The organism is Streptomyces sp. NPDC088730 (genome assembly GCF_044751215.1).
Taxonomy (GTDB): domain Bacteria; phylum Actinomycetota; class Actinomycetes; order Streptomycetales; family Streptomycetaceae; genus Streptomyces.
The window spans coordinates 381,758-432,125 of the sequence record NZ_JBIVLK010000006.1; the positions used below are offsets into that span (position 1 = coordinate 381,758).

Below are 50,368 nucleotides of genomic sequence, written 5' to 3' on the forward strand. Positions count from 1 at the left end.
AACCGCAAGGTCGACGCGGAGCGCGCCAAGCCCGAGGACGCGGCCAAGGAATACCTCCAGTCCAAAGGTCTGATCAAGAAGTAGGCGAGTTCGGAGAGGGTGTTTCGGGGGCCGTCAGGTAACCGGCGGGGAACAGATTGCCGGGCGGCCCCCCAAGCAGGCCGTACGCACGGTAAATTTCAGGCCATGCCACGTGGACGCCATCGCCATTCGCCACCTCTGCACAGAATCCTTCCGCCTTCGGTCGTGGCCGGAGCCTCGGTTCTCTGTGCCGCGGGGGCCTGGCTGCTCGCCGAGCCCCTCGTCCTGCGCGCCCTGGTCGCCGCCTCCGCGGCCGCCGCCCTCACCGGCGCCTATCTGATGCGCAGCTGGGACCGGGAGGCGGGCCGCCGCGTCGCGGAGCTGACGCGCGCCCGCGCGGGCGACGAGTGGCGGGCCGAGGAACGCATCGCGGAGATCGAGGCCGATCTGGACGAGTCGCGCGAGCTGCGCGCCCGGCTGGAGACGAAGCTGCGCCGCAAGCGCGTCGAGCTCGCCGGGCTCCGTGGCGAGCACGCCGCGCTGCTGCGGCGGTACGCCAACGCCGAGACCGAGCGCGCCAGCGTGCTGGAGAGCCGTCGGCAGCTCGCCCTGGAGGCGGCCGCGCCGCCGCCCCGCGAACTGCCCGCCGCGCGCAGCACCCCGACCCCGGCCGGATATCTGCGCGCCGCCCAGGCGCTGGAGGACCTCTCCCGCAACCGCGCGCTCCAGGAGGCCCGGCGGACCGCGGAGCAGGCCAGGGAGCGCGAGCTCGCGGAGCGTGCCCGGGAGGCGGAGGAGCGGCAGGGGAAGCACGCCGCGGCCGCGCTCACCGGCGCCCCGACGGGCGACGGGCAGCACCGTCGCCCCGCGGCCGCCCTGCCCGCCCCGCCCAGGCCGTCCCAGGAGCCGCAGTCCCAGGCACTGCCGTCCCAGGAGCCGCCGTCCCAGACACTGCCGGAGCGGCGTGCCGTCCCGGTCGTCCCGTACGCCGCGGCCCGCCGCCACCTGGTCCCGCAGGGCAGCTTCGACTTCTTCGGTACGCAGAAGGCGCACGCCGCGATCGAGTCCGTGCAGAACGAGGACCTCGCCGACGTGGTGGGCGAGGAGGCGCTCGCGGCGCACCGCACCGGCGCGGCCGAGAACCGGGCCGTCGGCAAGGTCATCGACCTGACCGCGCACGACGAGACCGAACAGCTGGACGTCGCGGAGCTGCGCAGCGCGATCTCGTAGCACGGAACGGAACAGGCGGAACGGTCGGAACAGGCGTCAGCCGGCTACTTGTCGATGTCCCCGACGACGAAGAACAGCGAACCGAGAATCGCCACCATGTCGGCGACCAGGGTGCCGGGCAGCAGCTCGGTGAGCGCCTGGATGTTGTTGAACGACGCCGAGCGGAGCTTCAGCCGGTACGGGGTCTTCTCGCCCTTGGACACCAGGTAGTAGCCGTTGACGCCGAGCGGGTTCTCGGTCCAGGCGTAGGTGTGGCCCTCCGGCGCCTTGAGCACCTTGGGCAGCCGCTGGTTGATCGGACCGGGTGCCAGATCGGCGATCCGGTCCAGGCAGGCGTCCGCCAGGTCCAGGGCGTTGTGCGTCTGGTCCAGCAGGCATTCGAACCGGGCCAGGCAGTCGCCCTCGGCGCGGGTGACGACCTTCAGGGTGTCCTGGAGCTCCCCGTACGCGAGATACGGCTCGTCCCGCCGCAGATCGAAGTCGACGCCGGAGGCGCGGGCGATCGGCCCGGACACCCCGTACGCGTGCACGGCCCGCGCCGACAGCACGCCGACTCCGCGGGTACGGCCCCGGAAGATCTCGTTGCCGAGCACCAGCTTGTCGTAGACGTCCATCCGGGACCGGACGGAGGCGACCGCGTCCCTGGCCCGGCCGAGCCAGCCCGCCGGGAGGTCCTCCTTGAGGCCGCCGACCCGGTTGAACATGTAGTGCATCCGGCCGCCGGAGACCTCCTCCATCACCGCCTGGAGCTCCTCGCGCTCCCGGAACGCGTAGAACACCGGGGTGATCCCGCCGAGTTCCAGCGGGTAGGAGCCGAGGAACATCAGGTGGTTGAGGACCCGGTTCAGCTCGGCCAGCAGGGTGCGGGTCCAGACCGCGCGCTCCGGGACCTCCATGCCGAGCATCCGCTCGACGGCCATCACGACGCCCAGCTCGTTGGAGAACGCCGACAGCCAGTCGTGGCGGTTGGCGAGCATCACGATCTGCCGGTAGTCACGGGCCTCGAAGAGCTTCTCCGCGCCCCGGTGCATGTAGCCGATGACAGGTTCGGCGTGCTGGACGCGTTCCCCGTCCAGGACGATCCGCAGTCGGAGCACACCGTGCGTGGAGGGGTGCTGCGGGCCGATGTTGAGCACCATGTCGGTGCTTTCCGCCGCGCCGCCGATGCCGACTGTCGTCTCCGTCATGCCGACAGTATCGCCTGCGGCCCGGCTTCCCGGGGCTCCGCCCCGGACCCCGCTCCTCGATCGCCGGAGGGGCTGGACGGGGCGCTGACCCGTTGCGTCAGCCAGCCGAAGTCGCCCAGCCCGCCCCGTGCCGTCAGCTCCGCCGCCTCGCCCGCGGCGGCCAGCGCCCGTACGTAGCCGGCCGGGTCGCTCGACGCGAGCGTCAGCGGCGGGCGTTCACCGCTGACGCCCAGCTCCCGCAGCGCCTCGCGCTGGGTGCGCAGCTCCGCACCCCGGCCGCCCGCCGCCGCACACGCGTCCAGCGCCACGTGCGAGGTGAGGTCGCAGCTGCCGTCCGGCACCGGACGCACCTCGCGCCCCGCCCGGAAGCCGGTCAGCGTGCCGAGGGGCGGCCGGGCCTCCCGCACATGGCTGTAGTCCACCGCCACCGCGAGCCCGGCGCTCATGGTGGCCACCGCACGCGCCCACGCCTCGTCGCGCGGGCGGCCGATCTCCGCCCGGCTGCCGGGTCCGGCCGGCGGCCACCAGCGCTCCAGCCACCGGGCGTCTGCCCCGCTCACCGGATCGCCCAGCCGCTCCGTACCGTCCGAGGGGCGGACCAGGACGTAGCGGCGGACGCCGTCCTGATCCGTCTCGGCCACCGGCGTCACCACGTTGTCCAGCCACTCGTTGGCGAAGAGCAGCCCGCGCACGCCCCGCGGGGGCTCGGCGCGCCACTCCACCCGGGGGTCCAGACCGTCGGGGCGCGCGGCCAGCTCCACGGCGTACGCCCGTACCGCGAGTCCCTCACCGCCCTGCGCCGGGAGCGCGGCGAGCACCCCCGTCAACAGCTCTCCGCGCCCCGCCCCCAGATCCACCAGGTCCACCGAACCGGTCCCGAGCTCGTCCGCCGTCCTGACCAGCAGCCGCGCGACGGCCGAGGCGAACAGTCCGGAAGCGTGCACCGAGGTACGGAAATGACCCGCCGGCCCTTCGGGGCTCCGGTAGAACCCCCCGTCCCCGTACAAAGCGGTCTCTGCCGCCTCCTGCCACCCGCGCCAGTCATCCGTCACATATCCAAGTCTCCACCTTGGGGAGTACGGTCTCCGGACCCGGATCGGCCCTTTGGCTGACCCACCCACCTGTCGGCTGTCCCTACGCTGGGTTACGTGCAGCGCCTCTACGATTTCATCCGCAGACACCCGACGGGCGTCGACAGCTTCTGGGCTGTCTTCCTCCTCGGGCTCTCCGGCATGACCATTGTGGCGGGCGGTGCCGGGCGCGGAGGCGGTGAACGCTTCGCCGTGGTGCCGGTCGTCGTCGGTCTCAGCGTCGTCGTCGCACTGCGCCGCCGCGCGCCGGAGAAGATGCTGCTGCTCGCGATCGCGATGGGCCTCGCCCAGCTGGTCTTCGGGGTCAGACCGACCACGGCGAACTTCGCCATGCTGGTGATCACGTTCACCGTGGCCACGGTCGGCGAGCGCTGGGCCTCCCGGCTCGCGCTGACGTGCAGTCTCTGCGCGGCGGGCATCTCCCAGCTCCGCTGGCCGAACCAGGACCCGGGCGGCTGGGCGCAGAAGCTGTTCATCGTCATCGTGATGACGGTGCCTTTCGTGCTGGCCTGGGTGCTGGGCGACTCGATGCGGACCCGGCGGGCCTACTTCGACCAGCTGGAGGAGCGCGCCGCCCGGCTGGAGCGGGAGCGGGAGGCGCAGTCGAAGGTCGCGGTGGCCGCCGAGCGGGCCCGTATCGCCCGCGAACTCCACGATGTCGTCGCGCACAACGTCTCGGTGATGGTGGTGCAGGCCGACGGTGCCGCCTATGTCATGGAAGCGGCCCCCGACCAGGCCCGGCAGGCGCTGGAGACCATCTCCAGCACCGGCAGGCAGGCCCTCGCGGAGATGCGGCGGCTGCTCGGCGTGCTGCGGACCGGGGACGTGCGGGAGAGCGGGGAGTACGTCCCGCAGCCCGACGTCCGGCAGATCGAGGATCTGGTCGACAAGGTCGTCCAGTCCGGCCTGGCCGTCGACTTCAAGATCGAGGGCACCCCGCGCCCGCTGCCCAGCGGCGTCGAGCTGACCGCGTACCGGATCGTGCAGGAGGCGCTGACCAACACCCGCAAGCACGGCGGCCCGAACGCCGGGGCCAGCGTGCGGCTGGTCTACTTCGACGACGGGCTCGGCCTGCTGGTGGAGGACGACGGCCGGGGAGCCGCGCACGAGCTGTACGAGGACGGCGGCGCCGACGGCGCGGGCCACGGGATGATCGGCATGCGCGAGCGGGTCGGCATGGTCGGCGGCACGCTGGACGCCGGACCGCGCCCCGGCGGCGGATTCCGGATCAGCGCGCTGCTGCCGCTCAAGCCGGCCAGCTGAGCCGCCCCACGGAACCCGCGCGGCCGGCTGACCCGCTCCACGGAACCCACGGACGAAACCCACCGACGACCGACGGCCCACGACCGACCGCAGGACGAAACAGGAGACAGTGACCCCCATGGCGATCCGCGTGATGCTCGTCGACGACCAGATGCTGCTGCGCACCGGCTTCCGGATGGTGCTGGCCGCGCAGCCGGACATGGAGGTCGTCGCGGAGGCCGGCGACGGCGCGGAGGCGATCGAGAACCTGCGGACCACCTCGGTCGACGTCGTACTGATGGACGTGCGGATGCCGAGGCTGGACGGAGTCGAGGCCACCCGCCGGATCTGCGCGGAGCCGGGCGCGCCCAAGGTGCTCATCCTGACGACGTTCGATCTCGACGAGTACGCGTTCTCCGGGCTGAAGGCCGGGGCCAGCGGCTTCATGCTCAAGGACGTGCCGCCGGGCGAACTGCTCGCCGCGATCCGTTCCGTGCACAGCGGCGACGCGGTCGTCGCCCCGTCCACCACCCGCAGGCTGCTCGACCGCTTCTCACCGATGCTGCCGAGCGGTACGGCGGAGCCGCGCCACAAGGACATCGCCAAGCTCACCGAACGGGAGCGCGAGGTGATGCTGCTGGTGGCGCAGGGCCTGTCGAACGGCGAGATCGCCGCGCGGCTGGTGCTCTCGGAGGCCACCGTGAAGACGCACGTCGGCCGCATCCTGACCAAGCTCGGCCTGCGCGACCGGGTGCAGGTCGTCGTCCTCGCCTACGAGACCGGACTGGTGCGCGCCGGCGGCGGCCACTGACCCCTGCCGCGTGGCGCCGCGTCGCGCTCAGCGCAGGATGCCCTCCAGGAAGTCGCTGCCGAGCCGCGCCACCACCGTCAGGTCCAGCTGGTGCAGGACGTACCGGCCGCGCCGCCGGGTCGTGATCAGACCGGCCTTCTTCAGCACCGCGAGATGGCGGGAGACCTCGGGGGACGTGATGCCGTTCGTGTCCGCGAGTTCCCCGGTCGTGTACGGGGAGCGGGCGATGTTGCGGCACAGCCGCATCCGCATCGGGTGGGCCAGCGCCTCCATCCTCCGCTGGAGCAGCTCGACGGAGGCGGGCGAGGGCAGCTCGGGCCGGTGCACCGGGTAGTGGATCACCGGTCGCCAGCCCGGCGCGTGCAGCACCGTCAGGTGCGGCCGGCCGAGGCTGGTCGGGATGAGGGTGAGACCGGGGCCGACCGCCGGGTCGGTGGCGTCGGTCGCGCCCTCGGTCAGCTTGTCGATGCTGATCCGGTCCCCGGTCGCGTTCAGTGACATCGCGGCGGACACCGCTCCCAGCGCCTCACCGATTCCCTTGCGGCGCAGCAGATCCGTCTTGTGCCGGGCGTCGGCCACCAGCTGGACCCGGGTCCGCCGCCAGGTGTCCGCGAAGAACGCCTGGTCGCAGTCCTCGAAGAGGCGCCGCACCCAGCGGCGTACCGAGGCGGGGTCGGCCAGCAGCCGCCGGGCGAACTCCACCTGCCGGGGGCCCCGCGTCGCCGCCATGTCCAGGGCGCGGGCGCGCATCCCGGCATCGACGAGAGGCGAGGGGGCGCCGGCCCCGTACTGGGCGGCGCAGGTGAATTCCAGGGCGGCGGCGACGAAGCGCTCGTCGTCCAGCCGGTCCAGGATGTCCAGGTCGTCCGCGAGGGCGGCGCCCGTCCGGCCGTCGCCGCCGCGGACCCCGGCGAACGGCATGAAGACGTCGGAGAAGGTGTTCCGCCACAGGAAGTCCGCCTCGTGCAGCCGGTCCGCGAGGTCCGGCTCCAGGGCTGTCGTGGTGGCCGTCGCCCAGCCGTGCAGCCCGGGGTGGTGTCCCGGCTCGGAGAGCGCGTGCAGGGCGAGCCCCAGCTCCGCGAGGGGGGAGGTCTCGAAGACGATGCGTCCGGGGTCCAGCCCCGTGATGTCGATGGTCACGCTCACCCCTCCATGGTGCGGGGTGAGCGGGCCGGTCCGGGCCCCGATTGACGGCCGGCGTCAATCGGGGCCCGGCGCGTTCTACGGGTTCCGGGCGAGCCGCTCCTGCTCCGCCACCCGCTCCAGGAACCCGCCCAGGGCCGTCCTCACGTCCGCGGCCGTCCAGTCGAGCCCCGCCGCGGTCACCGTGACCTCGGTGCGGGAGATCCCGGGCGGCCCGGCGCCGGCCGGCACCCACATGCGGAAGAGCGCCGTGCCCGTCTCCTCCGCCAGCCGCACCGACGCCTGGGTCAGGACCTCGGGCGCGTACGGCAGCCACACCTGGAACTCGTGGGTGTGCGGCGGTTCCGGATGCACCCGGAACCAGCCGGCGCCGGCCTCCGCGAACCCCTCGGCCAGCGCCCCGGCCACCATCCGCGCCTGCGCCACGTACGACGGCAGCTTCGGCAGCTCCCGCGCCAGGCCGCTCAGCGCGGACAGCGCCGCCGGGAACTGCTGGAAGAGCTGGCCGCCGTACCGGTGCCGCCAGGCGCGGGCCTCCTCGATCAGCGAGGCGGAACCGGCGAGCGCGGCCCCCGATATCCCCCCGAGGGTCTTGTAGAACGACACGTAGACGCTGTCCGCGAGCGCCGCGATCTCCGGCAGTTCCCGCCCGAAGTGGGTCGCGCACTCCCACAGCCGCGCCCCGTCGAAGTGGACCACCGCATCGCGCTCGCGGGCGGCCGCCACCACCGCCTCCAGCTCCTCCCAGGAGGGCAGGACATAGCCCGCGTCGCGCAGCGGGAGCTCCAGCATCAGGGTGCCGAACGGCTCCTCGAAGTCGCGGATCTCGTCCGCCGTGGGCAGCCGGGGCTCCGACGTCGGATGGACGGTGCGCAGCCCGCTCACCACGGAGAGCGCGCCGCGCTCGTGCATCTCGGGGTGGGCGAGCGGGTGGAGCGCCACGGTCGGACTGCCGGTGCGGCCCGCCCAGGAACGCAGTGCGGCCTGCTGCGCCATCGTCCCGGTCGGGAAGAACGCGACCGCCTCCTTGCCGAGCACCTCGGCGATCCGCTGCTCCAGCTCCGCGACCACGCCGCCACCGTAGATGTCCACGGGCTGCCCGAGGTCGGTGAGTGTGCCGGCGTCCGCCGCCAGCGCGGCCAGCTGCTCGCCGACCGAGCGGTCCATCGGAGCCCGCCACAGGGTCCGCCCGGCCCGCTGCCAGGCGGCGATCCGGCGGCTGCGCGGGTAGTCGCCCGCGCCCCGGGCTCCGTCCGCGTCCGGCGTCCCGTCCGCCGCCTCGCCGCGCGCCTGCTGGTTCGTATCTGCCATGGGACGATCATCACGCAGAACCCGGCCCCTCTCCACGGGATATTCGATCCCGGGTTCGAGTCCCGGTCCGCGCGGGCACGAGTGGGGTACGGGGTTTCCCACAGCCTGTGGACAGCCGGGAGCCGGACGAAACGCTGGCGTAGCATGCAGAGAAATCGTCCGGTACCCCCCGCGGACTGGAACGGAAGGCCTCTGCCGCGTGAACGCAACAGCCCCCAAGGAGCCCCTCGACGCGAGGGACCGCCCCGCCCGTCTCACCGTCGGCGTCGTCGGCGCCGGCCGGGTCGGCCCCGCGCTGGCCGCCGCCCTGCGGCTCGCGGGACACCGCCCGGTCGCCGTCTCCGGCGTCTCCGACGCCTCGGTGGCCCGCGCCGCCGCCCTGCTCCCCGACGTCCCCCTGGTGACGCCCGCCGAAGTCCTGGCGCGCGCCGAGCTCGTCCTGCTGACCGTCCCCGACGACGCCCTGCCCGGCCTCGTCGAGGGACTGGCCGAGACCGGCGCGGTCCGGCCGGGGCAGCTGATCGTGCACACCTCGGGGCGGTACGGCACGAAGGTGCTGGACCCAGCACTGCGGGCGGGCGCCCTGCCGCTCGCCCTGCACCCGGCGATGACGTTCACCGGCACCTCCGTGGACGTCCAGCGGCTGGCCGGCTGCTCCTTCGGCGTCACCGCCCCCGAACAGCTGAGGCTCGCCGCCGAGGCGCTGGTCATCGAGATGGGCGGCGAACCCGAGTGGATCGCGGAGGAGTCCCGCCCGCTCTACCACGCCGCCCTCGCCCTCGGCGCGAACCACCTGGTGACGCTCGTCGCCCAGTCGATGGAGCTGCTGCGCACCGCCGGGGTCGCCGCCCCCGACCGGATGCTCGGCCCGCTGCTCGGCGCCGCGCTGGACAACGCCCTGCGCTCCGGTGACGCCGCCCTGACCGGGCCGGTCGCCCGGGGCGACGCCGGTACGGTCGCCGCGCACATCGGTGAACTGCGCGCCCACGCCCCGCAGGCGGTGGCCGGATACGTCGCGATGGCCCGCGCCACCGCCGACCGCGCCCTCGCCCACGGCATGCTCAAGCCGGAGCTGGCCGAGGACCTGCTCGGCGTCCTGGCCGAGGACGGCCGCACCGACGGCGGCCGCACCAGCGGCACCGGACCGGAGGAGCCCCGATGACCCAGCCCGCCGCCACCCTGCTCCGCACCGCCGCGGAACTGACGGCGTACGCCCCCGGAGGGCCGGGCGCCCCCCGGCCCGAGCGCGCCGTCGTGATGACGATGGGCGCACTCCACGAGGGCCACGCCTCCCTGATCCGGCACGCACGCGCGGTCGTCGGCCCGGCCGGCCAGGTCGTCGTCACCGTCTTCGTCAACCCGCTCCAGTTCGGGGAGGCGGCCGACCTCGACCGCTACCCCCGCACTCTGGACGCCGATCTCGCGCTCGCGGGCGCGGCCGGCGGCGATGTCGTCTTCGCGCCGTCCGGCGACGAGGTCTACCCGGGCGGCGAGCCGCAGGTCCGGATCTCGGCCGGCCCGATGGGCGAGCGCCTGGAGGGGGCCTCGCGCCCCGGGCACTTCGACGGGATGCTCACCGTCGTCGCCAAGCTGCTCCACCTCACCCGCCCGGACCTCGCGTTCTACGGGCAGAAGGACGCCCAGCAGCTGGCGCTGATCCGCCGCATGGTGCGTGATCTGAACTTCCCCGTGGAGATCGTGGGGGTCGAGACGGCCCGGGAGCCCGACGGCCTCGCGCTCTCCAGCCGCAACCGTTTCCTGGACGCATCCGAGCGGCACACCGCCCTCGCCCTGTCCCGGGCCCTGTTCGCCGCCCGCGACCGGCTCGCCGCCCAGCAGGCGCTGCACGCCCGCGCGCTGGCCGGCGGGGCGAACGAGGACCGGGCCGCCGGACTCAACAGGCTCGGCGAGGCCCGGCTGGCCGCCGACGCGCAGGCGGTCGCCCGAGCCGTTCCGGACGGCGGACCCGCCGCGGTGCGCGCCGCCGCCCGCGCCGTCCTGGAGGACGCGGCGACCGCGCGGCCCCCGCTCGCGCTGGACTACGTGGCGCTCGTGGACCCGGCGGACTTCACCGAGATCCCCGACGGCCACACATCGGGCGACGCGGTACTCGCCGTCGCCGCCCGGGTGGGCGCCACCCGGCTCATCGACAACATCCCGCTGACCTTCGGAGCCACCCCGTGACCGGAATACAGCTGACCGCACCCGCCCCCGGCTGGTCCATCGACGCCGATGTGGTGGTCGTCGGCTCCGGCGTCGCCGGGCTCACCACGGCCCTGCGCTGCGCCGCCGCGGGCCTCGCCACCGTCGTCGTCACCAAGGCGCGCCTCGACGACGGCTCCACCCGGTGGGCCCAGGGCGGCGTCGCGGCCGCCCTGGGGGAGGGCGACACTCCGGAACAGCACCTGGACGACACCCTGGTCGCGGGCGCCGGCCTGTGCGACGCGGCGGCGGTCCGCGCCCTGGTCACCGAGGGCCCCGACGCCGTACGCCGGCTGATCGGCACCGGCGCCCACTTCGACACCGCGGACGACGGCACCATCGCGCTGGGCCGCGAGGGCGGCCACCACCGCCGCCGCATCGCCCACGCGGGCGGCGACGCGACGGGCGCCGAGATCTCCCGCGCCCTGGTCGAAGCGGTCCGCGAAGCCGCACTGCACACCGTGGAGAACGCGCTCGTGCTCGACCTCCTCACCGACGCCGAGGGCCGTACGGCGGGCGTCACCCTGCACGTCATGGGCGAGGGCCAGCACGACGGGGTCGGCGCGGTCAACGCCCCCGCGGTCGTCCTCGCCACCGGCGGCATGGGCCAGGTCTTCTCCGCGACCACCAACCCGCCGGTCGCCACCGGCGACGGCGTGGCGCTCGCGCTGCGGGCCGGCGCGGAGGTCTCCGACCTCGAATTCGTCCAGTTCCACCCCACCGTGCTCTTCCTCGGCTCCGGCGCGGAGGGCCAGCAGCCCCTGGTCTCCGAGGCGGTACGGGGCGAGGGCGCGCATCTCGTCGACGCGCACGGCACGCGCTTCATGCTCGGGCAGCACGAGATGGCGGAGCTGGCCCCGCGCGACATCGTCGCCAAGGCCATCACCCGCCAGATGCAGCTGCACGGCACCGAGCACATGTACCTCGACGCCCGGCACTTCGGCGCCGAGATGTGGGAGCAGCACTTCCCGACCATCCTGGCGGCCTGCCGGGCCCACGGCATCGACCCGGTCACCGAGCCGATCCCGGTCGCCCCGGCCGCGCACCACGCCTCCGGCGGCGTCCGCACCGACCTGCGGGGACGTACGACCGTGCCCGGCCTGTACGCCTGCGGCGAGGTCGCCTGCACCGGGGTGCACGGCGCGAACCGGCTGGCGTCGAACTCGCTGCTGGAAGGCCTCGTCTTCGCCGAGCGCATCGCGGCCGACATCGTCGCGGACCGCCCCAGCGCGGGCGCGGCGCCCGTCGGCGCCCGTCCCGCGCCCTCTCCGCTGCTGCCCCCGGAGGCCCGGAGCACGATCCAGCGCATCATGACCCGCGGCGCCGGGGTGGTGCGTTCCGCCGACAGCCTGGCCAGGGCCGCGGAGGAGCTGGAGGACCTGCACCGCAGCGCGTTCCTGAGGGCCGGGGCCGCAGAGCCCAAGGACGCCGAGCCCGGCGTCGAGGCCTGGGAGGTCACCAACCTGCTCCTGGTCTCCCGGGTGCTGGTCGCCGCCGCCCGGCAGCGCGAGGAGACCCGCGGCTGCCACTGGCGCGAGGACCGGCCCGAGCGTGACGACGAGAACTGGCGCCGCCACCTCGTCGTCCGGCTCACCCCCGACCGGCAGCTGACCCTCCGCACCACGGATACCGAGGCGTTCGGCCCCGTACGCCCGGCCGGGGCAGCAGACTGCGCAGCAGCAAGCACCACCCACCCCACTCCCGAGGAGCCGTAACCGTGAGCACGCCCGAAGAGAATCCGCGCCCCACACCCGTGGACGTACCGCTGATCCAGATCGGCGCGCCCGCACCTGCCGCGGGCGGCTGCGGCGACGGCTGCGGCTGCGGCGGGGACGACGGCTACGGGGACGAGTGCGGGCTGGACCCCGCGCTCGCCCAGCTGCTCGCGGACGCCGGTCTCGACCCGGTCCAGGTCGAGGACGTCGCCCACGTCGCCATCGCGGAGGACCTCGACGGCGGGGTGGACGTCACGACCGTGGCCACCGTTCCCGAGGACGCCGTGGCGACCGGTGACTTCACCGCACGGGAGGCGGGGGTGGTGTCCGGCCTGCACGTGGCCGAGGCCGTCCTGTCCATCGTCTGCCCGTCCGCGTTCGAGGTCGAGCGGCACGTGCTGGACGGCGACCGCGTCGTCCCGGGCCAGAAGCTGCTGACCGTCACCACCCGGACCCGTGACCTGCTCACCGGCGAACGCGGCGCGCTCAACCTGCTCTGCCGGCTCTCCGGCATCGCCACCGCCACCCGCGCCTGGGCCGACGTCCTGGAAGGCACCAAGGCCAAGGTCCGGGACACCCGCAAGACGACGCCGGGCCTGCGCGCCCTGGAGAAGTACGCGGTGCGCTGCGGCGGCGGGGTCAACCACCGCATGTCGCTGTCCGACGCCGCGCTCGTCAAGGACAACCACGTCATCGCGGCGGGCGGGGTGGCCGAGGCCTTCAAGCGGGTCAGGGACGAGTTCCCGGACCTCGCGATCGAGGTCGAGGTCGACACGATGCAGCAGGTCATCGAGGTGCTGGAGGCGGGCGCCGATCTGATCCTGCTGGACAACTTCACCCCCACGCAGACGGCGGAGGCAGTCGCTCTCGTGGGCGGCCGCGCGGTCCTGGAGTCCTCCGGCCGGCTGGCGCTCGACTCCGCCCGCGCCTACGCCGAGGCCGGTGTGGACTACCTGGCCGTCGGCGCCCTCACCCACTCCGCGCCGATCCTCGACATCGGCCTGGACTTCCGCGACACCGATGGGGCCGGCGCCTGATGCTGCTCACCATCGACGTCGGAAACACCCACACCGTGCTCGGCCTGTTCGACGGCGAGGAGATCGTCGAGCACTGGCGGATCTCCACCGACGCCCGCCGCACGGCGGACGAGCTGGCGGTACTGCTCCAGGGCCTGATGGGCATGCACCCGCTGCTGGGCATGGAGCTCGGCGACGGGATCGAGGGCATCGCCATCTGCTCCACCGTCCCGGCCGTCCTGCACGAGCTGCGCGAGGTGACCCGCCGCTACTACGGCGACGTCCCCGCGGTTCTCGTCGAGCCGGGCATCAAGACCGGCGTGCCGATCCTGATGGACAACCCGAAGGAGGTCGGCGCGGACCGCATCATCAACGCGGTCGCCGCGGTCGATCTGTACGGCGGTCCGGCGATCGTCGTCGACTTCGGCACGGCCACCACGTTCGACGCGGTCTCCGCCCGGGGCGAGTACACCGGCGGCGTCATCGCGCCCGGCATCGAGATCTCGGTCGAGGCGCTCGGCGTCAAGGGCGCCCAGCTGCGCAAGATCGAGCTGGCCCGGCCGCGCAGCGTGATCGGGAAGAACACCGTCGAGGCCATGCAGGCGGGCATCATCTACGGCTTCGCGGGCCAGGTCGACGGGGTCGTCGGGCGGATGAAGAAGGAACTGGCGGCCGACCCCGACGACGTCACCGTCATCGCGACGGGCGGCCTCGCCCCCATGGTGCTGGGCGAGTCCTCTGTCATCGACGAGCACGAGCCCTGGCTCACGCTGATCGGCCTGCGCCTGGTGTACGAGCGCAACGTGTCGCGCCTCTAGACCGTGACCGGTGACGCGGCGGCCCGCCCGGCCGCCGCGCCGCCCCACGGCCAGTTAAACGGATTTTGTCCATTTAGCACGTATTGTCGCGTCATGCCCACGCCCTACGGATCACGCGGCGGTATGGCGTTCAGCGCGGACGAGCTGCGAGTGCTCCGACGCGCCCTCGCCATCGCCCTCCACCCCGCGCCCCTGCCCGAAGAGGATGTCCAGGACTGCCTGCGGCTAGCGGGCTCCGTGGACGAGACGGTGAGCGAGGCGGGACGGCTGCGCGCCTTCCTCCTCGCTGACCTCGCCCGCTACAGAAACGCCCTCCCCGGCTCCCTCAGCGGCTATCTGGAGCTCCTCCAGGACGCGCTGGCCGCCGGGTACGACCCCCGTCCCGAGGATCTGGCCGCGCTGCGCGCGCTGCGCGGCGGACCGGTCGCCGCGGCGCTCCTGGCACGCTGTCAGGTGCTCGCGGAACGTTCGGTGCGCGCCCGGCTGGCCGGGCGTGCCGTGTCCGCGACGGCCCCCGCGCCCCGCAGCCGGCTGCTCGCGCTGCCCGGCGGCCGCGCCGCGGAGCCGGACAGGCCGAAGGTGCCCGCGGCCCCGGCCCGCCCGGCGGCACCGTCCGACCGCCCGGCGCCGAAGCCCTCCGAGGTGTTCCCGCCGCGCCGCCGTCCGGCGCCCCCGCCGCAGCAGCGCGCCGCGGGCTGACGGCGCACCGTGGGGGGCGCGCGGAAGTCCGCACCCGCCTCGCTACCCTGGACGTCATGGACTACGTATCCGCGCTCGTGCCCCCCGTGGTGATGGCAGCCTTCTTCATCGGCCTGGTCGTGACGATCGTCAAGAGCCAGGGCGGTCCCAACAAGGCCAAGGAAGACGCGGCCGTGGACGCGGCGATCAGTCGCGCGGAGGCGGCCCACCAGGCCCCGCGGACCGAAGCGGTCTGATTTCCGCCGGTTAGCGCGTACAGCGCACGGCACCGTACGAAGGGCGTACGGCTCCCAGAGAGCCGTACGCCCTTTTGTTGTGTGAATAACCGCCCATTCCAGACATTTGGCACTAGGGTGACGCTGTGCCCCGTCAATTGGGAGAGCTGGAAGACGCCGTGATGACCCGGGTCTGGCAATGGAACCGTCCGGTTACCGTGCGGGAAGTCCTTGAGGACCTTCAGCAGGAACGGTCCATCGCCTACACCACCGTCATGACGGTAATGGACAATCTCCATCAGAAGGGCTGGGTGCGCCGGGAAGTGGACGGCCGCGCATATCGATATACGGCCGTCTCCACCCGCGCCGCGTACTCGGCCGCACTGATGAACGAAGCCTGGTCGACGAGTGACAACCCGGCCGCCGCGCTCGTCGCCTTCTTCGGGATGATGTCGGCCGAGCAGCGTGAGGCTCTCCGGGACGCCATGCGGATGGTTGTGCCCACTCTTGCCGAGGACGCCGCGGCGCCTGCCGGCGAAGCCTCCGAAGCGCCCGATGGGGCGGAGCCGGAGCCCGAACGATAGCGTCTGGGTATGTCCTCAGAGCTTCCGCAAACCGATTTCCGGACCGTACCGTCGGTTATAAACGTACCCATCACCGTCCGGCGTGCGAGGACGAGCGATGTGGCCTCCGTCCGGCGTCTCCTCGACGGCTACGTGCGTGAAGGCATCCTGCTCGACAAAGCGACGGTCACCCTTTACGAGGACATCCAGGAGTTCTGGATCGCGGAACGCGACGAGGACGCCCGGGTCATCGGCTGCGGCGCACTGCATGTGATGTGGGAAGACCTAGCCGAAGTCCGTACTCTCGCGGTCGACCACAGCATCAAGGGAGCCGGGGTCGGGCACCAAGTACTGGACAAGTTGTTGCAGACCGCCCGCTGGCTGGGCGTGCGACGGGTTTTCTGCCTCACCTTCGAAGTCGACTTCTTCGCGAAGCACGGCTTCGTGGAGATCGGAGAGACGCCGGTCGACGGAGATGTCTACAGCGAGCTGCTGCGTTCCTATGACGAGGGAGTCGCGGAGTTCCTGGGTCTCGAACGGGTGAAGCCGAACACCTTGGGTAACAGCCGGATGCTTCTGCACCTGTGACGGTCGGAAGAACCCCGAGGTCTATGTCCGAATCGCGCACGTTTCCCGTCTTCTTGTGCTCCCGAACCTCTCCCGAGGGTTTGTGTTTTCCGGGGAAAAGCGGTTTCCTTTCCGCGTACTCCATTTTCGATGAAAGGAAATCCGGTGGCACAGAAGGTTCAGGTCCTTCTTGTTGACGACCTCGACGGCGGCGAGGCGGACGAGACCGTCACGTTCGCGCTGGATGGCAAGACCTACGAGATCGACCTCACCACGAGCAACGCCGACAAGCTGCGCACGCTGCTTGAGCCTTACGCCAAGGGCGGCCGTCGCACCGGTGGCCGTGCCGCCTCCGGGCGCGGCAAGGGCCGCGCGGTTCCCGGCGGCAACAAGGACACCGCCGAGATCCGTAAGTGGGCGCGCGAGAACGGCCACAACGTGAATGACCGGGGCCGTGTCCCCGCGGACATCCGTGAGGCTTACGAGAAGGCCAACGGCTGAGCAGTCGGCTCATGACCGGCCGGCCTCTTCCGGGCACGCGTCAGCCTGGCCCGGTGGCATTCCGTCGCCACGGCGTCCACGAGCCGGACGAGATCGGGAGTACCCCCAGCCCTGCTCCCGAAGCCGGAGAGGGCCGGGAGCACCGGTTCCCCGTTCCGCCCCTGCGGTGACCAGGGGGGTCGCAGCCAGACGGCGGCCCCCGGCGGGCCCGGCCGGCCAGGCGGCGGGGGCGCGGTGATCCGGCCGCCGGTGCCGAGGGCGGCCAGCGTGAGGGCGACCGGCCCCCACTCCAGCCAGTCGAGCAGTCCGGGCAGCTCATCCGCGCTTCCGGCTGCCACCAGCAGACTCATCCGCTCACCCATGAGCGCCACGGGTCCCGTACGGCCCACCCGACGCAGCGCCGCGTGGCCGGCGGCGGCGGGGACGACGAGCGCGTCGAACCGCAGCCCGGTCAGCAGCCGCACCGGGGCGACGCCGGCGGTGGCCCAGCCGAGCCGCTGCTCGTACCACTGGGACCAGTCGCCCCGCGGCCCGGCTCCGGCACCGCCGTTCCGGCCTGCGGGCGGCGGAGTTCGGGGCGGCGGGACGGTGAGAGCCATGCCGGAAGAACTCCCGATCCCACCCCGGGGTTACGCAGAGTCCTCGACCGAACGCGTAGTGTGTCCGGGTTGGGGGCGTACGGGCGCATTCAGGAGTACGAAGATGTTCGCCCGTAGCGGAGGGAACCCGCGTACGCCGCATGGACTGTCTGTAATTGCGGGTAAGACATCCCTAGTGGGGAGGGGCGACACGCGGCCACCGGACGTCTCACGTTCGCCATCGGCGTACTGGCGATAGGGGTATCTGCCTGGCCTGCGGGAACATCGTCTCGCACCATCGGGTTGGAGCAGTTGTCGGCGTTCGGGGCGGGAGTCCCCCGGGAAGCAGGGCCGGGTGTCGGCAGTTGAAATGAGCGGTCCCCGCTTGCGGGACTAAGCTGCGGAAGGACAGGGAGGGGACCGACCCCTTACTGCCTGACCGCTCTGAGGAGCGATTAACGATGTTCGAGAGGTTCACCGACCGCGCGCGGCGGGTTGTCGTCCTGGCTCAGGAAGAAGCCCGGATGCTCAACCACAACTACATCGGCACCGAGCACATCCTCCTGGGCCTGATCCACGAGGGTGAGGGTGTCGCCGCTAAGGCCCTGGAGAGCCTCGGGATTTCGCTCGAGGCGGTCCGCCAGCAGGTGGAGGAGATCATCGGTCAGGGCCAGCAGGCCCCGTCCGGCCACATCCCCTTCACCCCCCGAGCCAAGAAGGTCCTGGAGCTGTCGCTCCGCGAGGCCCTTCAGCTCGGCCACAACTACATCGGCACCGAGCACATCCTGCTCGGCCTGATCCGCGAGGGCGAGGGCGTCGCAGCCCAGGTCCTCGTGAAGCTGGGCGCCGACCTGAACCGGGTCCGCCAGCAGGTCATCCAGCTGCTCTCCGGTTACTCGGGCGGCAAGGAGGCTGCCACAGCGGGCGGCCCCGCGGAGGGCACGCCCTCCACCTCCCTGGTGCTGGACCAGTTCGGCCGGAACCTCACCCAGGCCGCTCGTGAATCCAAGCTCGACCCGGTCATCGGGCGCGAGAAGGAGATCGAGCGGGTCATGCAGGTGCTGTCCCGCCGTACGAAGAACAACCCGGTCCTCATCGGCGAGCCCGGCGTCGGCAAGACGGCGGTCGTCGAGGGCCTGGCCCAGGCCATCGTCAAGGGCGAGGTGCCCGAGACCCTCAAGGACAAGCACCTCTACACCCTCGACCTCGGTGCGCTGGTCGCCGGTTCCCGCTACCGCGGTGACTTCGAGGAGCGCCTGAAGAAGGTGCTCAAGGAGATCCGCACCCGCGGCGACATCATCCTGTTCATCGACGAGCTCCACACCCTGGTGGGTGCGGGCGCCGCCGAGGGCGCGATCGACGCGGCGAGCATCCTCAAGCCCATGCTGGCGCGAGGCGAGCTCCAGACCATCGGCGCCACCACGCTCGACGAGTACCGCAAGCACCTGGAGAAGGACGCCGCTCTCGAGCGCCGCTTCCAGCCCATCCAGGTCGCGGAGCCCTCGCTGCCGCACACCATCGAGATCCTCAAGGGTCTGCGCGACCGTTACGAGGCCCACCACCGCGTGTCCATCACGGACGAGGCGCTGGTCCAGGCCGCGACGCTGGCCGACCGGTACATCTCGGACCGCTTCCTGCCGGACAAGGCGATCGACCTGATCGACGAGGCCGGCTCCCGGATGCGCATCCGCCGGATGACCGCGCCGCCGGACCTCCGCGAGTTCGACGAGAAGATCGCGGGCGTCCGCCGGGACAAGGAGTCGGCCATCGACTCCCAGGACTTCGAGAAGGCGGCCTCTCTCCGGGACAAGGAGAAGCAGCTCCTCTCCGCGAAGACCAAGCGCGAGAAGGAGTGGAAGGCCGGCGACATGGACGTCGTGGCCGAGGTCGACGGCGAGCTCATCGCCGAGGTCCTCGCCACCGCCACCGGCATCCCGGTCTTCAAGCTGACGGAGGAGGAGTCCTCCCGTCTGCTGCGCATGGAGGACGAGCTCCACAAGCGCGTCATCGGCCAGAAGGACGCCATCAAGGCCCTCTCGCAGGCGATCCGCCGTACGCGGGCAGGCCTGAAGGACCCGAAGCGTCCCGGTGGCTCGTTCATCTTCGCCGGTCCGTCCGGTGTCGGTAAGACCGAGCTGTCCAAGACGCTCGCCGAATTCCTCTTCGGTGACGAGGACGCGCTGATCGCCCTCGACATGTCGGAGTTCAGCGAGAAGCACACCGTTTCCCGGCTCTTCGGTTCGCCCCCCGGCTACGTGGGATACGAGGAGGGCGGCCAGCTCACCGAGAAGGTGCGCCGCAAGCCGTTCTCCGTCGTCCTCTTCGACGAGGTCGAGAAGGCCCACCCCGATATCTTCAATTCCCTGCTCCAGATCCTGGAGGACGGTCGCCTGACCGACTCCCAGGGCCGGGTCGTGGACTTCAAGAACACGGTCATCATCATGACGACCAACCTCGGGACCCGGGACATCTCCAAGGGCTTCAACCTGGGCTTCGCCGCCCAGGGTGACGTGAAGACGAACTACGACCGGATGAAGAACAAGGTCAACGAAGAGCTCAAGCAGCACTTCCGGCCCGAGTTCCTCAACCGTGTCGATGACACGGTCGTCTTCCACCAGCTCACCGAGGAAGACATCATCCAGATTGTCGACCTCATGCTCGCCAAGGTGGACGAGCGGCTGAAGGACCGCGACATGGGCATCGAGCTCAGCGCGGACGCGAAGTCGCTCCTGGCGAAGAAGGGCTACGACCCCGTGATGGGCGCCCGGCCGCTGCGCCGGACGATCCAGCGCTCGATCGAGGACATCCTCTCCGAGAAGATCCTCTTCGGTGAGCTGCGCCCCGGTCACATCGTGGTCGTCGGCACCGAGGGCGAGGGTGACGAGAAGACGTTCACCTTCCGTGGCGAGGAGAAGTCGGCCCTGCCCGACGTCCCTCCGATCGAGCAGGCGGCAGGCGGCGCCGGCCCGAACATGACGAAGGAGGCGTGACAGGCGCCTAGCGCGTCCGAGCGTCAGAAGGGGCGGCCCCCGACCGGTTTCGACCGGCCGGGGGCCGCCCCTTCGCCGTGCGCTCAGCGGTATACCTCCAGCCCCCTGCCGCCGGACACCTCGACGAAGCCCGTGGCATCGACCTCCAGGCCCGGCAGGGCTTCCAGCGGGGTCAGGTCGACGGCGGCGCCGCCGGACGGCAGGGGGCGGAGCTGGAGCCTGGTCAGCGCGGGAAAGACCCGGGGGAGAGAGCTCAGGTCGTTCAGCTGTCCGGACAGGTCGAGCGTGAGCGCGGTGACCGAGGGAACCACGGCGACGCCCCGGAACTCCGACGCGAACGCCCGCACCCTCAGGTCCGTCACCTGCGGGGACTTCCGGAGTGCGATGCACAGGGGAGGAACCGACGTGGCGGATGTCAGGGCGAGGTACTCCAGGTGGTCCCAGCCGCGCAGTGTGTCGATCGACACCGGGTTGGGGCCGTCGAGCACCAGCGTCGTCACCCGTGGGTGCGCCGGCACCCGGCTCAGGTTCTGGGCCGACATGTCCTCCAGGTGCAGGGAGAGCAGTCCGCTGCCGGCGGTGGCGCCCAGCGCGGCGGGCGAGAGGTGACTCATGTCCAGCCGGAGCGTTCTCAGTTCCTGGAGCAGGCCGAGCGGACCGAGGTCCCGCACACTCCAGGAGTCCAGCAGCGTCAGGGCGGTGAGCGTCCCGGCGCACAGCTCCAGGAAGGACAGATCGCTCAGCCGGGCGTTGTCCCTGATGCCGAGCGCGCGCAACGGACGGTCGCGCAGCCCGGCCCGGAGCTCGGCCGAGGTGAGGTTCCCCTGGATCTCCAGCTCCGTGACGGAGGGGAAATGGCGCAGGGCTGTCAGCTGCTCCGCCGAGCGCACATTCAGCGTCCGGTGCTTCAGCCTGCCTGTGGAGAGAACCCGCTCGGCGAAGAGGTCCGCCGGATACCGGTCCCAGCCTTCCTGGAACCGCAGGATGAGCTCAGGGCGGGCGAGCACCCACTCACGGGCGTGCGGAACGGCTTCCGCCCCGCCCACCTCGTTGATCATCTGGACGATGTAGTTCGCCTGCGGATCGGTGAGCCCGGGGTCCGACGGGTCGGGGAGATGACGCAGTCCGGCCGGACCGAGCCGGGAGAGCAGCCGTGCCTCCCCGGTCGAGTCGAACGGGAACAGCGACGCCACGGCCTCCGAGACCCGGGCACGCGTCGCGTCGTCGAGCCAGGTCGCGTGCTGCGCGCAGAGCGCGGCCAGGACGTGCAGCTCGGTCCGGGTGACGCCGTCCGCCGACCGCGCCTCGGCGTCCAGCAGGCCGTTGACCAGTACGGGGTGCTCGCGGCGGCCGCAGTGTCCGGCGGACAGCAGGATGACGTCCTGCCACTGCTGGGAGTCCGCCCGGCCGATCAGTTCGTGGAGGTGGCCGCCCTCGACGAACTCCTTCGCCGCGAGGAAGTCCTGGAAGGTGCGGTGGGTGAACTGGTAGACACCGTCGACCCGCTCCTGGAGGACGCCGCTGCGGTTCAGCAGATGGGTCAGGATCTCCGGCGCCGAGCCCTGGCGCCGGATCTGCTCCATGCCCCGCAGCCCCTGCTCCAGCTGGTGCAGCGCCTGCTCGCGGTCCAGCTCCGTCTGGCCGCCCCGCACCAGCCAGATCGCGATGCGCTGGAGGAGCTGGGCCTGCTCGTCCACGTTCATCGTGATGCCTTCCGGGGCATCGATCCGGCGCCGCTTGTCGCGGTTGCCGAGCAGCATGGCGAGCGCCGAGTCGTAGAGGCTCCAGCGGGTCTCGGGCAGGAGGCCCTGGCGCTGCCGGTGCAGGGCGCAGATCACGGCGCACAGGAGCGGGGTGCGGGCCAGGTTGCGCAGGGTGGAGTTGGTGGCGAACTGCCGGGTCAGATCGCGCTCCAGCTCGCCCAGCGCCGCGTGGTCCGGGTCGTCCAGCCGGGCCGCCCGGTGCCAGGCCGCGACGAACGCCGCGATGTCCTCGTTCCGCATCGGCAGCAGCCGCAGCTCCTCGAAGTCCTCGGAGGCCAGCCAGCCCGGGGCCACCGCGTGCGGGCGCACGGTCGCCACGCAGCGGGTCGCCGGGTAGCGGCGCAGCAGCCGGGACAGCCAGTCGTACGCGGCCTCGCGCTCGTCCGGCGGGACCTCGTCCAGTCCGTCCACGAGCAGCAGCCCGCGGCCGGCCTCCAGGACCCGGCCTGTCCAGCCCTCCGGCGGGTCGTCGACGGCCGCCGAGGAGGCGGCGGCCAGCTGCCCGACGGACGGGAAGGCGCCGCCCCGAGCCCGCAGGGTGCGCAGCGGGACGACGAAGGGCACCAGTCCGTTGAGCGCCGTCAGCCTCGGCCCGAGGGTGCCGGCAGAGGCGTGCGCCGCCAGCCACCAGACCAGGGTGGTCTTCCCGGCTCCCGCGTCGCCCCTCAGGAGCACCCGGGGGCGTTCGGCGAGCAGGGAGTCGACGCGCCGGGGCGCGGGGCGCGGCTCCTCGCGCGCCACGGAGCGGCCGCGCGGCTGGGCCTCCAGGCCGAGGTAGGCGGTGTCCAGGTCCCATTCGGAGTCGTGCCGGCCGAGCTCGTCCAGCCCGAAGATCTTGGTGCGCCGGTACGCGGCGCCGAGCGCGGCCGCGTACTCCTCCTCGTAGCGCAGGTCCTTGGGGAAGTGCCCGTGGACCCGCTCGTGGTGGAGCTCGTTGCCGGTCTGCCGGTACACCAGCCGGAAGGGCTGCGAGTCGAGGAGCGGACCGAGCGGTACGCATTCGACCCGGCGGCCCCCGCGTTTCGGCGGGATCTGCCGGGCGATGCCGAGCAGGACGTTGCCGGCGAAGACCGGACCGCCGGAGAGCCCGCGCAGCGCGGGCGGCTCGCGGTCCGACCCGGCGGGCGGGCCGTCCAGCTCGCAGACGAGCACATTGCGCGGGCGGCCCGCCATGGGCAGCACGGTGACGGTGTACTGGTCGGTCTCCAGATGCCCGTCGGGGAAGCGCTGTGCGTCGGGGAAGCCGGTGATCTCGCAGTCGGCGAGCGCCTGGACTGTGTGCAGGACGCCGAGCCGTACCGGTTCCGCCGGGAGCAGCGGGGCCGCCGTCTCGACGAGGGCGGCGTCCAGGGCGTGGTCGATCCAGACGACGGCCGAGTCCGCGTGCCCGGTGACGTCCGGGTGGGCGACGTCGCAGCGGCCGCCGCCCCTGACGACGTGGGCGCAGGTCAGCACCAGCCGGTCGGTGAGCAGGACACCGCTGCCCTGGACGGAGCCGGCGCCCAGGACCACGACGGTGCGGTCCGCGGGCGGTATGGCCGTCACGGCCGGGGCCGCCCCTGGCCGAAGCGCCCGGTACCGCGGTCCGTGCCGAGCCGGTCGGGACGGCTGTCCGTGCCGAGCCGGTCCGTACCGCCGTCGGCGCCGAATCGTTCGGTACTGCCCTCGGTCTCGTTGCCGATCTGCCAGGCCTCGCCGGTCGTGACATCACGCGGTTTCAGGGTGAAGGCGACCTTGTGGGTGTGGCCGGTGGAGCGGCCCGCGTCGGCACCGGCCTCCACCACCCAGGCCTTCACCCGGGCGGAGCCCTTGACCTCCTTGCGGAGTTCCAGGGTGAACTCCATCTGGATGTCACCGACCTCGAAGGCCAGCGGGCGGCCGGTGCCGCGGGCGGCGGCCTCGATGAGCTGGTTGCGGACCGATTCGACGGCGTCGGCGAGCTCGATGCCGTCGTGGCGCCCGCTGCCGGGGGCGCCGCTGCTGTTTCCGCCCGTGCCTGCGGTGTTGCCGGTCATGTTCCGTCCCCCCGGAGCTGGTCGGTTCTCGCCGTGCCAGCGTAGTCAGGTTGCCCGCCGAAGGTCCCGAAACGGACGGCCTTTGGTCCCACCGGCGGTGACAAGGCGCACAGCCCTTTCGGGGCCTACTAGCCGGCTTAGGAGCACGCGCCATGATCGCCGGAGGGACCTTCGGCCCTGAGCCGGGCGGGACCTTGGGGACTACGGGATGAAGTGCGCAGAAAATGGGGCCGTGTCCGTTTGAGGTGGTTTGGAACTGGGCTTAAACGTCTCCGGACGAAGAGAGGCGACGTGATCCCGGTGCCTTCGGGGAGGCGCGGTCCGGGACCCGTGGAAGCTGATTCCCGGGGTGGCTGCTACGGCTTTTCGTCGTAGATGGGGGGTTTGAGCACCGATGGGGTGGCGGGTTACCAAGGGATGGCCAGCCCGGCAGGAGCGCCGGGTCCAGTCATCCCGGAGGTTTTCCGCTTATGTCGAAGCGCGTAACGTTCAAGCACTCCCACCGCCCGTCCGCTTCCCGTGTGCGCGGCGCCGTGGTGGCGGCCGGACTGGGGACGTCGATGGTTCTCGGTGCGGGCGCTGCGTTCGCGGCCGGCACGACGGGTACCCCCCACGCCGCGAGCCTGTCGAGCAGCGCCACGGCCGACTCGGTCGCCGAGCAGGCGGCCGCGCAGGGCAAGGCCGCCAAGCACAAGGCCGAGAAGAAGGCCGACGCGGCGAAGAAGAAGGCCGAGGCCAGGAAGAAGGCGGCGAAGAAGGCCGCCAAGAAGCTTCGCTGGGAGACCCCGGTCCACCACTACGAGCTGAGCGCGAGCTTCGGCAACGACGGCAGCCGCTGGGCCCACAAGCACTCCGGCCAGGACTTCGCCGTGCCGATCGGCACCAAGGTCGAGGCCGCGCACACCGGCACCATCGTGAAGGCCGGCCCGAACGGCGGCGGCGACGGTCCCGCGTACGGCAACGCCATCGTGATCAAGCACAGCAACGGCCGGTACTCGCAGTACGCGCACCTGTCGAAGATCGACGTGCACATCGGCCAGCACGTGAAGAAGGGGCAGAAGATCGCCCTGTCCGGCAACACCGGCAACTCCAGCGGCCCGCACCTGCACTTCGAGATCCGGAACACCGCGAACTACGGTTCCGCGATCAACCCGGTCAACTACCTGCACAAGGTGGGCATCAACGTCTGACCCGCCACGACCCGGTCCGCTATCCGGCGGCCCCCGGGTCGTGCGCCTGAGTCACCAGATCGACGGCGACCTCCAGGACGGCCTTGCGCTTCTCCTCGGGGTCGCCTTCGACGTCCTTGAGGGCGAACATGCCGGCGTGCATCGTGAAGAGCGCGCTGAAGCACCGCACCTGGTCGATCATCGGCGCCTCCGGGTCCTTGATCAGGTCGACGAGCCCCAGGACCCGGTCCTTGATCGTCACGCCGATGCTCAGTTCCCGCACGGTCGCCTGGTTCTCCTGCATGAAGCGGAAGAGCGGGGCGGCGGTGGTCAGCGCCTCGCTGTAGCGGGCGAGGATCTCCTTCTTCGTCTCCAGGGTGTGCGGCTGCTCCCGGCCCCAGGCGATCAGGTCCTCGACGGGGCGGTTGAGGTCCTCGAAGATGCCGACGAGGATGTCCTCCTTGGTTTTGAAGTGGTAGTAGAGGGCGGCCTTGGTGACGTCCAGCTTCTCGGAGATCTCTCGCAGGGAGGTCTTCTCGTAGCCCTGCTCGGCGAAGAGTTCCAGCGCGACGTCCTGGATGCGCTGGCGGGTGTTGCCCCGGCGCGGCTGCGTCGTGCTGCTCATGGTGCTCTCCCCAAACTTACTTGACGCCCGGCTAGTTGCGGGGGTACTTTCCCCCAGTGTAGTCAACTAGCCGGGCGGCAAGTAAGGGCCCGGTGAGCAGGGGATCAGGGGAGTTGGGGAAGATGTCGGATCTGAAGACGGCGACGGACGGGAAGGCGGCCGGCGGCAAGCCGAAACGTGCGCCGAAGAGCGAGCCGCAGCAGCGCAGCGTCCGGGTGGTGATCGTCGCCCTGCTGATCGCCATGCTGCTGGCCATGCTCGACAACCTCATCGTCGGCACCGCGATGCCGACGATCGTCGGAGACCTCGGAGGACTGGAACATCTGTCCTGGGTGGTGACCGCTTACACCCTTGCCACCGCGGCCTCCACGCCCATCTGGGGCAAGCTCGGCGACATGTACGGGCGCAAGGGCATGTTCCTCACGTCCATCGTGATCTTCCTGATCGGCTCGGTCCTCAGCGGCATGTCCCAGGACATGGGCCAGCTGATCGGCTTCCGCGCGATCCAGGGGCTCGGCGCCGGCGGTCTGATGGTCGGCGTCATGGCGATCATCGGTGACCTGGTGCCGCCCCGCGAGCGCGGCAAGTACCAGGGCCTGATGGCCGGTGTGATGGCGATCGCGATGATCGGCGGACCGCTGGTCGGCGGCACCATCACCGACCACCTCGGCTGGCGCTGGGCCTTCTACATCAACATCCCGCTGGGCATCGTCGCCCTGGCCATGGTCACCGCCGTACTGCACCTCCCCAAGCGGGAGCGCAGGAAGGCGAAGGTCGACTACCTCGGGGCCGGGCTGCTGACGGTCGGCATCACCGCGATCGTGCTGGTGACCACCTGGGGCGGCTCGGAGTACGACTGGAACTCCGCCGTGATCATGGAGCTCATCGCGATCGGCGTCGCCGCGCTGGCCGGGTTCGTCTTCGTCGAGACGAAGGCCGCGGAGCCGATCATCCCGCTGCACATCTTCCGCAACCTCAACTTCACGCTGATGTCCGTGGTCGGCTTCATGGCGGGCTTCGTGATGTTCGGCGCGGTGCTGTTCCTGCCGCTGTTCCAGCAGTCCGTCCAGGGCGCGTCCGCGACCAACTCCGGACTCCTGCTGCTGCCGATGCTGCTCTCGATGATGGTCGTCTCGCTGATCGCCGGGCGCGTCACCACCAACAGCGGCCGGTACAAGATCTTCCCGATCATCGGCTCGATCCTGATGGTGGCCGGACTCTTCCTGCTCTCCACGATGGACACCGGCACCACCCGCTTCACCTCGGGCCTCTACATGGCGGTGCTCGGCGCCGGCATGGGCTTCCTGATGCAGATCACGATGCTCGTCGCGCAGAACAGCGTCGAGCTGAAGGACATGGGCGTCGCCTCGTCCGCCACCACCCTGTTCCGTACGCTCGGCAGCTCCTTCGGCGTCGCGATCATGGGCGCCCTGTTCACCGGCCGGGTGCAGGACGAGATGGCCGCCCGCGGTGGCGGGGGAGCCACCGCGCACTCCGCCCAGCTGGACGCGGCGAGCCTGGCGAAGCTGCCGGTGCCGGTGCGCGAGGCGTACGAGTTCGCGGTGTCGTCCGGTACGCACATCGCCTTCCTGGTGGGCGCCTCTGTCGGAGTGGTCGCCCTGGTGGCGGCGCTCTTCGTCAAGGAGGTCCCGCTGCGCGGCGCGGCCCCGGACCCGGCCGAGAGCATGGTGTAGCCGTAGCGGCGCAGCCGTACGAAGAGGCCCCCGGTCCGCACGCGATCGCCGCGTGCGGACCGGGGGCCTTCCCGTTCCGGGGCCGGCCGGGCCCCCGTGCGTCCCCCTCAGCCCTCCGAGGGGCCGCGGCCGGACTCCTTGCCGCTGCCCGCGGCCGTCCGGCCGTTCGGCCGGGGACCGCGCTGCTCGGCGAACTGGAGCATCGGGTAGCTGCCGGTGTCGGTCGGCGCGTGCTCGGGCAGCCACAGCACGGCGATCGCCCCGCCCACGCCCGGGGCCGCACCCTCCGGGGCGGCGTTGCGGAAGGTCAGCCGGGCACCGAGCACCCGCGCCTGACCGGCCGCGATCGTCAGCCCGAGACCGTGCCCGTGGCCCGCCCGGTCGGTCGATCCGGTACGGAACCGGCTCGGCCCCTCCCGCAGCAGCGCCGCCGGGAACCCCGCCCCGTGGTCGCGGATCCGGACCACCCGGCCCTCGACCGTGGCCTCCACTGGGGTGGAGCCGTGCTTGGCGGCGTTGCCCAGCAGATTGCCCAGGATGCGCTCCAGCCGGCGCGGATCGGTGCTGACCCACGACTCGTGGACCACCTGGACCCGCACGTCCGGGGCCAGCAGCGCGATCCGGCGGCTCACGAAGTCCCCCAGCGCGATCTCCTGCAGCTCGGCCCGCTCCGAGGCGCTGTCCAGCCGGGCCACCTCCAGCACGTCCTCGACCAGGGTGCGCATCGCCTGCGCCCGGTCCCGTACCAGCTCCGTGGGGCGGCCCGGCGGCAGCAGTTCGGCCGCCGTCAGCAGCCCCGTCACCGGGGTGCGCAGCTCGTGCGCGATGTCCGCGGTGACCCGGCGCTCCGCCTCGATCCGCTCGTTCAGCGCGTCCGTCAGCGCGTCCACCGCACCGGCCAGCTCATCGGTCTCGTCCCGCACGACACCGCCGACGGCGTCCCGGACCCGGACCTCCGTATTGCCCTGCGCGACCTTCCCGGCCGCCGTCGCCGCCTTGCGCAGCCGGCGGGACAGCTGGCCGCCGATCAGCACCCCCAGCGCGCAGCCGCCGAAGACCACCGAGACCGAGCCGATGATCAGGGCCCGGTCGAGGTCGCCCATGATCGTGGTGGAGCGGTCCGCGAACCGGGTGTGCAGCGAGAGCACGTCACCGTTGGCCAGCGGCACGGCCGCCCACACGTCCGGCACCCCGCCGCCGTCCTCCACGTGGGTGGCACGCCGGTTCTTCCGGGTCTCCTGGCGCAGGCTGTGCGGCATCGTCGGATCGTTGATCTTCGCGCCGAACCGGGGGTCGGCCTTCTTCGTCTTCGTCGCCTCGTAGAGCAGCTGGGCGTAGGTCAGCCGCTCCAGCTGGACCTCGCGGGCGTTCTCCAGCATCGAGACCCGGGCCGCGTTGTGCACGACCAGGCTCAGCGCGACCGCGATCAGGGCACCGACCGCGGCGATCGCGATGCTGATCTTCCAGCGGACACTCGTCCGCAGGGACGGCCGCCTCATGCCCTGAGCTTGTAGCCGAAGCCGCGGACCGTCTCGATCCGGTCCTGGCCGATCTTCGTGCGCAGCCGCTGCACATGGACGTCCACGACCCGGGTGTCACCGCCCCAGCCGTAGTCCCAGACCCGCTCCAGCAGCTTGTCGCGGGAGAGCACGGTGCCGGGCGCGGACGAGAACTCCAGCAGCAGCCGCATCTCGGTCGGCGTCAGGCCCACCTGCTCGCCGGCTCTTCGCACCTCCATGCCCTCGGTGTCGACCTCCAGGTCACCGAAGACCAGCACCCCGCCCTCGGGTCCGTCCTCCGCCCCGCCGGCGCTGCCCTGGCCGCTGCCCGAGGCGTGGCCGAAGCGGCGCAGCACGGCGCGGATCCGGGCGACCAGCACCGCGCCGTCGAAGGGCTTGGTGACGTAGTCGTCGGCGCCGGCCTCCAGACCGAGCACCACGTCGATCGAGTCGGCACGGGCGGAGAGCATGATCACGGGCACCGTCGACTCGTCCCGGATCCGGCGGCACAGGCTCACCCCGTCCAGTCCGGGCACCATCACGTCGAGCAGCGCGATATCGGGCCGGTCGGCCCGGAACGCTTCGAGGCCCCGGAGCCCGTCGGGCATCGCGGTGACCACGAAGCCGTCCCGCTCCAGCGCCAGCTGGGTGGCCTCGCGGATGACGTCGTCGTCCTCGACGAACAGCACATGGGTCTCGGCCATCGGAAAGCTCTCAGTTCTTCGTCGGTTCCGTGGGCTCCGGGAAGTCCCCCTCCCCGGCGCCGACGGCTCGGTTGAAGTCGTTGTGCACCCGGTCCGTCTCGCTGAACCGGGTGTTCGCCCAGTGGTACGTGATCACTTCCTCGCCGGAGGGATAGGCGACCGCGTCCTTCTTGCCGTAGACCTGGGTCGTCACCACCAGATCACCGCGGTCGATGGTCCCGTAGACCGCCGGCTGCTCGGTGGTGAACACGTTCTCGTACGTGCCGTCGGCCCGGGGCCGGTACACATAGGTGCCGACGCCCACCGAATCGCCGCAGGTCATCACGTTCACGACCACGTCGGCGCCGGGGCCGCCGGTCAGCTTCCCGTACGAGGTGTCCACCGGGTACTCGTCACCGGTGCAGGGCTTCAGATCCGTCCGGACCCGCTCGCTCACCCTCGTGTCCGCCTTGAGCAGGGCGACGGCGTCGACCCGCGGGGTCGGCCTCGCCCTGGACGGCGTCGTGGCGGTCGGCGTGATCCGCACGACCGGCTGGGTGCCCGCCGGGCCCTCGTCGCGGGTGCCGGTACCACCGGTGGAGCAGCTCACGGCGAACAGGCCGACGACGGCGAGCCCGGCCAGTGCCGTACTGCTCGCCGCCCATCCGGTCAGCCGCCGGCCGCGTCCGCCGCCGGTTCTGTCGCCGCTTCCCCCGTCGCCGACCGCGTCGCCTCTCGTGTCGCCGCCGTCACCGCTGCCTGTCAGGCCGCGCACCGCTCCCGCCCCCGCTCGTCATGACGCCCGATCCCCCGCTCCGCGCTCCGGGACCGCACCGGAGCCGTGGCCGACGCGGCGCGGGCGGCCGGCCGGTGCTCCCGGTCCTCGCGGATCCGGGCCTCCCTGGCCGCCTCTTCCCTGCTCTCCAGCTCCTGGCGCAGCCGTGCCAGGGCACGGTGCAGGGTGCTCTTCACCGTACCGGCCGACATGCCGAGCGCCGCGGCGGTCTCCTCCGTGCTCATCTGCTCCCAGTGTCGCAGGACGACGACGCTGCGCTGCTTGGGAGCCAGCACGCCCAGGACGTCCATCAGCAGGGCGCGGTCGGCGCGCTGCTCGGTGCCGTCCTCGATGCTGGCGTCGGGGAGCTGCTCGGTGGGTACCTCGTCCAGCCTGCGGGCCCGCCACCACTCGGTCCGGGTGTTGATCATGACGCGGCGCAGATAGGCGTCGGCGAGGGACTTGTCGGCGATGCCGTCCCAGCGGCGGTAGGTACGCGCCAGGGCGGTCTGCAGCAGGTCCTGCGCGTCCACGGGATCGGGGACCAGCCGGCGTGCGCTGCGCAGCAGCGCCTCCTGCCGGGTACGCACGTACTCCTCGAATCCGAGCACCTCGCCCTGCGCCATAACAACCGCCTCCATCCCCGTGGATCCCCGTGGTACCGCTGCCAGCCGCTTGGTCGTCGGGCTGACGTCGGTGACGCTACGGAGCGGTTGTCACGAGGCTGTGCGGAGCAGCCATACGCCGACGCACGGCTGTCCATCGGTTGTGTAACAGCGCGGCAGGAGTGGGGCAAAGAGGCCCGGGGGGCTGCCGGCGGTCCGGGCGGGGGAGCGCCCCGCCCGGCCGTCAGGTCAGCGGCAGCCGGTACTGCGCCCCGGCCAGCGGTTCCACCAGTCCGTCGGCGACCAGCCCGTCCAGGGCGCGGGCCCGCTGCACAGGTTCGTCCCACACGGCGTCCAGCGCCGACTGCGGCACCGGTGTCACCGCCTCGCGCAGCACGGCGAGCAGCCGGCCGCGCACCTGCCGGTCGGTACCGGCGTACGTCTGGCCGCGGCGCGGCGGCCCCTGGTGCGCGGGCTTCCCGGCCAGCCGCCAGGCGCACTGCTCCGCGATCGGGCAGCGCGCGCAGTCCTCGTTCTTCGCGGTGCAGACGAGGGCGCCGAGCTCCATCGTCGCGGCGGCCCACTGCGCTGCCCGCTCGTCCTCCTCCGGCAGCAGCGCGCGGGCGAGCTTGCGCTCGGCGGCGGTGGTTGCGTTCGGCGGGTACTGGATGCCGGTCGCCGCCCGTGCGAAGACCCGGCGGACGTTCGTGTCGAGGACGGCGTGCCGCTGCCGGTAGGCGAACGAGGCCACGGCCGCCGCCGTGTACTCGCCGATTCCGGGCAGCGCGAGCAGCTGGGCGTGCTCGCTCGGCACGTCGCCGCCGTGCCGTTCCGTTATTGCCTGGGCGGCCCCGTGCAGCCGCAGTGCTCGCCGGGGGTAGCCGAGCCGGCCCCAGGCGCGGACCGCCTCGCCGGGAGGGTCGGCCGCGAGGTCGGCGGGGCGCGGCCAGCGGGCCAGCCACTGTTCGTAGACCGGGAGCACCCGGTTGACGGGGGTCTGCTGCAGCATGAACTCGCTCACCATCACACCCCAGGCGCCCGCTTCGGGGCGGCGCCAGGGCAGATCGCGGGCGTGCTGGTCGAACCACCCGATGACGGGGGTGTGGAGGGAGGCGGGGGGCGTCTGTGTCGCTGTGGTGGCAGTCATCGCACCTCCGATCCTGGCACGGAAGAGCAGACGACGGACCGGTGCACGGGGGTGTCGCCCCTCATAAGAGCCCTTGGAGTGATAGTGCCACCCGTCTGTCCCCGCGCCGCCTGACCTCCGGTCCGGCAACTGGCCGCACCCCCGGACCCGGTTGCGGCACGTGGCCGCACGGCGGGGTCCTCGGGTTGCGGATACGCCCTCCCGGGATGATGATCCGCAAAACTTGGGGATCAGAGCGGCGGGTGGGGCGGGAGTTGGGGCGGATCTCTCGTACAGTTTGCGCCGTGGGATCTTTGCGTAATCCGATCGGGCCGCTTCCCTCCACCATTTACTGGCGACGGAGGGCAGTCGCGGCGACGCTGATCGCGCTGCTCGCGTTGCTGGTCGTATGGGCCGTCACCTCCCGTGGCGGCAAGGGGGACCACGACGACTCCAGGGCCCCCGGCTCCGGTCCCACCGACGCGATCACGCCGGGGCCCTCGGGATCCGGCCCGGCGATCAGCGAACAGCCGGGCGGGCGCGACGAGTCGGGCGGCTCCGGCGGGGGCGACGGCAACGGTGGCGCGGGCTCCGGCGGTGATTCCGGCGGCTCGGGAAGCGGCAACGGCGGCTCGGGCAGCGCCGGTTCCGGTTCCGACGGCGGCTCCGGCAGCGGTTCGGGTTCGGGTTCGGGTTCCGGCTCCGGCAGCTCCGGCGGCAGCGGCACGAGCGCCGGACAGCGGCTCCCGGCCGGCTCCTCCGTCCCCGACTGCACCGCGGGCGCACTGCGGTTGACCCTCAAGAGCGACGTGAGTTACGCGCCCGGCGAGAAGCCGAAGTTCCGGCTGATCGCCGAGAACACCTCCTCCACCGACTGCAAGGCCGACCTCGGCCCGAAGAGCACGGTGCTCACCATCACCGAGGCCGGCGGCGACGACGACGAGGTGTGGTCCTCCAAGGACTGCCCGCGCAACGCGGCCGCCGTGCTGCTGAAGGTGCCGGCGGGCGCGACCGTCGTGCACACAGTGGAGTGGAACCGCGCCAAGAGCGCCCCGAAGTGCGCGACGCCGCCGCCGGGGAAGGCCGGACCCGGTACGTACCTGGTCGAGGCCAAGGCGCCGGGCGAGCCCGTGCAGCGCGCCTCGTTCGTCCTCGCGAAGGACTGACCGCCGAGGGACACGCGAAAAGCGGGGCGGGGGGCGCACGCCCCCCGCCCCGCTTCCGTACCGCTACACGTACCGTTCGAGGATCGACGACTCGGCCAGCCGCGACAGGCCCTCGCGCACACTGCGCGCCCGCGCCTCCCCGACCCCGTCCACCGTCTGGAGATCGTCCACGCTGGCCGCGAGCAGCTTCTGCAGACCGCCGAAGTGCTCCACCAGCCGGTCGATGATCGCCCCGGGCAGCCTCGGCACCTTCGCCAGCAGCCGGAAACCGCGCGGCGAGACCGCGGAGTCCAGCGTCTCGGGGGAGCCGCTGTAACCCAGGGCCCGCGCCACGACGGGAAGTTCGAGCAGCTCGGTGTGGGACAGCGCGTCCAGCTCGGTGAGCGCCTCCGCCACCGTGCGCGACCGCCTGGCGGTCGGCTCCGGCACGTAGTCGCGCACGACCAGCTCGCGCTCCGGCTCCACGCCCGCGATCAACTCGTCGAGCTGGAGCGAGAGGAGCCGGCCGTCGGTGCCCAGCTCCACCACGTACTCGGCGATCTCGGTCGCGATCCGGCGCACCATCTCAAGACGCTGCGCGACGGCCGTCACGTCCCGGACGGTCACCAGGTCCTCGATCTCAAGGGCGGAGAGCGTGCCGGCCACCTCGTCGAGCCGGAGCTTGTAACGCTCCAGGGTGGCGAGGGCCTGGTTGGCGCGCGAGAGGATCGCGGCGGACTCCTCCAGGACCCGGCGCTGGCCGTGCACGTACAGCGCGATGAGGTGCATCGACTGCGAGACCGAGACCACCGGGAAACTGCACTGCCGGGAGACCCGGTCCGCCGTGCGGTGGCGGGTGCCGGTCTCCTCGGTCGGGATGGAGGCGTCCGGGACCAGCTGCACGCCGGCGCGCAGGATCTTGGTCATGTCCTTGTCGAGGATCAACGCCCCGTCGAGCTTGGCCAGCTCTCGCAGCCGGGTCGCGGTGAATTCCACGTCCAGCACGAAGCCGCCGGTGCACATCGACTCGACGGTCTTGTCCATGCCGAGCACGATCAGCCCGCCGGTGTTGCCACGGAGAATGCGCTCCAGGCCGTCCCGCAGGGCCATTCCGGGCGCGACGGCGGTCAACGAGGCGCGCATCAGCGCCTCGTTACCGGTGCCTTGGCCGGACTTTCCGGGCGATGCTGCCCGGTCGCTGGCTGCCACTGCACTCCTCCGGTCACAGGTTTGCGGTGCCCTCGGGGCCTCTCCTCCGGACCGGGCACGATCCGAACGAAACACCCCACGTCCCTCGTACCGTTCGTACGGACGGGCGAGACCAGGGCAAAGTCTACCGGCGTGCGCCGTCCTCCTGCGGGGCCTGTGCACGAGACCGGCGCGGGAGGACTCTCAGCGCGTCGCCCATGTTGGCGACTTCCGTGACCTTCATACCGGCCGGCACCTTCCCCGGATCGGTCGGCACCAGCGCGTGTGTGAAGCCCAGACGGTGTGCCTCGGCCAGTCTGCGCTGGACCCCCGTGACCCGTCTGACCTCGCCCGCGAGCCCCACCTCGCCGATCGCCACAAGATTCTTGGGCAGCGGTGTGTCACTCGCCGCGCTGGCCAGGGCCAGTGCGATCGCGAGGTCCGCGGCGGGCTCCGTGAGCTTCACGCCCCCGACCGTCGCGCTGTAGATGTCCCGCTTGCCGAGCGCGCTGATCCGGCCGCGCTGCTCCAGTACGGCCAGCATCATGGACACCCTGGACGTCTCCAGACCCGAGGTGGTGCGCCGGGGCGAAGGGATCTGCGAGTCGACCGTGAGCGCCTGCACCTCCGCGACCAGGGGGCGCTTGCCTTCGAGCGTGACGGTCAGGCAGGTGCCGGGCACGGGTTCGTCGCGCCGGGTGAGGAAGAGGCCGGACGGATCCGCGAGGCCGGTGATGCCCTCGTCGTGGAGCTCGAAGCAGCCCACCTCGTCGGTCGCCCCGTACCGGTTCTTCACGCCGCGTACGAGCCGGAGCCGGGCATGGCGGTCGCCCTCGAAGGACAGCACCACGTCGACCAGGTGCTCCAGCAGCCGGGGCCCGGCGATCGCCCCGTCCTTGGTGACGTGGCCGACCAGCAGGGTCGCCATGCCGCGCTCCTTGGAGGCCCGGATGAGCGCCCCGGCGACCTCGCGGACCTGCGCCATCCCGCCGGGCGCGCCCTCGATCTCGGGCGAGGCCACGGTCTGCACGGAGTCCAGGACGAGCAGGGACGGCTTGACCGCGTCCAGGTGGCCGAGGACCGCCGACAGATCGGTCTCCGCGGCCAGGTACAGATGGTCGTTGATCGCCCTGATCCGGTCGGCCCGCATCCGGACCTGGCTGGCGGACTCCTCCGCGGTGACGTAGAGCGTGCGGTGCTCCTCGCTCGCGGCCTTGGCCGCCACGTCCAGCAGCAGGGTGGACTTGCCGACGCCCGGCTCGCCCGCCAGCAGCACCACGGCGCCGGGCACCAGACCGCCGCCCAGCACCCGGTCCAGCTCACCGACGCCGGTCGAGCGGGCGGTGGCCTGCCGGCTGTCCACCTGGCCGATCGGGAGCGCCGCGGTGGAGACGCGGCCGGCCGCCGTCGTCCGTACCGCGGGGGCGCCGCCGAACTCCTCGACCGTCCCCCACGCCTGGCATTCGGGGCAGCGGCCGAGCCACTTGGCGGTCGTCCAGCCGCACTCCGTGCAGCGGTAGGACGGCCGGTCCTTCGCGGATTTCGTACGGGTGGCCATGGCGCCACCGTATAGGTGCCCTCGGACAGTGCCGTCCGGCGAGGTACGGGAGAGGTGCGTGCGCGGGCGTACGCCCCGCGCACCGGGGCGCCGGGAAACGGGAATTCCGCCCGATCCCGTCCGCTTTCGCGCGATACGTTCACCCGAAAGGGTTAAATCCACGCAAGTGGCTCCAGGGCCGGGCCTCGTCCTGCCTACGGTCGCAAGGTGACGAGCAGCAGGCTGGAGACACCCGCGAGCACCCCCGGCGCACACCGGACACAGCACCGTGCGCCCCAGTCGGCACCGAAGAAGCCGCCCGCCCGTTACGAGCCGCATCTCGACGGTCTGTTCACCTACTGCCTCTCCGTGCTCTGCGACCACGACGCCGCCACCGACGCGCTCGGCGGGGTGCTCGCGCTGGCGGAACGGCAGGGCGGACGGTGCCCCTCGGACGAGGAGGAACGTAAAACCTGGCTGTACGCCCTGGCCAGGTGGACGTGTCTGCGCAGGCTCACCGAGCAGAAGCAGGGCCGCCAGGCCCACCGGCAGCACGACAAGGCCGTACCGGTGCAGGGGAACCGTCGCGCCCCGGCCGTCCAGGGAGCGCGCGCAGGCCGGCGTACGCCCCCCGCGGCCGCCCACGCCCCCAAGGCGCCGGCCGCACCGCACCGGTCCGGGCTGCCGGCACCCGTACCCGAGAGCCCCGCGGCCGCGGAGGCGCACCGCCGCGAGCTGGCCCAGCTGGCCTGGCCGGAGGCCGCCGGCACCACCCCCGAGCAGCGGGAGGCGCTGGAGCTCGCGGTACGGCACCGGCTCACCCCGGTCGCGGTCGCCGCGGTCCTGGGCCTGGAGACCGCCGCCGCCAGGGAACTCCTGGCCGCGGCCGCCTGCGAGGTCGAGCGGACCAGGGCCGCCCTCGCGGTCGTCGAGTCGGGCGGCTGCACCGCGGCGGGCCGGCTCACCGGCGACCGGCGGGTGCTGCTCTCCGCCACCCTGCGCCGCGAGCTCGTACGGCATGTGGACGACTGCCCCCGCTGCCGTCGCACCGCCGAGCGGGCCGACGCCGAGGGCCCGTGGCCGGGCGTGGCCGTCACCCCGGCCGCCGCGCTGGCGGTCGTCGAGGCACCGCGCCCGTCCGCCTACGTGGCGATGATCCACGCCCAGAAGCACCAGAAGAATCGGTCCGCCACGCCGCGGTTCGACCGGGCGGGCTTCCCGATGGACCCCAAGGACCACGCCGCGCGCCGGGACCGGCTGCGGTCGAGGGTCATGACGACGACGGTGGTCGCCACGGTCGTCGCCGCCCCGGTGATCGCCCTGTGGTCCGCCTACCGGGGCGCACCGCTCACCGGCGAGGGCCACGACGGGGCCTCGGTCACCGCGACCGAGACGGACGGCGGCCGCGACCCGTACGAGCGCTACGAGAACGCCGGCAACGCCACCCCCGAGTCCGGCCCCCGGTTCGCCGACGACGACGGCCGCCCGGACGTCTCGGCAGAGGTCATCAGTGTCGACAACGAGGCCGGTCCCGACGGGGGACGGCACCGCGCGGGCGGGCTCACCGTCGAGGCGCGCCCCTACGGCGCCACCACGATGATCACCCTGACCGCGTCGAAGGCCGGACCGGTCGTCTGGTCGGCCCGCACCGCCGCGTCCTGGCTGCGCCTCAGCAGTTCCTCCGGGAAGCTCGCGGCGGGCGGCAGCGTCACGATCCGGGTCCTCGTCGACCACGGGCGCGAACCGGCCTCGCGCTGGACGGCACGGGTCGCGCTCGCCCCGTCGGGCTCCGCCGTCGCGATCCACGGCAACGGCGGGAGGCGCCCGTCGGGCCTCAGGCCGCACCCCTCGAACCTCCCGCAGCCGAGCCGTTCCGTCCACCCGCACCCGCCGGTGCCGCCGGACCCGTCCCCGTCCTCACCGGACCCCACGGAGCCGACACCCCACCCGACGGAACCGACGCCGGACCCGACGGACCCCACCACGACACCGACGGACCCGGGCGGGCCGAGCCCGTCCCCGGACCCGACAGGCCCGGGAGAGAGCCCGAGCGCCCCGCCCCCGGCGAACTGACGCACCACCCGGCAGAACGGCCCCCGGAACCGCGACCGAAGACCGCGAACCGTGAATCGAAGACCGCGAACCGAGAACCGCGACCGAAAGCCGCGAGCCGCGAGCCGCGACCGAAGACCGCGAACCGCGAACCGAAAGCCGCGAACCGCGAAAAGAACCGCGGGTACTACGCCGGATCGGCCGGGTGGGGCGCCATCGGCAGCAGCGAGGAGAGCCGCTCCTCGCACAGCCCGGCCAGCCGGTCGTACGCCTCCTTGCCCATCAGCTCGGTCAGCTCGGGGCGGTACGACACGTACACCGGCTCCCCGGCCCCGTGCGCGGAGGTCGCGGACGTGCACCACCAGTGCAGGTCATGGCCGCCGGGACCCCAGCCCCTGCGGTCGTACTCACCGATCGTCACCTGGAGCACCCGGGTGTCGTCGGGCCGGTCGATCCAGTCGTACGTACGCCGGACCGGCAGCTGCCAGCACACGTCCGGCTTGGTCTCCAGGGGCTCCTTGCCCTCCCGCAGCGCCAGGATGTGCAGCGAGCAGCCGGCTCCCGCCGCGAAGCCGGGCCGGTTCTGGAAGATGCACGAACCCTCCCAGCGCCGGGTCTGGCGCTCCCCGTCGTCATCGGTCTGCACCCAGCCCGACTCCGTGCCCACGTCGTGGAACTGCCACAGTTCGGGGGTCAGCCGGGCCACGTTGCCGGCGACCCGCTTCTCGTCGTCCTCGTCCGAGAAGTGGGCGCCCAGCGTGCAGCACCCGTCGTCCGCGCGACCGGCCTGGATGCCCTGGCAGCCGCTGCCGAAGATGCACGTCCACCTGGATGTCAGCCAGGTCAGATCGCAGCGGAAGACCTGCTCGTCGTCGGCGGGGTCCGGGAACTCCACCCAGGCCCGCGCGAAGTCGATCCCCGTCTCGTCGGACCCGTCGGGCCCCTTTGCGTCCGCTGCTTCCGCCTGCCGCATCTCCCGCTTCGTCATCTGCTTCTTCGTGACTTTGTCCGGCTTCGCCTTTTTCGTCTTTGGCACGCGCCCAGAGTACGACCGACCGGCGTTGAGGACCGGCGTTGAGGGGGCGGCAGGCGGCAGTAGCGTTCGTCGTATGAGACTCGGAGTCCTCGACGTGGGGTCGAACACGGTTCATCTGCTGGTGGTCGACGCGCACCCCGGCGCCCGCCCGCTGCCCGCGCACTCGCACAAGGCGGAGCTGCGCCTTGCCGAACTCCTGGACGAGGACGGCGCGATCGGTCCGCTCGGCGTGGACCGGCTGGTGGCGACGGTCACCGACGCGGCACGGGCGGCGGAGGACAAGGGCTGCGAGGACGTGCTGGCCTTCGCCACCTCCGCGGTACGGGAGGCGAGCAACGCCGACACCGTGCTGGCCCGGGTGCGGGACGAGACCGGCATCGGCCTCGCCGTCCTGAGCGGCGCCGAGGAGGCCCGCCTCACCTTCCTCGCCGCCCGCCGCTGGTTCGGCTGGTCGGCGGGCAAGCTGCTGGTCCTGGACATCGGCGGCGGCTCGCTGGAGATCGCGTACGGCATCGACGAGGAGCCGGACGCCGCCGTGTCACTGCCGCTCGGCGCCGGACGGCTCACGGCCGGCTGGCTGCGGGGCGACCCGCCGGACCCGGTGGAGGTGCGGGCGCTGCGCCGGCACGTCCGGGCGAGGATCGCCCGCAGCGTCGGCGAGTTCACCCGCTTCGGCCGCCCCGACCACGTCGTGGCCACCTCCAAGACCTTCAAGCAGCTCGCCAGGATCGCCGGCGCCGCCCGCTCCACCGAGGGGCTGTACGTGCAGCGCACCCTCAGCCGCAAGGCGCTGGAGGAGTGGGTGCCGAAGCTCGCCGCGATGACCGTGGAGGAGCGCGGCAACCTCCCCGGTGTCTCCGACGGACGGTCCGCCCAGCTGCTGGCGGGTGCCCTGGTCGCGGAGGGGGCCATGGACCTGCTGGGCGTCGAGGAGCTGGAGATCTGCCCCTGGGCGCTGCGCGAGGGCGTCATCCTGCGCCGCCTGGACCACCTCCCGACGCGGGACGCGGCGGCCCTGGCCTGACGGCTGCGAAGCACGGCCGCGGCGTACGGGTGCGGAACGGCCATGGCCCTTCTCACTTTCAGCCGGGCTCACTCGGCGCCGCGCACCGGGGCCCGTACGCTGTCTGCGTGGCAGAACCAGTGGTGCGCATCCCGGATGCGAAGGTCGCCCTGTCGACGGCCTCCGTCTATCCGGAGTCGACGGCTACGGCCTTCGAGATCGCCGCGCGCCTGGGGTACGACGGCGTCGAGGTCATGGTCTGGACCGACCCCGTCAGCCAGGACATCGAGGCGCTGCGCCGGCTCTCGGACTACCACCAGGTGCCCGTACTGGCCGTGCACGCCCCCTGTCTGCTGATCACCCAGCGCGTCTGGTCCACCGACCCCTGGGTCAAGCTCCAGCGGGCCCGCGCCGCCGCCGAGAAGCTGGGCGCCTCGACCGTGGTCGTCCACCCGCCGTTCCGCTGGCAGCGGCAGTACGTGCGCGACTTCGTCACCGGGATCTGGCGGATGGCGGACGAGACGGACGTGCGGTTCGCCGTCGAGAACATGTACCCGTGGCGCTACCGGGACCGGGAGATGCTCGCGTACGCCCCCGACTGGGACGTCACCAACGACGACTACCGGCACTTCACCGTGGACCTCTCGCACACCGCGACCGCCCGCACGGACGGCATGGCCATGGTCGACCGGATGGGCGACCGGCTGGCCCACGTCCACCTCGCGGACGGCAAGGGCTCCGGCAAGGACGAGCACCTGGTGCCCGGCCGGGGCGACCAGCCCTGCGCCGAGCTGCTGGAGCGGCTGGCCCGTACCGGCTTCGGCGGCCACGTCGTCGTCGAGGTCAACACCCGCCGGGCGATGTCCACCGCGGAACGCGAGGCGGACCTGGCCGAGGCGCTGGCCTTCACCCGGCTGCACCTCGCGTCGTCCTCCGCCCCGTCGCCGCGCCCGTGACCGAGGGCGACGGGAGCCAGGGCCCGCCCCCCAGACGCCGCGGCCGCCCCTCCCGCACGGAGGCGGAGACCGGCCCCGACGCCCGCACCCGCATCCTGGAGGCGGCCCGCACCGAGTTCTCCGAGCGCGGCTACGACAAGACGTCCGTCCGGGGCATCGCGAAGGCGGCCGGCGTGGACGCGGCCCTGGTCCACCACTACTTCGGTACCAAGGACGAGGTGTTCGGCGCCGCGATCGAGCTCTCCTTCGAACCCGCCCTGGCGATCCCGGACATCCTCGGCAGCAGCACGGAGGGACTGGGGGAGCGGCTGGCCGGCTACTTCATCGGAGTGTGGGAGAACCCGGAGTCCCGGGCCCCGCTGCTGGCGATCATGCGTTCCGCGATGACCCACGAGGCGGCGGCGAAGGTCCTGCGCGTCTTCGTGCTGCGACGCCTGCTGGACCGGATCGCCGACCAGCTGGACGTCCCCGACGCCACCTTCCGCGCGGAACTGGCCGCGTCGCACATGGTGGGCATCGCGGTACTGCGCTACGTGATCCAGGCGGAACCCCTGGCCTCCGCGGAACCGCAGAAGATCATCGCGATGGTGGGCCCCACGCTGCAGCGCTACCTGACAGACGCCTGACCGTTCCGGGGGCTCCGCCCCCGTACCTCCCCGCCCCTCGAACGCCGGAGGGCCGAATCTCACCCCGGTCCCGGATACCGGACACCCCGTCCAGATCCTGGCCTCACAGGCGTACGCTCGGAACCAGTCTTTTCTGTCGAAGGAGCGAGAGACGATGCCCCAGCTGAGGTCCCGCACTGTCACCCACGGACGCAACATGGCGGGCGCGCGCGCCCTTATGCGCGCCTCGGGCGTAGCGAGCGAGGACATCGGCAAGCCGATCATCGCGGTCGCCAACTCCTTCACGGAGTTCGTCCCGGGCCACACCCACCTCGCCCCCGTCGGCCGGATCGTCTCCGAGGCGATCCTGGCCGCAGGCGCCGTCCCCCGCGAGTTCAACACCATCGCGGTCGACGACGGCATCGCGATGGGTCACGCGGGGATGCTCTACAGCCTCCCGTCCCGCGACCTGATCGCCGACTCCGTCGAGTACATGGCCGAGGCGCACTGCGCGGACGCGCTGATCTGCATCTCGAACTGCGACAAGATCACCCCCGGCATGCTGATGGCCGCGATGCGCCTCAACATCCCCACGGTCTTCGTCTCCGGCGGCCCGATGGAGGCCGGCAAGGCCACCCTCGTCGACGGCACGGTCCGCAAGCTCGACCTGGTCAACGCGATCAGCGACGCGGTCGACGAGAGCATCTCCGACGAGGACATGCTCCGCATCGAGGAGAACGCCTGCCCCACCTGCGGCAGCTGTTCCGGCATGTTCACCGCCAACTCGATGAACTGCCTGACCGAGGTCCTCGGCCTCTCCCTCCCCGGCAACGGCTCCGTCCTCGCCACGCACACCGCCCGCAGGGCGCTGTACGAGGAGGCCGGCCGCACGGTCGTCGAGATCACCAAGCGCTACTACGAGCAGGACGACGAGACGGTCCTGCCGCGCGCCATCGGCACCCGCGCCGCGTTCGACAACGCGATGGCGCTCGACATCGCCATGGGCGGCTCGACCAACACGATCCTGCACCTGCTCGCCGCCGCGGAGGAGGCGGAGCTGGCGTACGACCTCGACGACATCAACGAGGTCTCGCGCCGGGTCCCGTGCCTCGCCAAGGTCGCGCCCAACGTGGCGCCCGGCGGCACGTACTACATGGAGGACATCCACCGGGCCGGCGGCATCCCCGCCATCCTCGGTGAGCTGCACCGCGGCGGACTGCTCAACGAGGACGTGCACTCGGTGCACTCCGACACCCTCGCCGAGTGGCTGAAGAACTGGGACATCCGGGGCGGCTCGCCGTCGCCGGAGGCCGTCGAGCTGTGGCACGCCGCCCCCGGCTGCGTCCGTTCCGCGACCGCCTTCTCGCAGTCCGAGCGCTGGGACACCCTCGACCTGGACGCGGCGGGCGGCTGCATCCGCGACCTGGCGCACGCGTACTCCAAGGACGGCGGCCTCGCGGTCCTCAAGGGGAACCTCGCCGTGGACGGCTGCGTCGTGAAGACGGCCGGTGTCGACGAGTCGATCTGGACCTTCGAGGGCCCGGCGGTCGTCTGCGAGTCGCAGGAGGACGCCGTCGACAAGATCCTCCGTAAGGAGATCGAGCACGGCGACGTCGTCGTCATCCGTTACGAGGGCCCGCGCGGCGGCCCCGGCATGCAGGAGATGCTCTACCCGACCTCCTTCCTCAAGGGCCGGGGCCTCGGCAAGACCTGCGCGCTGGTCACCGACGGCCGCTTCTCCGGCGGCACGTCGGGCCTGTCCATCGGCCACGCCTCTCCGGAGGCGGCGTCCGGCGGCACCATCGCGCTCGTCGAGGACGGCGACCGGATCCGGATCGACATCCCGAACCGCTCGATCGAGCTCCTGGTCCCGGAGGACGAGCTGGCCACCCGCCGGGAGGCGCTGAACGGCGTCTACGCGCCGAAGAACCGCGACCGCAAGGTCTCGGCCGCGCTGCGCGCCTACGCGGCCATGGCGACCAGCGCGGACCGCGGCGCCGTCCGCGACGTCTCCAAGCTCGGCTGACACCCGCACGCACAGCCCCGCACCACCGTCCGGCCCCTCTCGCGAGGGGCCGGAGGCGTTTTCGGCCGGACGCGTGTGGCCGGGACCCGCTCCGGGCCGGACGCGTGTACGTCCCCCGGGCGTCGCCGCCGCCACACGCGCCCGTCGTGGCCCGAGAACGACTCCGTGTGACCGGTCGATCGCAGTAAGCTCACCCCCTTGCCATGTATGACCATGATTGGGGGAGTATGCGCACTACCGTACGCAGCTCAGTAGTCATCGCGTCAGCCGTCACCGCCCTCGCGGCCCTGGGCGCGGTCCCGGCCGGTGCGGCGTCGGCCGCACCCACGCCGATCGCACCCGCACCGGCCGCCGCCACTCCGGCCGGCGTCTGCGGATCCGGATACACCCAGATCGACTCGCACGTGTTCAAGGACGCGTCGGCCGAACTGGCCCGCGTCTACCTGCTCTACAACGCGAGCACCAAGTTCAACTGCGTCGTCACCTTCCACGCCGCCGCCACCGAGGGCAAGGCGCTGACCACCGGCGCCTGGCTCGACGTCGACGGGGACGGCAAGGAGCAGGTCAAGGACCAGGGAAGGTACTCCTCGTACGCGGGCCCGGTCCGGCTCGCCGCCGGCAGCCACTGCGTGAAGTGGGGCGGCCTGATCGAGACGGCCGGCGGTACGTACGCGTACACCAGCCCGTGGAGCCACTGCGGCTGACGCGCGACGGCGCCGCGCCCGCCCCCTCGGGAGGCGGGCGCGGCGCCACCGCCCCGGCCCTGGGACAATCGATCCTGTGAGCGAGAACAGCGAGACCCCCGACGGCAGCGCGCCCGGCACCACCGAGTCCGCGAAGGCGCCCGCCGGTGCCGCCGCGACCGCCCCCGGTCCGCAGCCCGAACCCATCCGCTTCTTCGGCACGACCTGGGTCGCCCACGACGGCAACTACGGTCTGCGCCGCGTCGGGGTCGCCGTCGGTTCGCTCGCCGCGGCCGCCGCGTCCTGCTTCGTGCTGCGGTTCGCCTACCAGGGTCTGGAGATCGCCGACGTCGGCAGCTTCGTCGGCATCCTGGTGGTCCTGATGTTCGCCGTCTGCAGTGCGATCGCCTTCCGCAAGACGTGGGAGGGCTTCAGCAGCCGCCCGGCCGACCCCGCCCGCGAGGACAATCTGCGCGGCCTCAGGACCATCGGCTTCATCGGCGGGCTGCTCGCCTACTTCATCCGTACGTTCTCCGAGGCCCCGGGCGAGAAGCTCCGGCGTACGGAGTACGAGGCGGCCCAGCTCCGGTACGCGAAGCGCCGGTCGGCCCGCACCGGGAATCCGGCGGCCCGCAGGACGGCCAAGGCGAAGAAGGCCCGCCGCAAGTAAGGCGACGCAGGTAAGCCGCCGCAAGTACGACGCCGCAAGTAGGCCGACGCAAGTAACGCGACGCCCACCGCGGGGTCTGTCCCGCGGATCATGGCCGGGGCCACCATGGGGCACATGCCCACCACAGACACCCCTGGCACCCCTGGCACCCCTGACCCCGGCTCCCGGCCGCCGTCCCCGCAGCCGCCGCCCCCTCAGCCCTCGCCCGCGTCCCCGCGCGCCCTGTCGTTCGACCGCGCCGCCGCCCAGTACGGCGCGGCCCGCCCCGGCTACCCGGACGCCCTCCTGGACGCCGTCGAGGAGCTCGCCGGCCGGCCGCTGCGAGGCGCCCGCGCCCTCGACGTCGGGGCCGGCACCGGCATCTCGACCCGCCGCCTCCGCGACCGGGGCGCCGCCGTCGTCGCCGTCGAACCGGGCCCCGGGATGGCGGCGGAGCTGCGCAGGAGCCTGCCGGACGTCCCGCTGGTACGGGGCGACGGCAACCACCTCCCCTTCGCCGCGGCCTCGGCCGACCTGATCACGTACGCCCAGTCCTGGCACTGGACGGACTCCGCCCGCGCCGCCCCCGAGGCCATGCGCGTCCTGCGGCCGGGCGGCGCGCTGGCCCTGTGGTGGAACGTGGCCGACCCCGGCGTCGGCTGGATCGCGGAACAGGGCGCGCGGCTGCTGGGCTTCTTCGCCACCGAACTGCCCGAGCTCGCCGGCCCCGGAGCGCCGGGCGGACCCGCGGCGGCCCACACCGGCGCCCACGGCTCGCCGGTATCCGCCCGCGACCTGCCGGCCGGGCTGACGTTCGTACACCGCCGGGTGCCCTGGACCCGGCGTGTCCCCCTGGACACCCACCTCGCCAACCTCGGCAGCCACTCCGCCTTCCTGGTCCTCGGTGACGAGCCCGCCGGGCGCTTCCTCTCGGAGGAGCGCGAACACCTCGCACGGCGCTTCCCGGACGGTCTGGTGGAGGAGACGTACGTCGTCGAGCTGAGCGTGACCATCCGCTGAACCGGCGGGCGCGGAGGCCGCGGACCCTTGACGGAAGACCGCCACCGCGACAAAATTCATCACATGATGAATTCTTCGGGTGCCGCCATCGAGGCCCGCGGCCTCACGGTCGTACGGGGCAACCGCACCGTCCTCAAAGGCCTCGGCTTCACCGTCGAACCCGGCAGGATCACCGGACTCCTCGGCCCCTCCGGCTGCGGCAAATCCACCCTGATGCGAGCCGTGGTCGGCACCCAGGCCAAGGTCACCGGCACCCTCGACGTCCTGGGCAGCCCGGCCGGCCACCCCGGTCTGCGGCCACGGATCGGGTACGTCACGCAGGCGCCGTCCGTCTACACCGACCTCACCGTCCGGCAGAACCTCGACTACTTCGCGGCGATCCTGCAACCGGGCCGCCGACACCGGGACGCCCGCCGCGAAGCCGTCACCCGGGCCATCACAGAGGTCGACCTGACCAGCCACTCCGCCGCCCTCGCCGGCACCCTCTCCGGCGGCCAGCGCACCCGCGTCTCCCTCGCCGTCGCGCTGCTCGGCACCCCCGAACTGCTCGTCCTCGACGAACCCACCGTCGGCCTGGACCCGGTGCTCCGGCGCGATCTGTGGAGCCTCTTCCACCACCTCGCCGCCGACCGGGGCACCACCCTCCTCGTCTCCTCCCACGTCATGGACGAGGCCGAGCGCTGCCACCGCCTCCTCCTGATGCGCGAGGGCGAGATCCTCGCCGACGACACCCCCGAGGCACTGCGCACCGCCGCCCGCACCGAGACCGTCGAAGAAGCCTTCCTCCACCTGGTCGACGCGGCCGCCACCCGTCAGGAGAACGCCCGATGAGCACGGCCACCACCTCACCCATCGGCGCCGCCCGCACCCTGGCCACCGCCGCCCGCGTCCTGCGCCAGCTGGCCCACGACCCCCGCACCATCGGACTGCTCCTGCTGATCCCGGTCGTCATGATCGCGCTGCTGCGGTACGTCTTCGACGGCAGCCCGCGCACCTTCGACTCCATCGGCGCCTCACTGCTCGGCATCTTCCCGCTGATCACGATGTTCCTGGTGACCTCGATCGCCACCCTGCGCGAGCGCACCTCCGGCACCCTGGAGCGCCTGCTCGCCATGCCGCTCGGCAAGGGCGACCTGATCGCCGGCTACGCCCTCGCCTTCGGCGCCGTCGCGGTGGTCCAGTCGCTCCTGGCCACCGGGCTCTCGGTGTGGGTGCTCGGACTGGACGTCACCGGGTCCCCGTGGCTGCTGCTCCTGGTCGCCGTACTCGACGCCCTGCTGGGCACGGCGCTCGGCCTGTTCGTCTCGGCCTTCGCGGCCTCCGAGTTCCAGGCCGTCCAGTTCATGCCGGCCGTGATCTTCCCGCAGCTGCTGCTCTGCGGACTGTTCATCGCCCGCGACCGGATGGCGCCCGTGCTCGAAGCGATCTCGAACGTGCTGCCCATGTCGTACGCCGTGGACGGCATGAACGAGGTCCTCCGCCACCCGGACGTCACCGGCGACTTCGTCCGCGACGTCGTGATCGTGGCGGGCTGCGCCCTTCTCGTCCTCGCCCTCGGTGCGGCCACCCTCCGCCGCCGCACCACCTGACGGACCGGTGCGAGGATGGCGGACACGAGTACCGAGAACAGCCGGCACCGCCAGGACGTGATCTGAAAGTCCCGACTGCCCGGCAGCGCCTGGCACGCACGCTCGCGGCGTCGCGGAAATGACCTGTCAGCTCCGCTACGGGGCCACTTCCGCGCCTTGCGATCGCACGCACCATGCGCCACCGGGCCCGCCCTTCGGGCGGACGACGCTACTTTCAGAACGCGCCCCGGCCGCCGGCACCGCCCGGAGGGTGAAACCGCATGACCCAGACAGTCGCAGTCCTCGGCACCGGCAAGATCGGCGAGGCCCTGCTCAGCGGCATGATCCGGGCCGGGTGGCGCCCGGCCGATCTGCTCGTCACCACCCGCCGCTCCGAGCGTGCGGAGGAGCTCCGCAACCGCTACGGGGTCGACTCCGTCAGCAACGCGGAGGCCGCCGCGCGCGCCGACATCCTCATCCTCGCGGCCAAGCCCCAGGACATGGGACGCCTCCTCGACGAGCTCTCCGCCCATGTCACCGCGGACCGCCTGGTCATCAGCGCCGCGGCAGGCATCACGACCGCTTTCATCGAGGACCGCCTCACCGAGGGCACCCCGGTCGTCCGGGTCATGCCGAACACCCCCGTCCTGGTCGACGAGGGCATGTCCGTCATCTCCGCGGGCAGCCACGCCACCGGCGCCCACCTCGCCACCGCGGAGACGATCTTCGGCGGCGTCGGCAAGACGCTGCGCGTCCCGGAGTCCCAGCAGGACGCGGCCACCGCGCTCTCCGGCTCGGGCCCGGCGTACTTCTACTTCCTCGTCGAGGCGATGACGGACGCCGGAATCCTGCTGGGCCTGCCCCGCGCCCAGGCCCATGACCTGATCGTCCAGGCCGCCATCGGCGCCGCCGTGATGCTGCGGGACAGCGGAGAGCACCCGGTCAAGCTCCGCGAAGCCGTCACCAGCCCGGCAGGCACCACGATCAGCGCCATCCGCGAACTGGAGAACCACGGCGTACGCGCCGCCCTCATCGCCGCCCTCGAAGCAGCCCGCGACCGCAGCCGCGAACTCGCCTCCGGCAACGGCTGACCTACTCCGCGGCGGCGATCAGCTCCGCACTGCGCACCACCTTCGCGAACCCACCGCCGTGCAGCGTCACGGCGGTGGCCCGCGCCAGCTCCTCCGCGCTCATCGTCCAGCCGAACGGGCCGGTCCCGTCGAAGGTGTACGTCGCGTCGAAAGCGAAGAACACCTCGTACCCGAGGTTCCCCGCCATCCGGGCCGTCGTCTCCGCGCACATGTTGGTCTGGATACCGGCCACCACGATCTGCCGCACCCCGCCCTCGCGCAGCCAGTCCGCCAGATCCGGCGTCCCGTAGAACGCCGAGTTCACGCTCTTCGTCAGAAACAGCTCGGGCCCACCGCCCTTTCCGCGCCGCTCCTCCACGTACGGCTTGAAGCCGTTGCCCGGATACCCCACCCGCAACGGCGAATCCGGCTTGGGCGAGTCATGCCGGACGAAGACGACCGGCCGCCCGCTCGACTGCCAGGCATCGATCAGCCCGGCGATGTTCCCGTCCGCCGAGGGATTGTTCCGCGGCCCCCAGTACGCCTCCTCCTCGAATCCCTGCTGCACATCCACCACTACCAGCGCTGCGTTCTCCGCGATCTCCATGCCCCCATGCTTCCGCGCGAACGACCGGCCGCCCAGAGGTCACAAAGCCATCGATCGATGGTTTACTGCCGACATGACCGCCGACCCCGCCACCACCCGGATCGCCCTCGTCTCCTTTCCGGGCATCCGAGCGTTCGACGTCTCGGTCGTCACGGAGGTCTGGGGCGTGGACCGGACGGACCGCGGAGTACCGCGGTTCGAGCTGCGCCGCACCGCGGCCGCCACCACACCCGTCCCCCTGCGCGGGGGACTCTCCCTCACCCCCGACCGCACGCTGAGCTGGCTGGCCCGAGCCGACCTGATCGTCGTCCCGGGGCTGGACGACCATGTGACGCCGGCGCCCGAACCGGTCCTCGAAGCCCTGCGGCGCGCCCACACCCGCGGCACGCCGATCGCCGCGCTCTGCGGAGGCGCCTTCACCCTCGCCCAGGCAGGCCTCCTCGACGGCCGACGCGCGGTCACCCACTGGAACCTCACCGACCTCCTGCGCACCCGCCACCCCGGTGTCACCGTCGTACCCGACGCCCTCTTCGTCCACGACGGCAATCTCTGGACCTCGGCGGGCACCGCGGCCGGCATCGACCTCTGCCTCCACCTCGTCCGTACGGTCCACGGGGCCGAGACCGCGGCGACGATCGCCCGTTCGATGGTCACCGCCCCGTTCCGCACCGGAACCCAGGCACAGTTCATCGAGCACCCGACCCCGCACACGGACCGCGACGCCGACACCCTCGCGGCCGTACGCGCCTTCGCTCTGACCCATCTGGCCGAACCGCACACGGTGGCGGAGCTCGCCGACCGCGCCGGCATGTCCCCGCGCTCCTTCGCCCGCCACTTCCAGGCGACCACCGGCACGACACCGCTGCGCTGGCTGATCACCCAGCGCGTCGCGGCAGCTCAGAAGCTGCTGGAACGCACCGACCTGCCCCTCCCCGAGGTGGCCCGCCGCACGGGTTTCGGCAGTGAGATCACCATGCGCCAGCACTTCGCGACCCACCTGGCCACCAGCCCCCGTGACTACCGGCTCGCCTTCCACCGCACCCCGTCGGAGACCGGGGTTGACACGCCCGCACCGCATCCGTAGTGTGCTCCGAGTTGTCCGACGTGAGCGCCGACCCCGGTCGGTCCCCGGACAGCCATTCCGCAGTAACCACAACGAACGAGCGACAGCTGTCGCCTGTCTCCGCGTGCGCATTCGCGAAATGAGGAATCCACGTTCGAAGGAACGTGACCCCGATTAGCGTCGGGGCCCCGGATTCCGCTAATGTCTCACTCGTCGGAACGGCCCAACAGCCGGGAAGACAAACCCCGCTGACTGGGAATCAGGCCCGAAAGGATCTGATAGAGTCGGACTCGCCGGAAAGGGAAA

At 72.1% G+C, this 50,368-nt stretch carries 47 protein-coding genes (1 of these 47 only partly in view); 30 read left to right on the forward strand and 17 right to left on the reverse strand.

The genetic code is table 11. The features are described 5' to 3' along the window. Together ACIP89_RS21250 and ACIP89_RS21255 are read left to right on the forward strand one after the other, a co-directional pair. A protein-coding gene (locus tag ACIP89_RS21250; protein WP_401923945.1) for an ABC transporter substrate-binding protein crosses the window boundary here: on the forward strand, positions 1-84 show its end. The gene continues 894 nt to the left of window position 1, outside the view; the window shows 84 of its 978 coding nt (coding positions 895-978); its start codon lies beyond the left edge, outside the window; its stop codon occupies positions 82-84. 102 nt (positions 85-186) lie between these two features. Next, the gene (locus ACIP89_RS21255; protein ID WP_401933177.1) at positions 187-1,251 is read left to right on the forward strand and encodes a hypothetical protein; all 1,065 of its coding nucleotides are present in this window, start codon (positions 187-189) and stop codon (positions 1,249-1,251) included. A 44-nt stretch (positions 1,252-1,295) separates the two neighbouring features. Here ACIP89_RS21255 and ACIP89_RS21260 read toward each other — a convergent pair whose 3' ends face one another. Together ACIP89_RS21260 and ACIP89_RS21265 are read right to left on the reverse strand one after the other, a co-directional pair. Next, the gene (locus ACIP89_RS21260) at positions 1,296-2,438 is read right to left on the reverse strand and encodes an NADH-quinone oxidoreductase subunit D (RefSeq protein WP_401923940.1); all 1,143 of its coding nucleotides are present in this window, start codon (positions 2,436-2,438) and stop codon (positions 1,296-1,298) included. Further along, the gene (locus tag ACIP89_RS21265) at positions 2,435-3,490 is read right to left on the reverse strand and encodes an SAM-dependent methyltransferase (protein WP_401923938.1); all 1,056 of its coding nucleotides are present in this window, start codon (positions 3,488-3,490) and stop codon (positions 2,435-2,437) included. Before ACIP89_RS21265 ends, ACIP89_RS21260 begins: the two co-directional genes overlap by 4 nt. A 96-nt stretch (positions 3,491-3,586) precedes the next feature. Between ACIP89_RS21265 and ACIP89_RS21270 the strand changes: the two genes are divergently transcribed. Together ACIP89_RS21270 and ACIP89_RS21275 are read left to right on the forward strand one after the other, a co-directional pair. Beyond that, complete coding sequence (locus tag ACIP89_RS21270; protein WP_402116129.1) at positions 3,587-4,792, forward strand: sensor histidine kinase; 1,206 nt, start codon at positions 3,587-3,589, stop codon at positions 4,790-4,792. 118 nt (positions 4,793-4,910) lie between these two features. Beyond that, positions 4,911-5,582 carry a response regulator gene (locus ACIP89_RS21275; protein ID WP_401923933.1) on the forward strand — a complete coding sequence of 224 codons (672 nt, stop codon included), beginning with the start codon at positions 4,911-4,913 and terminating at the stop codon, positions 5,580-5,582. A 27-nt stretch (positions 5,583-5,609) separates the two neighbouring features. Here the strand turns inward: ACIP89_RS21275 and ACIP89_RS21280 are convergent, their stop codons facing one another. Both ACIP89_RS21280 and ACIP89_RS21285 read right to left on the reverse strand, forming a co-directional pair. Further along, the gene (locus ACIP89_RS21280) at positions 5,610-6,722 is read right to left on the reverse strand and encodes a DUF5937 family protein (RefSeq protein WP_401923930.1); all 1,113 of its coding nucleotides are present in this window, start codon (positions 6,720-6,722) and stop codon (positions 5,610-5,612) included. 81 nt (positions 6,723-6,803) lie between these two features. Next, complete coding sequence (locus ACIP89_RS21285; RefSeq protein WP_402116130.1) at positions 6,804-8,036, reverse strand: threonine aldolase family protein; 1,233 nt, start codon at positions 8,034-8,036, stop codon at positions 6,804-6,806. Positions 8,037-8,235: 199 nt separating this feature from the next. On the opposite strand from ACIP89_RS21285, the gene ACIP89_RS21290 reads away from it, so the two are divergent. From ACIP89_RS21290 to ACIP89_RS21335, 10 genes are all read left to right on the forward strand, one after another. Beyond that, positions 8,236-9,198: a Rossmann-like and DUF2520 domain-containing protein gene (locus tag ACIP89_RS21290; protein ID WP_401923925.1), complete on the forward strand. Its 963-nt coding sequence runs from the start codon at positions 8,236-8,238 to the stop codon at positions 9,196-9,198. Next, positions 9,195-10,220: a pantoate--beta-alanine ligase gene (gene panC, locus ACIP89_RS21295; protein ID WP_402116131.1), complete on the forward strand. Its 1,026-nt coding sequence runs from the start codon at positions 9,195-9,197 to the stop codon at positions 10,218-10,220. Before ACIP89_RS21290 ends, panC begins: the two co-directional genes overlap by 4 nt. Beyond that, on the forward strand, positions 10,217-11,953 hold the full coding sequence (locus tag ACIP89_RS21300) for an L-aspartate oxidase (RefSeq protein ID WP_401923921.1): 1,737 nt from the start codon (positions 10,217-10,219) through the stop codon (positions 11,951-11,953). The genes panC and ACIP89_RS21300 overlap by 4 nt, the downstream gene beginning before the upstream one ends. Positions 11,954-11,955: 2 nt before the next feature. Continuing rightward, the gene (gene nadC, locus ACIP89_RS21305; protein WP_402116133.1) at positions 11,956-12,990 is read left to right on the forward strand and encodes a carboxylating nicotinate-nucleotide diphosphorylase; all 1,035 of its coding nucleotides are present in this window, start codon (positions 11,956-11,958) and stop codon (positions 12,988-12,990) included. Further along, entirely contained in the window at positions 12,990-13,787 is a 798-nt protein-coding gene (locus tag ACIP89_RS21310; protein ID WP_024493731.1) for a type III pantothenate kinase, read from the forward strand. Before nadC ends, ACIP89_RS21310 begins: the two co-directional genes overlap by 1 nt. Before the next feature lie 123 nt (positions 13,788-13,910). Then, complete coding sequence (locus ACIP89_RS21315) at positions 13,911-14,486, forward strand: hypothetical protein (RefSeq protein WP_401925144.1); 576 nt, start codon at positions 13,911-13,913, stop codon at positions 14,484-14,486. Positions 14,487-14,542: 56 nt separating this feature from the next. Further along, entirely contained in the window at positions 14,543-14,722 is a 180-nt protein-coding gene (locus ACIP89_RS21320) for a hypothetical protein (protein WP_389686463.1), read from the forward strand. Between the two features lie 125 nt (positions 14,723-14,847). Then, complete coding sequence (locus ACIP89_RS21325) at positions 14,848-15,285, forward strand: BlaI/MecI/CopY family transcriptional regulator (protein ID WP_401923915.1); 438 nt, start codon at positions 14,848-14,850, stop codon at positions 15,283-15,285. 9 nt (positions 15,286-15,294) lie between these two features. Next, positions 15,295-15,852, forward strand: coding sequence for an amino-acid N-acetyltransferase (locus tag ACIP89_RS21330; RefSeq protein WP_401923913.1), 558 nt, complete (start codon positions 15,295-15,297; stop codon positions 15,850-15,852). Positions 15,853-15,996: 144 nt separating this feature from the next. Next, on the forward strand, positions 15,997-16,332 hold the full coding sequence (locus ACIP89_RS21335; RefSeq protein ID WP_024494064.1) for an Lsr2 family protein: 336 nt from the start codon (positions 15,997-15,999) through the stop codon (positions 16,330-16,332). On the opposite strand, the gene ACIP89_RS21340 is transcribed toward ACIP89_RS21335, so the two are convergent. Further along, complete coding sequence (locus ACIP89_RS21340) at positions 16,311-16,931, reverse strand: SCO3374 family protein (protein WP_401933125.1); 621 nt, start codon at positions 16,929-16,931, stop codon at positions 16,311-16,313. The genes ACIP89_RS21335 and ACIP89_RS21340 overlap by 22 nt on opposite strands. A gap of 440 nt (positions 16,932-17,371) precedes the next feature. On the opposite strand from ACIP89_RS21340, the gene ACIP89_RS21345 reads away from it, so the two are divergent. Beyond that, positions 17,372-19,900, forward strand: coding sequence for an ATP-dependent Clp protease ATP-binding subunit (locus ACIP89_RS21345; protein WP_311304888.1), 2,529 nt, complete (start codon positions 17,372-17,374; stop codon positions 19,898-19,900). An 83-nt stretch (positions 19,901-19,983) separates the two neighbouring features. On the opposite strand, the gene ACIP89_RS21350 is transcribed toward ACIP89_RS21345, so the two are convergent. Then, entirely contained in the window at positions 19,984-23,208 is a 3,225-nt protein-coding gene (locus ACIP89_RS21350) for an NACHT domain-containing protein (protein ID WP_402116134.1), read from the reverse strand. Beyond that, positions 23,205-23,678, reverse strand: a complete 474-nt coding sequence (locus ACIP89_RS21355) for a trypco2 family protein (protein WP_402116136.1) — start codon at positions 23,676-23,678, stop codon at positions 23,205-23,207. Before ACIP89_RS21355 ends, ACIP89_RS21350 begins: the two co-directional genes overlap by 4 nt. A 470-nt stretch (positions 23,679-24,148) precedes the next feature. Between ACIP89_RS21355 and ACIP89_RS21360 the strand changes: the two genes are divergently transcribed. Then, positions 24,149-24,868: a M23 family metallopeptidase gene (locus ACIP89_RS21360; RefSeq protein WP_401923903.1), complete on the forward strand. Its 720-nt coding sequence runs from the start codon at positions 24,149-24,151 to the stop codon at positions 24,866-24,868. Between the two features lie 19 nt (positions 24,869-24,887). Here the strand turns inward: ACIP89_RS21360 and ACIP89_RS21365 are convergent, their stop codons facing one another. Continuing rightward, positions 24,888-25,472: a TetR/AcrR family transcriptional regulator gene (locus ACIP89_RS21365; RefSeq protein ID WP_401923901.1), complete on the reverse strand. Its 585-nt coding sequence runs from the start codon at positions 25,470-25,472 to the stop codon at positions 24,888-24,890. Positions 25,473-25,594: 122 nt separating this feature from the next. Here ACIP89_RS21365 and ACIP89_RS21370 point away from each other — a divergent pair, with 122 nt between their 5' ends. Continuing rightward, complete coding sequence (locus ACIP89_RS21370; protein ID WP_401923898.1) at positions 25,595-27,166, forward strand: MDR family MFS transporter; 1,572 nt, start codon at positions 25,595-25,597, stop codon at positions 27,164-27,166. A gap of 107 nt (positions 27,167-27,273) precedes the next feature. Here the strand turns inward: ACIP89_RS21370 and cseC are convergent, their stop codons facing one another. The 5 genes from cseC to ACIP89_RS21395 all read right to left on the reverse strand — a co-directional run bounded on the left by cseC (position 27,274) and on the right by ACIP89_RS21395 (position 31,875). After that, complete coding sequence (gene cseC / locus ACIP89_RS21375) at positions 27,274-28,665, reverse strand: two-component system sensor histidine kinase CseC (RefSeq protein ID WP_402116138.1); 1,392 nt, start codon at positions 28,663-28,665, stop codon at positions 27,274-27,276. Next, positions 28,662-29,369: a two-component system response regulator CseB gene (gene cseB, locus ACIP89_RS21380; protein ID WP_402116140.1), complete on the reverse strand. Its 708-nt coding sequence runs from the start codon at positions 29,367-29,369 to the stop codon at positions 28,662-28,664. Before cseB ends, cseC begins: the two co-directional genes overlap by 4 nt. 10 nt (positions 29,370-29,379) lie before the next feature. Continuing rightward, complete coding sequence (locus ACIP89_RS21385; protein WP_402116141.1) at positions 29,380-30,123, reverse strand: hypothetical protein; 744 nt, start codon at positions 30,121-30,123, stop codon at positions 29,380-29,382. Continuing rightward, positions 30,111-30,749 (reverse strand): SigE family RNA polymerase sigma factor, encoded by a 639-nt coding sequence (locus ACIP89_RS21390; protein WP_401925141.1) that lies wholly within the window; start codon positions 30,747-30,749, stop codon positions 30,111-30,113. The genes ACIP89_RS21385 and ACIP89_RS21390 overlap by 13 nt, the downstream gene beginning before the upstream one ends. A 223-nt stretch (positions 30,750-30,972) precedes the next feature. Continuing rightward, the gene (locus ACIP89_RS21395; RefSeq protein WP_401923889.1) at positions 30,973-31,875 is read right to left on the reverse strand and encodes an A/G-specific adenine glycosylase; all 903 of its coding nucleotides are present in this window, start codon (positions 31,873-31,875) and stop codon (positions 30,973-30,975) included. A gap of 284 nt (positions 31,876-32,159) precedes the next feature. On the opposite strand from ACIP89_RS21395, the gene ACIP89_RS21400 reads away from it, so the two are divergent. Beyond that, positions 32,160-33,020 (forward strand): hypothetical protein, encoded by an 861-nt coding sequence (locus ACIP89_RS21400; protein WP_402116143.1) that lies wholly within the window; start codon positions 32,160-32,162, stop codon positions 33,018-33,020. 63 nt (positions 33,021-33,083) lie between these two features. Here ACIP89_RS21400 and disA read toward each other — a convergent pair whose 3' ends face one another. After that, on the reverse strand, positions 33,084-34,208 hold the full coding sequence (gene disA / locus ACIP89_RS21405; protein WP_401923884.1) for a DNA integrity scanning diadenylate cyclase DisA: 1,125 nt from the start codon (positions 34,206-34,208) through the stop codon (positions 33,084-33,086). A gap of 124 nt (positions 34,209-34,332) precedes the next feature. Then, complete coding sequence (gene radA, locus ACIP89_RS21410; RefSeq protein ID WP_024494855.1) at positions 34,333-35,745, reverse strand: DNA repair protein RadA; 1,413 nt, start codon at positions 35,743-35,745, stop codon at positions 34,333-34,335. A gap of 207 nt (positions 35,746-35,952) precedes the next feature. Here radA and ACIP89_RS21415 point away from each other — a divergent pair, with 207 nt between their 5' ends. Continuing rightward, positions 35,953-37,797 (forward strand): hypothetical protein, encoded by a 1,845-nt coding sequence (locus ACIP89_RS21415; protein ID WP_402116144.1) that lies wholly within the window; start codon positions 35,953-35,955, stop codon positions 37,795-37,797. Positions 37,798-37,963: 166 nt separating this feature from the next. On the opposite strand, the gene ACIP89_RS21420 is transcribed toward ACIP89_RS21415, so the two are convergent. Beyond that, complete coding sequence (locus ACIP89_RS21420) at positions 37,964-38,812, reverse strand: hypothetical protein (protein WP_401923878.1); 849 nt, start codon at positions 38,810-38,812, stop codon at positions 37,964-37,966. A 73-nt stretch (positions 38,813-38,885) separates the two neighbouring features. On the opposite strand from ACIP89_RS21420, the gene ACIP89_RS21425 reads away from it, so the two are divergent. The 10 genes from ACIP89_RS21425 (at position 38,886) to proC (ending at position 48,413) form a co-directional block, all read left to right on the forward strand. Next, positions 38,886-39,836: a Ppx/GppA family phosphatase gene (locus tag ACIP89_RS21425; RefSeq protein WP_401923876.1), complete on the forward strand. Its 951-nt coding sequence runs from the start codon at positions 38,886-38,888 to the stop codon at positions 39,834-39,836. Between the two features lie 119 nt (positions 39,837-39,955). After that, positions 39,956-40,771, forward strand: coding sequence for a sugar phosphate isomerase/epimerase family protein (locus ACIP89_RS21430; RefSeq protein WP_401925139.1), 816 nt, complete (start codon positions 39,956-39,958; stop codon positions 40,769-40,771). Next, positions 40,768-41,397: a TetR family transcriptional regulator gene (locus tag ACIP89_RS21435; RefSeq protein WP_402116146.1), complete on the forward strand. Its 630-nt coding sequence runs from the start codon at positions 40,768-40,770 to the stop codon at positions 41,395-41,397. Before ACIP89_RS21430 ends, ACIP89_RS21435 begins: the two co-directional genes overlap by 4 nt. 154 nt (positions 41,398-41,551) lie before the next feature. Beyond that, positions 41,552-43,402 carry a dihydroxy-acid dehydratase gene (gene ilvD / locus ACIP89_RS21440; RefSeq protein WP_401923870.1) on the forward strand — a complete coding sequence of 617 codons (1,851 nt, stop codon included), beginning with the start codon at positions 41,552-41,554 and terminating at the stop codon, positions 43,400-43,402. A gap of 227 nt (positions 43,403-43,629) precedes the next feature. Then, positions 43,630-44,106, forward strand: a complete 477-nt coding sequence (locus tag ACIP89_RS21445; RefSeq protein ID WP_401923868.1) for an acetyltransferase — start codon at positions 43,630-43,632, stop codon at positions 44,104-44,106. Between the two features lie 76 nt (positions 44,107-44,182). Continuing rightward, on the forward strand, positions 44,183-44,755 hold the full coding sequence (locus tag ACIP89_RS21450) for a hypothetical protein (protein WP_402116148.1): 573 nt from the start codon (positions 44,183-44,185) through the stop codon (positions 44,753-44,755). Between the two features lie 114 nt (positions 44,756-44,869). After that, positions 44,870-45,754, forward strand: a complete 885-nt coding sequence (locus ACIP89_RS21455; protein WP_402116150.1) for a class I SAM-dependent methyltransferase — start codon at positions 44,870-44,872, stop codon at positions 45,752-45,754. Between the two features lie 63 nt (positions 45,755-45,817). Next, positions 45,818-46,585 carry an ABC transporter ATP-binding protein gene (locus tag ACIP89_RS21460; protein ID WP_401923861.1) on the forward strand — a complete coding sequence of 256 codons (768 nt, stop codon included), beginning with the start codon at positions 45,818-45,820 and terminating at the stop codon, positions 46,583-46,585. Beyond that, the gene (locus tag ACIP89_RS21465; protein ID WP_402116151.1) at positions 46,582-47,343 is read left to right on the forward strand and encodes an ABC transporter permease; all 762 of its coding nucleotides are present in this window, start codon (positions 46,582-46,584) and stop codon (positions 47,341-47,343) included. Before ACIP89_RS21460 ends, ACIP89_RS21465 begins: the two co-directional genes overlap by 4 nt. A gap of 260 nt (positions 47,344-47,603) precedes the next feature. Next, the gene (gene proC / locus ACIP89_RS21470; protein WP_401923856.1) at positions 47,604-48,413 is read left to right on the forward strand and encodes a pyrroline-5-carboxylate reductase; all 810 of its coding nucleotides are present in this window, start codon (positions 47,604-47,606) and stop codon (positions 48,411-48,413) included. 1 nt (position 48,414) lies between these two features. Here proC and ACIP89_RS21475 read toward each other — a convergent pair whose 3' ends face one another. Beyond that, entirely contained in the window at positions 48,415-48,999 is a 585-nt protein-coding gene (locus ACIP89_RS21475) for a cysteine hydrolase family protein (RefSeq protein WP_401923854.1), read from the reverse strand. A gap of 73 nt (positions 49,000-49,072) precedes the next feature. Between ACIP89_RS21475 and ACIP89_RS21480 the strand changes: the two genes are divergently transcribed. After that, positions 49,073-50,083, forward strand: a complete 1,011-nt coding sequence (locus ACIP89_RS21480; RefSeq protein WP_401933087.1) for a GlxA family transcriptional regulator — start codon at positions 49,073-49,075, stop codon at positions 50,081-50,083. Positions 50,084-50,368: the final 285 nt, after the last annotated feature.

Excerpts from the sequence above, each read along its gene's own strand:
- ACIP89_RS21255 (WP_401933177.1), top strand. The coding sequence starts at position 187 with ATGCCACGTGGACGCCATCGCCATTCGCCACCTCTGCACAGAATCCTT.
- ACIP89_RS21260 (WP_401923940.1), bottom strand. The coding sequence starts at position 2,438 with ATGACGGAGACGACAGTCGGCATCGGCGGCGCGGCGGAAAGCACCGAC.
- ACIP89_RS21275 (WP_401923933.1), top strand. The coding sequence starts at position 4,911 with ATGGCGATCCGCGTGATGCTCGTCGACGACCAGATGCTGCTGCGCACC.
- ACIP89_RS21285 (WP_402116130.1), bottom strand. The coding sequence starts at position 8,036 with ATGGCAGATACGAACCAGCAGGCGCGCGGCGAGGCGGCGGACGGGACG.
- panC (WP_402116131.1), top strand. The coding sequence starts at position 9,195 with ATGACCCAGCCCGCCGCCACCCTGCTCCGCACCGCCGCGGAACTGACG.
- ACIP89_RS21310 (WP_024493731.1), top strand. The coding sequence starts at position 12,990 with ATGCTGCTCACCATCGACGTCGGAAACACCCACACCGTGCTCGGCCTG.
- ACIP89_RS21315 (WP_401925144.1), top strand. The coding sequence starts at position 13,911 with ATGGCGTTCAGCGCGGACGAGCTGCGAGTGCTCCGACGCGCCCTCGCC.
- ACIP89_RS21320 (WP_389686463.1), top strand. The coding sequence starts at position 14,543 with ATGGACTACGTATCCGCGCTCGTGCCCCCCGTGGTGATGGCAGCCTTC.
- ACIP89_RS21330 (WP_401923913.1), top strand. The coding sequence starts at position 15,295 with ATGTCCTCAGAGCTTCCGCAAACCGATTTCCGGACCGTACCGTCGGTT.
- ACIP89_RS21340 (WP_401933125.1), bottom strand. The coding sequence starts at position 16,931 with ATGGCTCTCACCGTCCCGCCGCCCCGAACTCCGCCGCCCGCAGGCCGG.
- ACIP89_RS21345 (WP_311304888.1), top strand. The coding sequence starts at position 17,372 with ATGTTCGAGAGGTTCACCGACCGCGCGCGGCGGGTTGTCGTCCTGGCT.
- ACIP89_RS21355 (WP_402116136.1), bottom strand. The coding sequence starts at position 23,678 with ATGACCGGCAACACCGCAGGCACGGGCGGAAACAGCAGCGGCGCCCCC.
- ACIP89_RS21360 (WP_401923903.1), top strand. The coding sequence starts at position 24,149 with ATGTCGAAGCGCGTAACGTTCAAGCACTCCCACCGCCCGTCCGCTTCC.
- ACIP89_RS21365 (WP_401923901.1), bottom strand. The coding sequence starts at position 25,472 with ATGAGCAGCACGACGCAGCCGCGCCGGGGCAACACCCGCCAGCGCATC.
- ACIP89_RS21370 (WP_401923898.1), top strand. The coding sequence starts at position 25,595 with ATGTCGGATCTGAAGACGGCGACGGACGGGAAGGCGGCCGGCGGCAAG.
- cseC (WP_402116138.1), bottom strand. The coding sequence starts at position 28,665 with ATGAGGCGGCCGTCCCTGCGGACGAGTGTCCGCTGGAAGATCAGCATC.
- cseB (WP_402116140.1), bottom strand. The coding sequence starts at position 29,369 with ATGGCCGAGACCCATGTGCTGTTCGTCGAGGACGACGACGTCATCCGC.
- ACIP89_RS21390 (WP_401925141.1), bottom strand. The coding sequence starts at position 30,749 with ATGGCGCAGGGCGAGGTGCTCGGATTCGAGGAGTACGTGCGTACCCGG.
- ACIP89_RS21395 (WP_401923889.1), bottom strand. The coding sequence starts at position 31,875 with ATGACTGCCACCACAGCGACACAGACGCCCCCCGCCTCCCTCCACACC.
- radA (WP_024494855.1), bottom strand. The coding sequence starts at position 35,745 with ATGGCCACCCGTACGAAATCCGCGAAGGACCGGCCGTCCTACCGCTGC.
- ACIP89_RS21425 (WP_401923876.1), top strand. The coding sequence starts at position 38,886 with ATGAGACTCGGAGTCCTCGACGTGGGGTCGAACACGGTTCATCTGCTG.
- ilvD (WP_401923870.1), top strand. The coding sequence starts at position 41,552 with ATGCCCCAGCTGAGGTCCCGCACTGTCACCCACGGACGCAACATGGCG.
- ACIP89_RS21445 (WP_401923868.1), top strand. The coding sequence starts at position 43,630 with ATGCGCACTACCGTACGCAGCTCAGTAGTCATCGCGTCAGCCGTCACC.
- ACIP89_RS21455 (WP_402116150.1), top strand. The coding sequence starts at position 44,870 with ATGCCCACCACAGACACCCCTGGCACCCCTGGCACCCCTGACCCCGGC.
- ACIP89_RS21460 (WP_401923861.1), top strand. The coding sequence starts at position 45,818 with ATGATGAATTCTTCGGGTGCCGCCATCGAGGCCCGCGGCCTCACGGTC.
- ACIP89_RS21465 (WP_402116151.1), top strand. The coding sequence starts at position 46,582 with ATGAGCACGGCCACCACCTCACCCATCGGCGCCGCCCGCACCCTGGCC.
- proC (WP_401923856.1), top strand. The coding sequence starts at position 47,604 with ATGACCCAGACAGTCGCAGTCCTCGGCACCGGCAAGATCGGCGAGGCC.
- ACIP89_RS21475 (WP_401923854.1), bottom strand. The coding sequence starts at position 48,999 with ATGGAGATCGCGGAGAACGCAGCGCTGGTAGTGGTGGATGTGCAGCAG.
- ACIP89_RS21480 (WP_401933087.1), top strand. The coding sequence starts at position 49,073 with ATGACCGCCGACCCCGCCACCACCCGGATCGCCCTCGTCTCCTTTCCG.